Here is a 57,241-nt window from a genome sequence, read left to right on the forward strand (position 1 = left end):
GGGGTGATTTCCCGTGGGGCGGGGGTGTGGGTCGGCGGGGCGCCCTGTATGGGCGCGGGGGGCCCGCGTCGGGGGGGTGGGCCGGGGGACGCCCGCATGGTGGGACGACGGGGGCGCGAATCCCGGTTCAGCGGCCGGTGAACGCCTTGCCGCGCGGGTCGCGGGCCCTGAGCACCAGGTAGGAGACGCCGAGGAGCAGGGCCCAGAGCGGGGCGCAGTAGAGCGAGATCCTGGCCTCCTCGTCGAGGCCCATCATGACGATCACGACGCCGATGAAGGCGAGGGCGAGGACGCTGGTGTACGGGGCGCCGGGGGTCCGGAACGGGGAGGCCGGCAGGAGGCCGCGGTCGGCGAGGCGGCGGTAGCGGAGCTGGCTGACCAGGATCATGATCCAGGCCCACATGCCGGAGATGGTGGCGAAGGAGACGACGTAGGTGAAGGCCTGGCCGGGCCACTGGTAGTTGATCCAGACGCCGACGAGCATCAGGGCGGCGGAGAAGGTGGTGCCGACGAGGGGGGTGCCGCCGGGGGTCAGCCGGGTGAAGAGGGCGGGGCCCTGTCCGTTGAGCGCGAGACCGCGCAGCATGCGGCCGGTGGAGTACATCCCGGAGTTGCAGGAGGAGAGCGCGGCGGTCAGCACGACGAAGTTGACGATGCCGGCGCCGAGGCCGAGGCCCATCCGCTCGAACGCCTCGACGAACGGGGAGACGTCCGGGGAGAACGCGGTCCAGGGCACCACGGACAGGATCATGACCAGCGCGCCGACGTAGAAGACGGCGATGCGCCACGGCACGGTGTTCACGGCCCGGGGCAGGACGGTCGCCGGATTCTCGGCCTCCCCCGCGGTGACGCCCACGAGTTCGACGGCGAGGAAGGCGAACATGACGATCTGGAGGGTCGTCAGGGTGCCCTTGACGCCGTGCGGGAAGAACCCGCCGTCGGCCCAGAGATGGGTGAGGGAGGCGGTGTCGCCGGCGTCGGAGAATCCGAGGGTCAGGATGCCGACGCAGATGAGGATCATGCCGACGATGGCGGTCACCTTGACCATGGAGAACCAGAATTCGAGTTCTCCGAAGACCTTGACGGAGATCAGGTTCGCGCCGTAGAGCAGAACGGTGAAGGCGAGCGCGGAAACCCATTGCGGGAGCGCGAACCAGAACGTCATGTACTGGGCGGCGGCGGTGACTTCGGTGATTCCGGTGACGACCCAGAAGAGCCAGTAGGTCCAGCCGGTGACGAAGCCGGCGAAGGGGCCGACGAATTCGCGGGCGTACTCGGAGAAGGAGCCCGCGACCGGGCGGTACATGAGGAGTTCGCCCAGGGCCCGCATGATGAGGAAGATCACCACACCGGCCACGGCGTAGGCCAGGACGAGACTGGGTCCGGCCTTGGCGATGGCCTTGCCGGCGCCGAGGAAGAGCCCGGTGCCGATGGCCCCGCCGATGGCGATCATCTGGATCTGGCGGGCGCCGAGGGCTCTGCGGTAGCCCTCGGCGGGCGCGGCGGTGTCCGTGGCGGACGGGGGGTGCGGACCGTCCCGGCCCTGGTCGTCGATCTGCGCCGATGTCATGGGCGTACGCCTTTCTCCACGATGCGGCGAGCAGTATGGAGCGCGCGGCGCGGAAAAAGGCGGATAAAAGGCCCGGTCACGAGAAGAGTGACTTATCAGGTGAGAGGACCGCGTTCCGGCTTGCGGATTCCCGGAAGGCGTGCAGGGCGGGGCGGACTCGCCCGGACCCGGGCTACGGGACGGCCCTTACGGCATCAGCGTCTCGATGAGGGTCTCCTGGAGGCCGCCGAGCCAGAGGTAGGCCATCACCATGGGCTTGCGCGGATCGCTGTCCGGCAGCCGGTAGAGGGAGCCCTCACCGCCGTCGTCCTCGTCGGAGACCTCCAGCCGGGTGCCGATGGTGAGCCGGAGGTCGTTGAGCGAGCCCAGCCAGTGCCGGCAGCCCTCGGCGTCGAGCGTGAGGACGGCGCCGCCCTCCCCGTCCGGGCTCAGCGCGTCCAGCGAACGGACCACGGCGAGGGCGTCCTCGCGCTTGCGGGTGCGCAGGTCGTTCTCGGTAAAGCGGCGGAACTCGGCGGACGCGGCGCGCAGTTCGCTGTCCTCGTCGCCGTACGCCTCGGGGAAGAGGCGGGCGAGGGCCGGATCGGAGGGCGGCTCGCTGGGGCCCTCGGCGAAGAGCGCGGCGAGCGGGTCCTCGCCGTCGGCGGGCGCGTCGCCGGGGCCGATGAGCTCCAGAAGCTGGACGGCGAGGGAGCGCAGGATCGCGATCTCCACCTCGTCGAGCGCGACGGCCGCGCCGCCGCCGGGGGTGGCCTCGAAGTGGCCGGCCATGGGTTGACTCCGATGGTGGTCGGGCGGGTCGGACGGGGCGGTGCGGAGGGTCAGTTGCGGTCCTGGGTGAGCGTGGCCCACAGCCCGTAGCCGTGCATGGCCTGGACGTCGCGCTCCATCTCCTCGCGGCTGCCGCTGGAGACGACGGCGCGGCCCTTCTGGTGGACGTCCAGCATCAGCTTGTGCGCCTTGTCCTTGGAGTAGCCGAAATAGGCCTGGAAGACATAGGTCACGTAGCTCATGAGGTTGACCGGATCGTTGTGGACCAGCGTCACCCAGGGGACGTCGGGCTCGGGGACGACGAGGTTCTCCTCGGCCGACTCGGGACGTTCGATCTCTGCGGGGGCGACGCTCACTCCACCCATGCTGCCACTTCGGGGGGCCCGGCGCACAAACGGCCCCGCGCCGCGCCGGGCCCCCGACCCCCATCTCGTCACTTTGACGAAATAGGGGTAGCATCCCCGGCATGAACTCAGCGGACCTCGGGCGACGGGTCGGTGTGCCGTCGACCGCGCTCTTCACCGACCAGTACGAACTCACGATGGTGCAGGCCGCGCTCAAGGCCGGCACCGCCGACCGGCGCTCGGTCTTCGAGGCGTTCACCCGGCGGCTGCCCGAGGGGCGGCGCTACGGCGTCGTCGCGGGCATCGGCCGGGTGCTGGACGCCGTGGAGAACTTCCACTTCGACGACGAGATGCTCGGCTTCCTGCGCGACCAGGGCATCGTCGACGGGCCGACGCTCGCCTATCTCGCCGACTACCGCTTCGGCGGGGACATCTGGGGCTACCCGGAGGGAGAGGTCTACTTCCCCGGCTCGCCGGTCCTGCGCGTGGAGGGCTCCTTCGCCGAGTGCGTCCTGCTGGAGACGGTGATCCTCTCGATCCTCAACCACGACTCGGCGATCGCCGCGGCGGCCTCGCGCATGTCGGCGGCGGCCGGCGGGCGCGGTCTGATCGAGATGGGGGCCCGGCGCACCCATGAGCTGTCCGCCGTCGCCTCGGCCCGCGCCGCCTACATCGGGGGCTTCGACACCACCTCCGACCTGGCCGCGGGCTTCCGCTACAACATCCCGACGGTCGGGACGAGCGCCCACGCCTTCACCCTGCTCCACGACTGCGAGCGCGACGCGTTCCGGGCCCAGGTGGACTCGCTGGGCCGGGGCACCACGCTGCTGGTCGACACCTACGACGTGGCCACCGCGGTCCGTACGGCGGTCGAGGTGGCGGGCCCGGAGCTGGGCGCGGTCCGCATCGACTCCGGGGACCTGCTGCTGGTCGCCCACCGGGTGCGCCAGCAACTGGACGAGCTGGGGGCGACGGACACCAAGATCGTGGTGACCTCGGACCTGGACGAGTACGCCATCGCCTCGCTGGCCGCCGCGCCGGTGGACGCGTACGGGGTGGGCACCCAACTGGTCACCGGCAGCGGGCACCCCACCTGCTCCATGGTCTACAAGCTGGTGGCCCGCGCGGCCTCGGCCGATCCGGCCGACGAGCTGCGCCCCGTGGCCAAGAAGTCGCTGGGCGCGAAGTCCTCCAAGGGCGGCCGCAAGTGGGCCGCGCGCCGGCTGGACGCGGACGGGGTGGCCGAGGCCGAGGTGATCGGCACCGGCCCGGTGCCCGCCGGACTGGCCGGACGGCAGCTGCTGACCGAGCTGGTCCGGGGCGGCGAGGTGGTCGCCCGCGAGCCGCTGGACGCGGCGCGCGAGCGGCACATCGCCGCGCGGGCGGGGCTGCCGATGTCCGCGATGCAGCTGTCGCGCGGCGAGCCCGTGATCCCCACGGAGTACGTGTAGGAGGCTCCCGGCCCTCCCGCCGGGCCCTCCGAACGGGCGGAGCGGGGCGTTCCCCTCCCGAAGCCGTACCGGAGTCCCTAGGCTCGATGCCACCCCCTGTCACCGCCGTCCCCCTTCCCTCCCCCACCGAAGGACACCCGTCATGCACCGCGCCTTGATCGTCGTGGACGTCCAGAACGACTTCTGCGAGGGCGGGAGCCTCGCGGTGGCGGGGGGCGCCGATGTCGCCGCCGCCATCACCGATCTGATCGGAGAGGCCCAGCCCGGGTACCGGCACGTGGTGGCCACCCGTGACCACCACATCGATCCCGGTGACCACTTCTCGGCCTCACCGGACTTCGAGCACTCCTGGCCGGCACACTGCGTCGCCGGTACGGAAGGGGTGGGCTTCCACCCCAATTTCGCCCCCGCGGTCGCCTCCGGGGCGATCGACGCCGTCTTCGACAAGGGCGCCCACGCCGCCGCGTACAGCGGTTTCGAGGGTCTCGACGAGAACGGCGTGGGGCTGGCGCAGTGGCTGCGCGCGCACGAGGTCACCGAGGTCGACGTCGTCGGCATCGCGACCGACCACTGTGTGCGGGCGACCGCGCTGGACGCCGTCCGCGAGGGCTTCGGCACGCATGTGCTGCTGGAGCTGACGGCCGGGGTCGCGGAGGCGACGACGGAGCGGGCGCTGGCCGAGCTGCGGGAGGCGGGCGTGGTGCTCACCGGCAAGCCGGTGGTCTGAGCCCGCCTCCGGGCGCCGCGCGGGACGGCCGGGCCTTCAGGCCCGCGAAGCCGGCAGGGCGGGCCGCAGCAGCGCCCGTATCGGGTGCCAGAGCTCCTGGGCCCGCTCGGGTCTCGCGCGCCACAGGAGCCCGTCGGGGTGGTGCAGGACGGCCGTGATCTCGTCCGGGGTGGGCGGCTCGGCGTTGCCGCGGAGATAGACGGCGCGCAGCCCCAGATTGCGCAGCCGGGTCAGGGCGCGGGCCCGGTTGGCCGCGTGCACCAGGACGCGCACCGGGGTGTCCGGTCCGGCGCCGCCCGCCGGACGGGGCAGGGTGATCGCGACGACCACGCTCCCGTTCGGCAACTTGCTGAATCCTCCGCCTGCCATGCTCCGCGCTCCCCCGTGAGACATCGTGTCAATAAGAAGATGGACAAGAGGCACCTAAACACGATCGGCCGCCGCCCGCTAGAGGGCGACGGCCGATCATGGTGTGACCTGCGGTTTTACCGGATTACTTGTGCGAGGGTCCCACCTGGACGATCATCTGCGAGCCGTCGAGCGGCTCACTGAGGATCGCGATCCGGGTGTTGGTGTCAGCGACCTGCACGCTTCCGGTCTTGTTCTCCTTGTACCAGTAGGTGCCCTTGTGGTCGTCGAAGACCGGGACGCCGAGCTGCGGCCGGATCTTCGTGGCCACGTCACCGTTGTGCAGCGTGAAGCCGTCGGTGGGGTACCAGCTGAACGGAGCGTCGAAGGGCTGGATCTTGTTGCGGATGACCGAGCCGTCCGCCCACTTCAGCGGCTTGGCGTGCGCGTCGATCGGCAGGATCAGGCCCTGGCCCGGGTGGACCGAGACGTTGTTGTCCTTCTGCGAGCCGTCCCACAGCCAGATCATCAGGCCGTTCTGGTACGGGTAGTGCTCGACCCAGTCCGGACGGGTGTTGGAGAAGCCGAAGTTGTACGGGCCGACCTTGAGGGTCTGGTCGTACGAGACGTACTGGCGGTTCTCCGCGATGTAGCGCTGCGGGTAGTCCTTGGTGAAGGAGGCACCGACGCGCGAGAAGCCCTTGGCGGTCCAGCCGTTGTCGTCGCCCTCGGCGTTGTCCGAGAACAGCGTCGCGCCGTCCGCGGTGACCGAGATGGTGTCGGCCGCGAAGCCCACACCGCCCGCGCCGCCGTCGGTGGTGTAGCGGAAGCGGATGTCGATCTTCTTGCCCGCGTAGGCGTCGAGCGGGAACGACAGCTTCTGGTACGCGCCGGAGACGTCGGTCAGGGCCGGCTTGTCACTGGCGTCGCGCGGGAGGGCCTTGCCGTCGGCGGTGCCGTCGATCACGGTCCAGCTCGTGCCGCCGTTGTCCGACACCTCGGTGTAGAGGTAGTCGTAGTCCTTCTCGATGTCCCACCAGCCGGCGAGGTCGAGCGTGGCCTTGGCCTTGCCGGTCAGGTCGACCGGACGCGACAGGGTGTTGTTCAGGTTGTCACCCATGTCGCTCCACCACTGCTTCGCACCCTCGGCGGGCTTCGTGACAGCGGTGGTGACGGCCTTGTCGGGCAGCGTGACGACGAGCGCCTGCTTGTCCTTGGTGTTGTACTCGGACACGCCCAGCTTGTGGGTCGACCTCGTCGCGGCCTTGGCCTCGGCGTAGTTCAGCCAGCCCAGCTGGAGCTTGTCCCAGGCGGTCATGTCGCCCGGCATGTCGCCGATGCTGCCCTTGCCGGTGCCGAGCCAGGAGCCCGCCGACATCAGCGACCAGAAACCGACCGAGTTCTCGGCGGTGTTGGTCGTGTCGTACAGGTCCGGCAGACCGAGGTCGTGGGCGTACTCGTGGGCGAAGACACCCAGCCCGCCGTTCTCGGGCTGCGCGGTGTAGTCACCGACCCAGATGCCGGTGTCACCGATCTGGGTGCCGCCGGCCTTGTTCTCCTCCGGGCCGGTCGCGCCCACGTTGGTGCCGTAGGCGTACCAGCGGTGCGCCCAGATGGCGTTGGTGCCCTCGGCACCGCCGCCCGCCGACTCGTCCTCGCCCGCGTGCACGATCTGGAAGTGATCGATGTAGCCGTCGGGCTCGTTGAAGTCGCCGTCGTTGTCGTAGTCGTAGCGGTCCCACTGGTCGTACTGGGCCAGATCGGTCTTGATCTGCTCCGGCGTACGTCCCTTGGCCTTCTGGTCCTCGGCCCACGCGTTCACGCCGTCGCGGATCATGTCCCAGGCGTTGGCGCAGTTGGTCGAACCGCAGTAGTTCGAGCCGTAGCGGGCCTCGTTGTACGGGACCTTGACCCAGTCGGAGACCTCGCCGTCGACCGAGTAGCGCCCGGAGGACGTCTTCTCGTAGTACGTCTTGAGCGAGTTGGTGCCGGAGCCCGTGCCGAAGTACAGCTCCTGGAAGTGGGCCTGGTTGTAATCGGCCTGCCAGGCGGTGCTGTTGTCCTTCTTGGGGTCCGGCTTGGCTATCGTGTTGTGGGCCGGGCCGGGCGTGCCGCCGTACTTCTTGACCGGGGGCTTGGGGCCGTCGCCGTCCGGGTCGTACATGGTCGTGTTGTCGACCTTGTCGCCGAACTCCACCAGGATGGTGAAGATCTTGTCGGTCTTCTCACGACCGAGCTCGACGTACTTCTTGTCGTCGAGCTTGACGACCTGGGAGGCGCCCCGCTTGGTCGCCTTCTTGTCGCCGTCCAGGACCTGCTCCAGGGCGGCCTGACGCTGCGCGTCCTGCTGCTTGCTGAACGGGCCTGCCAGGTCGTGTGCGTTGCCCTTGGCCGACCCCGGGTCGCGGCGGTCGATGGCGGTGGGGGCACTTGACGCCTGGTCATCCGCCTGCGCGGTGGCGAAGGCCGACGCGGTGGCGGCGGTCGCGGCCATGGCCACGACAACCGCTCCGGTGCGAAGCGCCCGTCTCTTAATGATCACGTGATGCAGTCCTCCCCGGCGCCCGCGGCTGCGGCCTGGAGGTGTGTAGGGGCCGCGCGCGGATACGCGTCACAAGTGACGCTATTCGACCGGAGTTACAGAAGAAAAGACAGACCTTGACTTGGACAGACCAATTGCACTATGCAGGAGATCATTTCCGGTATCCGGACGGACTCGCCGTCCAACCGGCGCGCCTGGCCCGCCAATCAGCGCATGATATGACTCCATGCGCCCCCCGTGCACCGGTACCGTGGGTTAGGTCACGCTTACTACGTGTTCCCCTCGGGCATGCACCGTCGTAGAGTCCTTGACAGCGAGACCGTGTCGAGCGACCGCCCATCCGACGTCCCGAGGACGGATACCGTCATGCCGCGACCGACTGCCGCACAGCTCTTATCCGGTTCGGTGACCGTGGTCTTCTCCACCCTCGCCATGCTGCTGCTGTCCGGGGCCACTTCGGGCACCGGCATCGCCCTCATCGGTACGGCCGCGCTCGTGCTCGGTCTGCTGGTGGCCGTCGCCGTACCCCTCCGGACCCGCCGGCGCACGGCGAACGCGGCGGACACCCGCCTCGCGGTGCCCCTGCCCTCCGCCGCCGGGGGCCACTCCCCCGACCGCGTGCAGAGCACCGTCCCGGCCGCCCGCGCCGCCGCCCGCCGCGTGGGCGAGCACTCGCTGCGGCACTGACCGGCCCGGACGGACCCGGCCGGTCGCGCGGCCGGGCACCCCGTCAGGTGGTGACCACCACCACGGTCTTGGCCGCCTTGTCCTGGAGCGCCTGCTTGTACGGCTTGTCCGTGAACATCAGCACGATGTTGATGAGCCACCACAGGCACGGGCAGCACAACAGCGCCGGCAGCCACAGCACCACGGCCCGCAGGAACGCGCTCCCGGTGTCCGGCACCCGGCCGTCGTTGAGCATCGCCACCCGCAGCTTCAGCAGCCGCTTGCCGAGGGTGCGGCCGTCCTTGTGGGTGAAGTACGTGTCGTACGCGACGTAGACCACCAGCCCGATCAGCGACCAGAGCAACTGGTGGCCGCTGTAGGTCTGGGTGAAGACCTCGCTCACGTCGTCGTTCCCGTTGCTGTCCGAGACCTCCACCGCACCGCCCCAGGGCAGCGAGATCAGATACAGCGGGATCGAGATGATCAGGAAGTCGATCAGCCGGGCCAGGATCCGCTTGCCGGGTTCGGCCAGCGGCGGCATGCCCGCCAGCGGATCCGCCCCGCCATACGGACCGCCGCCCTGGCCGGGGCCGTACGGCGGCGGGGGCGGCACGTTGTCGTAGGGCGAGCCCGACGACGGCGGGGGGTCATGGGGCTTCTTGAGGAACGGGTCCTCCTCGGGCGGCTGACCGGACGTCGGCTGATCGTTGCTCATGGGGGCAGTGCACCCCGCCGCACCCTCCCCCGCAACGCCTCAGGTGCGTTCGGGGGACCCGCCGGCACCGGGGGGCCCACCCCGGACCGGGCCGACTCGCCCCCGCTCAGCCCGCCACGAAGGTGCGGGCTGCCTTGTCGTGCCAGCACTGGCGCCACGGCCGGTCGAACACGCACCAGACGACGTTCACCACGCCGATCGCCAGCAGGCCCAGCACCCCGTAGACCAGCCAGCGGCGCGTGGCCGCGCCGAAGCCCGGGGTGTCCTGGGACTCGATGTCCCGGACGTCGAGTCCGCAGAGCCGCTTGCCGAGCGTGCGGCCCCACCTGGCGGTCGGCAGGACCTCCAGCAGGAAGCCCGCCACCAGGAAGACGGCGAGGAGCACACCGCCCAGGGCCCCGGTGGTGGAGTCCAGCAGCCAGACCGTGACGGTCTCCCCGCTCAGCTTGGCCGCGTCGATCTTGGTCTCGATGTGGTCGGCGGCCCGGGTCGCGAGCGGTACGGCGGCGGCGCCGACGACCGCGCCGAGCACCACCGCGTCGATGAGCCGGGCCGCGAACCGCTTGCCCAGCGCCGCCGGCCGGCCCGCCGCGCGGGCCGCCGCCATCTGCTGGAACGGGTCGTCGACCGGCGGCTTCCACGGCACCACCGGCTGCTCGGACCCCGGCTGCGGCGGCGTCCCGGGCCCGACCGGGCCCGACTGCTGCGGGAACGCGGGCTGGTGATGCCGCACCGGGGGCTGCGGCTGCTGCGGGGCGACCGGTTCGGGCCGGGCCCGCCCGTCGACCTGATGCGCCCAGGAACCGGCCGCCGCGGGATCCGGCCCGGCCGGGGCGGGCGCCGCCTGCGGAGTCGGCGCGCCCTGCGGGATCTGCGGAGCCGGCGTGGCGTGCGGGGCGGGCGTGGCCTGCGGGGCGGCGGGTTCGGCCGGAGGGGCGGCGCGGTTGAGGGCCCGGATCGCCATCGTGCCCTCGGTGGACGGGGTCTGCGGGCCGAGCGCGCGGATCGTGACCGTGCCCTCGGCGGGCGGCTTCGGGACGTCGGACGCGGGGCCGGGGCGGCCCGGACGCACCGCCCTGATGGCGACCGTGTGCTCGGGCGCGTCGCCGGAGGCACCGTCACCCGCCGCGCGCGGCCCGCCGGCCGGGGGCGCGGCCTGGGCGGGCACCCGCGGATCGGCGGGGGCGCGGTCCGCAGGGGCGGCGTCCGGGGGCGCGGCGGGCGACGAGCCGGCGGGGAGGGCGCGGGCGGCACGGGCCGGGCCGAGCGCCGGGCGGGCGTCGGCGGGGGCCGGGGCGGCGCCGGCGGGGCCCGCTTCGGGGCGGCCGCCCCAGGAGACCCGGCGGTCGTGGTCGCCGCCGAAGCCGGACTGCCGGGAGGCGTCGGCCTGCCAGGCGGTGGCGGGTTCGGGGCGGTTGCCCTCCGGCTCCTCGTCGAAGAAGACCGGCCCGGTCTCCTCGACCGCCGCGGGCGCGGGGGCGGGAGCGGGGGCCGGGGCGGGCGGCTCACCGGCGGGGGCGGCGGGCATGGGCTCGCCCTGGCGCGGGGCGGGGCGGCTGGTGCCGGGCACCCAGGAGGCGCCGTTCCAGTACCGGACGTATCCGGGAATGGACGGGTCGGGGTAGTACCCCTCGCGGGGGGTGTCGTCACCGGGTGCCGGGGTTGGGGCGCTCATCACCGTGGTCCCGTATCTCTTCGAGGTGTTGGACCGGCCGCCCGGTCCTCATACATAGGGTCCACATCTACCAGACACCCGCCTCCCACCGGGCGGGTCCCGGGGTTTGGGCCCCTTTCCGGGCACCCCGAAATATTTTTCCCGAAGTCGCGTAATGGATGACGGGGAGGGCGCTCTCTCCCTGTGCGGGCGGTCGTGGGACCGGCCCACAGGCACCGAAAGGACGCACCTGATGAACACCGTCGTGGAACGTGAGCTGGAGCTCAAGCTGGTTCTGTCGCCGGAGCGCAGCATCCCCGTACCGGCCCGGCTCTCGTACCGGACCGAGGACCCGTACGCCGTGCACATCACCTTCCACATCGGCTCGGACGCCCCCGTGCACTGGACGTTCGCCCGCGATCTGCTGGTCGAGGGGGTGTTCCGGCCGTGCGGGCACGGGGACGTGCGGATCTGGCCCACCAAGATCGACCGGCGCAGCGTCATCTGTGTGGCGCTGACCTCGCCCGACGGCAACGCCCTGCTGGAGGTGCCGTCGGCGGCCGTGGCCGCGTGGGTGGAGCGGACGCTGCGGATCGTGCCGCCGGGGACGGAGGCCGGCCGGCTCGGGATCGACGACGCGCTGGCCGAGCTCCTCGCCCCGCTGCCCGCCGACGACCTGTGGATGAGCGACCCCTGGCCGTCGGACGAGTCGCAGGACGGGGAAGGGTGAGCGGGACGGATGCCGGATGGCGGGGCGCGGCCGGGGCCGGTGGCCCCGGGGCCCGCTCTCGGGGCCTGTCCGGCCCATTCCGTCGTCGCCCGTGGGGCGGCCCCGCGGCGTCAGAAGACCTTGCCCGGGTTGAGGAGGCCGAGCGGGTCGAAGGCGTGCTTGATGCCCCGGTGCAGTTCGACGGCGGTGTCGCCGAGTTCTCGGGCCAGCCACTCCTTCTTGAGGACGCCCACGCCGTGTTCGCCGGTGATGGTGCCGCCCAGCTCCAGGCCGAGCGCCATGATCGCGTCGAAGGACTCGCGGGCCCGCCGGGACTCGTCGGGATCGGTGTGGTCGAAGCAGACGACGGGGTGGGTGTTGCCGTCGCCCGCGTGCGCGCAGACACCGATGGTGAGGCCGTACTTCTCGGCGATGGCGGCGGTGCCCTCCAGCATGGCGCCGAGCTTCGAGCGCGGGACGCACACGTCGTCGATCATCGTGGCCGAGCTGACGGTCTCCAGGGCGGGGAGCGACATCCGGCGGGCCTGGAGCAGCAGTTCGGACTCGGCGGTGTCCTCGGCGGGGACGACCTCGGTGGCCCCGGCGGCCGTGCACAGCGCGGCGACGGCGGCCAGGTCGGCGGAGGGGTCGGGGGTGTCGAAGGCGGCGAGCAGCAGCGCCTCCGTGGTCTCGGGGAGTCCCATCCGCGCCAGCCGGTTGACGGCCTGGACCGTTGTACGGTCCATCAGTTCGAGGAGTGACGGGGTGTGGCCGTCCTCCATGATCCGGCAGACGGCGTCGCAGGCGCTCGCCGCACTGGGGAACTCGGCGGCCAGGACGAGCTGCCGGGGCGGTCGCGGCTTGAGCGCGAGCACGGCTTTCACGACGATGCCCAGACTGCCCTCGGAGCCGACGAAGAGCCGGGTCAGGTCGAATCCGGCGACGCCCTTGGCGGTGCGGCGGCCGGTGCTGAGGAGGCGTCCGTCGGCGAGGACGACATCGAGTCCGAGGACGTATTCGGCGGTGACCCCGTACTTCACGCAGCACAGACCGCCGGACGCGGTGCCGATGTTGCCGCCGATGGTGCACGTCTCCCAGCTGGAGGGGTCCGGCGGGTAGGACAGGCCCCGGTCCTCGACGGCCCGGGAGAGCACGGCGTTGACGACCCCCGGTTCGACGACGGCGACGCGGTCGACGGTGTCGATCTCCAGGATCCGGTCCATCTTGACCAGGGAGAGCACGATGCAGCCGTCGGTGGCGTTGGCGGCGCCGGACAGGCCGGTGCGGGCACCCTGGGGGACGACGGGGACGCGCAGGGCCGTGGCGGTGCGCATGATGTGCTGGACCTGCTCGACGGTGCGCGGCAGCGCGACGACGGCCGGGGTGCCGGCCTCGCAGAAGCTCGCCATGTCGTGGGCGTAGGACGCGGTGACGTCCGGGTCGGTGATCAGGGCTTCGGCCGGCAGGCCCGCGCGCAGCAGTTCGAGAAGATCGTCCATGATCCAAGACTGGCATCCGGGCCCATTGGTGTGAACCCGTCGGCGGTGCCCATCGCAAGGCGCGGTGTGCTCTTCGTACTGACGCAGAGTGATCGGCATGGACGTCACGCCACAGCAGCCGCCCGCGGCCCCCGGACCGGACCACTCCGCGCGCGCCACCAGCGATCCGCCGTACGACCCCGTGGGGCACCTCCCGCACGACCCCGGCGACCTCGCCGATCCGCCGCCGGTCTCGCTGCGCACCACGCTGCGCAGGGCCGCGTTCGGTGTGGTGGCGGGGGCGGTGCTGGTGACGGGGGCGGTGGTCGCGGTGCCCGACGAGGACGGGGACGCGCCCGCGGTGCCGGGCCCGGTCGCGCGGGCGATGGGCGCGACGGCGGCGGGCTCCCCCGCCTCGCTCGCGGATCTGAAGGCCCTGATCGCGGACCGGCGGTCGTGGGTGGGGACGCATCCCTCGGACGCGGCGTCCTGGGCGGTGCTCGGCACGGCGTACGTGGGGTGGGGGCGGCGGGCCGCCGATCCGGGGTCCTTCGCCCGCGCCGAGGAGGCGCTGAAGCGGTCCCTGTCCGTGCGGCCGGGCGAGGACGGCAACGAGGCGGCCTGGGTGGGCCTGGCCGCGCTGGCCAACGCCCGCCGGGACTTCGTGACGGCGAAGAAGTGGGGCGAGGCGGTCCGGGCCCGGCGGCCCAAGGAGTGGACCGTCTATCCGGAACTGATCGACGCCTACAACGGCCTGGGCGAGTACACCTCCGCGACCAAGGCGGCCGAGAGGTACGCGGAGCTGCGCTCGGGCGTGCCCGCGCTGGGGCGGACGGCCGACATGTACCGGGTGCGGGGCTGGCGCGAGGACGCCCTGGCCACCGCGCAGGACGCGGCGGGCCGGGCGAAGACCCCGGCGGAGAAGGCGGCGTGCCTGTCCCGGCTGGGCGATCTGGCGTGGGAGCGCGGCGAGCCCGAGGAGGCGGTGGCGCAGTACGGCGCGGCCCTGCGCACCGATGCCGCGCACCGTCCCGCGCTGGCCGGACGGGCCCGCGCGCTGGCGGCGCTGGGCCGCACCGACGAGGCCCAGCGCGACTACCAGGCCGCGCTGCGCGGGGCGCCGAGCCCGGAGTACCTGCTGGAGCTGGGCGAGTTGTACGAGTCGCTGGGGCTGGACGGCGATTCGGTCAACCAGTACACCCGGCTCCGTACGGCGCTGGCGAAGGCGGAGAAGCAGGGCGTCGACGTGTCCCTGCAGCTCGGCCGTTTCGAGGCGGCGCACGGCGACGCCTCGGCGGCGGTGGACCTGCTGCGGGCGGAATGGGACCGGGGCCACCACAGCGCGGAGGTGGCCGACGCGCTGGGCTGGGCGCTCCAGCGTGCGGGCGACCCGGAAGGGGCGCTGGAATACGCGCGGCGGGCGGTGGACTCGGGCGGGCGGAACGCCTCGTTCTCGTACCACCTGGGCATGGTCCAGCGGGCGTTGAACGATGTCGGTCCGGCGCGCCGCCATCTGGAGGAGGCGCTGCGCACCAATCCGCACTTCTCGCCGCTGGACGCGCCCCGGGCGCGGGAGGCGCTGGACACGCTGGGGCAGCCTCCGGCGGGCGGTCCGGGCGAGGCCCCGGCGGCGCCGGCGGCCCCGGTGGCGCCCGATCCGCAGCCGGCGGTGCCTCCCTCGTCGGCGCCACGGGAGGACGCGCCCGACCCGGCGGCGCCGGCCGTGGAGGCCCCGCAGGCACCGGGCGAGGCTCCGGCCCCGGCGGCGGGCGCGCCGGGGCAGCGGGCCGGAACGGGTGCGCCGACGCCCACCGCCCCACCGGCGGCCACCGCTTCACCGGCGGGCCGCTGACCCGATCCCCACCCCCACGCCCGACGGGCGGGCCGGAGATCCGGCCCGCCCGTCGTCGCTCCCCCGCTGATCCGGGGATCAGAGGTTGCCGCGCTTCTCCTGCTCGCGCTCGATCGCCTCGAACAGGGCCTTGAAGTTGCCCTTGCCGAAGCCCATCGAGCCGTGGCGCTCGATCATCTCGAAGAAGACGGTCGGCCGGTCCTGGACCGGCTTGGTGAAGATCTGGAGCAGATAGCCGTCCTCGTCGCGGTCGACGAGGATCTTCAGCTCGCGCAGGGTCTCCACGGGCACCCGGGTCTCGCCGGCCCACTCGCCGAGGGTGTCGTAGTAGGAGTCCGGGGTGTCGAGGAACTGCACACCGGCGGCGCGCATGGCCTTGACCGAGGCGACGATGTCGTTGGTGGCGAGTGCCATGTGCTGGACGCCGGCGGTGCCGTAGAACTCCAGGTACTCGTCGATCTGGGACTTCTTCTTGGCGATCGCCGGCTCGTTGATCGGGAACTTGACCTTGAGCGTGCCGTCCGCGACGACCTTCGACATCAGGGCGCTGTACTCGGTCGCGATGTCGTCGCCCACGAACTCCTTCATGTTCGTGAAGCCCATGACCTTGTTGTAGAAGGCCACCCACTCGTTCATCTTCCCGAGTTCCACGTTGCCGACGCAGTGGTCGATGGCCTGGAAGAAGCGCTTGGCCGGGGGCTCGACGATCGGGTCGGCGGCGACGTAGCCGGGGAGGTAGGGGCCGTCGTAACCGGTGCGCTCGACGAGGGTGTGGCGGGTCTTGCCGTACGTGGCGATGGCGGCGCGCACGACGGTGCCGTGCTCGTCCTTCGTCTCGTAGGGCTCCTCGATGCCGGTGGCGCCGTGCTCGACGGCGTAGGCGTACGCGGCGCGCGCGTCGGGGACCTCGATGGCCAGGTCGACGACGCCGTCGCCGTGCGCCGCGACGTGGTCCTCCAGGAAGTGGCCCCAGTCGGTGGACGCCTTGACGACCGAGGTGAGGACGAAGCGGGCGGAGCCGCTGGTGAGCACGTAGCTCGCGGTCTCGCGGCTGCCGGTCTCCGGTCCGGAGTAGGCGACCAGCTTCATGCCGAAGGCCGTCGAGTAGTAGTGCGCGGCCTGCTTGGCGTTGCCGACGGCGAAGACGACGGCGTCCATTCCCTTGACCGGGAAGGGGTCGGCCTGCCGGACGGTGTCGGGGGTGCTGTGCATCGTCTCAGTCATGTCTGAAGGTTCCCGCCGCTCCGCAAGGTGCGCAACACTTTGTGAAATCGCTGGTCATGTTGACTAGCACATGCCCAGGATGGGCGGGCTATCTGTACATGATGACCATCACAGTGCACCTCGGAGGGACCCATGGCGATCGATCATCTGGACGGCCGGCTCATCGTGCTGCTGGCCCGTGAACCCAGGATCGGTGTCCTGGAGGCGTCGCGCAGGCTGGGCGTGGCGCGCGGGACCGTGCAGGCGCGACTGGACCGCCTTCAGTCGAATGGCGTCATCCGGGGTTTCGGCCCGGACGTGGACCCGGCGGCGCTCGGCTATCCGGTCACCGCGTTCGCGACGCTGGAGATCAAGCAGGGCCAAGGCGCCGACGTACGGGCGCACTTGAGGGGTGTACCGGAGGTGCTGGAGCTGCACACCACCACCGGCCACGGCGACATGCTCTGTCGGCTGGTGGCCCGTTCCAACGCCGATCTCCAGCGGGTGATCGACCGGGTTGTCGGATTTGATGGCATCGTCCGGGCCTCCACGGCCATCGTCATGGAGAACCCGGTCCCCCTGCGCGTCATCCCGCTCGTGGAACAGGCGGCGCAGGACACCGACTGAGCCGAGGAGTGGCGTGTGAGCTTCTGGGAGTACCTGGGGAATCGGCACCAGCAGTTGCTCACCGACGCGTTCCAGCACGCGAGCGCCGTCTTCCAGTGCATGGTCATCGCCACGGTGCTGGGGGTGGTGATCGGGGTGGTGAGCTACCGCAGCGGCTGGGGCTCCTCGGTGGCGATCACCTCGACGGCCACCGTCCTGACCATCCCGTCGCTCGCCGCGATCGGTCTGCTGATCCCGCTGGTCGGGCTGGGGGTGGCGCCGACGGTGATCACCCTGACCCTGTACGGGCTGCTGCCGATCGTCCGCAACTCCATCGTGGGGCTGCGCGGGGTCGATCCCGCGCTGGTGGACGCGGCCAAGGGCATCGGGATGTCGCGGACCGCGCGGCTGTGCCGGGTCGAACTGCCGCTGGCCTGGCCGCCGATCCTCACCGGCATCCGGGTCTCCACCCAGATGCTGATGGGGATCGCCGCCATCGCCGCGTACGCCTCCGGTCCCGGTCTGGGCAACGAGATCTTCCGCGGGATCGCCTCCCTGGGCAGCGCCAACGCCATCAACCAGGTCCTCGCGGGCACCATCGGCATCGTCATCCTCGCCCTGCTCTTCGACGCCGCCTACGTCCTGCTGGGACGGCTCACCATCCCGAGGGGGATCCGTGTCTGAGACCGCGGCACCGGCCGTCGAGGAACCGTCCGACCACACCGCCTCCGGTGCCCCCATCCAGCTGGAGGACCTGACCAAGCAGTACCCGGGCAACCCGAGCCCGGCCGTCGACAACGTCTCCATGGACATCAAGGCCGGGGAGACCGTCATCTTCGTGGGCCCGTCCGGCTGCGGGAAGTCGACCACCCTGAAGATGATCAACCGGCTGATCGAGCCGACCTCCGGCAGGATCAGGATCGGCGACGAGGACGTCACCGGCATCGACCCGGTGAAGCTGCGCCGCAAGATCGGGTACGCGATCCAGTCGTCCGGGCTCTTCCCGCACATGACGGTCGCGGAGAACATCGCGCTCGTCCCGAAGATGGTCGGCTGGTCCAAGGCGAAGGTGAAGGACCGGGTCGAGGAGATGCTCGACCTGGTGGGCCTGGACCCGCGCGAGTTCCACGGCCGCTATCCGCGCGCGCTCTCCGGCGGCCAGCAGCAACGCGTCGGCGTGGCACGGGCGCTGGCCGCCGATCCGCCGGTGCTGCTGATGGACGAGCCCTTCGGCGCGGTCGACCCGATCACCCGCGACCACCTCCAGGACGAGCTGATCCGGCTCCAGCACGAACTGCACAAGACGATCGTCTTCGTCACCCACGACTTCGACGAGGCGATCAAGCTGGGCGACCGGATCGCCGTTCTGCGCGAGCACTCGCACATCGCGCAGTTCGACACCCCGGAGGCCATCCTCACCAATCCGACCGACGACTTCGTCTCCGGATTCGTCGGGGCCGGCGCGGCGCTCAAGCGGCTCAACCTCACCCGCGTACGGGATGTGGAGGTCGCGGACTTCCCGACCGTGACGGTGGAGGACCCGCTCCAGTCGATCTTCAACAAGCTGCGCAGCGGCCCGCACAACGAACTGCTCATGCTGGACCGCAGGAACCGCCCCTACAAGTGGCTGCGGCGCGGCGACCTGATGCGGGCCCGGGGGTCCCTGGCGCGGGCCGGGCAGTTGGTGCACGACACCGTGACGCGGGACGCGACGCTGCACGACGCGCTGGAGGCGGTGCTGACCGACAGCGGCGGGCGGGTCGCGGTGACCGGCCGGCGCGGCGAGTTCATCGGCGTCGTCGACATGCACACCCTGATGAACTCGGTCCACGAACTACTGGAGGCCGACCGGCTCACCGCCATCGAGCACCAGCACGAGCTGGAGGAGCTGCGCACCCATCAGACCGCCCAGGAGCTGGAGGGCGGTGCGGGCGCATGAACGATTCCTCCGGCCGCCGTACGGGCGGCGCGCCCCCGTCGTCCGACCGCGACCGCCCGCCGGGCGAGCACGACGTCAAGGGCCACGCCTTCCGCGACGAGGAGGAGGAGACCCCCGCGCCGCCGGCCCGCCCGGCCCGGCGGATCACCTGGCAGAAGCTGGTGACCGTCCCGGTGGCGCTGGCCGTGGTGCTGGTGGTCACGTACCTCTGGATCAGCAACGCCGATCTGGACTCCATCGCGGAGAACTCGCTGGCCGGGGACGTGGTGGAGGTGCGGTGGTGGCAGCACGTCCGGCTCACCGCGATCTCCACGTTCTGGGTGCTGATCATCGCCATTCCGCTGGGCATCGCGCTGACCCGGCGCGGTCTGAGCAGGGCGGCCCCGGTCGTCACGGCCGTCGCCAACGTCGGCCAGGCGACCCCGGCCATCGGTCTGCTGGCCCTGCTGGTGATCTGGCTGGGCATCGGCCCGTCCACGGCGATCACCGGCATGGTGATCTACGCGGTGCTGCCGGTGCTCTCCAATACGGTGGCCGGTCTGCGGGCGATCGAACCGACCCTGGTGGAGGCGTCGCGCGGGATCGGGATGTCCGCCATGGGGACCCTGCGCAAGGTCGAACTCCCCCTCGCCGTACCGCTGATCCTGGCCGGTGTGCGGACCGCCCTGGTGCTGAACGTGGGCACCGCGACGCTGGCCACCTTCGGCGGGGGCGGCGGGCTGGGCGACCTGATCACCACGGGCATCCAGACCCAGCGCATGCAGGTCCTGGTCCTCGGCTCGATCCTCACCGTGGTGCTGGCCCTGCTGGTGGACTGGCTGGCCTCCCTGGCCGAGGTGGCGCTGACACCGCGCGGTCTGGAGGTGGAGCGATGAGGCGGCGGTGGCGCACGAACCTGGCGGCCGGGGCCGCGCTGGCGCTGACGCTGGCGGGGTGCGGGCTGAAGAGCGGCTCCCCGATGGTGGACGACGTCCGGCCCGGCTCGGTCGGGCAGGGCGAGCCCCTGAAGGGCGCCTCGCTGACGGTCACCTCGAAGAACTTCAGCGAGAACATCATCCTGGGCCAGATGATCGGCCTGATCTTCAAGGCCGCCGGTGCGGAGGTCCTGGACCGGACGAACCTGCCCGGTTCCATCAGCGCCCGCGAGGCCATCGCCAAGGGCGACGCCGACGCGATGTACGAGTACACGGGCACCGGCTGGATCACCTACCTGGGCCACACCGAGCCGATCACCGACCCGCGGGCGCAGTGGCGGGCCGTCCGGGACGAGGACCGGAAGAACGGGGTGACCTGGCTCCCCCAGTCGACGCTCAACAACACCTACGCCCTCGCCATCAGCCGCAGCAACAACGCGAAGTACCACCTGAAGACGCTCTCCGACGTGGCCGCCCTCGCCAAGGAGAAGCCGTCCGCGGTGACCGTCTGCGTCGAGAACGAGTTCGCCTCGCGCGACGACGGACTGCCCGGGATGGAGAAGGCGTACGGAATGTCCCTCCCGGCGGCCAACATCAAGAAGATGGACGCCGGGATCATCTACACCCAGGTGTCCAAGTCGAACTCCTGCCTGCTGGGCGAGGTGTACACCACCGACGGGCGCATCAAGGCGATGAACCTGGAGGTGCTGGAGGACGACAAGCACTTCTTCCCCAACTACAACGCGGCGCCCGTCATCCACACCGCGACCTTCGACAAGTACCCCGAGATCGCCGGGCTCCTCGACCCGCTGAGCAAGAAGCTGACCACCGAGGTCGGCCAGTCGCTGAACGCCAAGGTGGACGTCGACGGGGAGGACCCGCACGAGGTGGCCAAGGACTGGCTGATCGAGCAGGGCTTCATCAAGAGCGGCTGAACCGGGCCTCCACCGGGCCCCGGACGCGAGTTGCAAAGAGTTTTTGCAAAAGACCGTTGCAAAGAGACCTTTGCAACTCTATGGTTGAGCCATGCCCACGACGGACCCCCAGGACGGCGACCCGGCCGCCAAGCCCCCGAAACTGCTCGACATCGACGCCCGCGGACTGCGCGCCCTCGCTCACCCGCTGCGCCTGAACCTCCTCAACAGCCTCCGCGAGTCCGGCCCCGCCACCGCGTCCGGCCTCGCCGAACGGCTCGGCGAGTCCAGCGGCGCCACCAGCTACCACCTGCGCCAGCTCGCCGCGTACGGATTCGTCGAGGACGACCCCACCCTCGGCAAGGGCCGCGAACGGTGGTGGCGCGCGGCGCACACGGGCGCCTCCTTCGGCCCGGAGTTCCTCTACGACCCCGACCCCGAGGTGCGCGGCGCCATGGGCAACGTCCTCCAGTGGGTCGCCTCGGTCCACGCCCAGGAGGTGGGCCACTGGATCGGCACCACGCAGGACTGGTCCCGCGCCTGGTTCGAGGCCTCGGACCTGAGCGACTTCAAGGTCCGCCTCACCCCCGAGCTCTCCCGCCAACTCGCCGACGAGATCCACGCGTTGATCGACAGCTACCGGGGCCGCGTGGCCGAGGGCACCGAGGGGTCCGCCGTCGTCCGCACCCATCTCCACATGTTCCCGCGCTCCGCCACCTGACCGTCCGCGCTCCGCCACCGAGAGGAACACCCGACATGAACGCCGAGAACCACCTCCAGCTGCACCGCATCCGCGCCGCCGAACTGCACTCCCACGCCGACCAGTTCCGCCTCGGCCTGCTGGCCGCCCCCCGTCAGGACCTGCGCACCCGGCTGGGCTGGGGCCTGGTCGAACTGGGCCTGCGCGTGATCCCCCGCAACCCGGTCGTACGGCCCCGCGCCCCCCGCCTGGTCTGACCCCGGCACGAGCACGGAGCGCGCATCAGCAGCCGGGAACCTTCCCCCCGCGCTCCAGGGCCCGCAGCGAGGACACCGCGTCCTTCAGCGTCGTCACCGGGATCAGCCGCAGCCCCTCGGGCCGCTCGGCCTTCGCCTCCGCGCACTCGGCCTTCGGCACGAGGAACACGGTCGCCCCGTCCCGCCGGGCCGCCTGCGTCTTCAGCGAGACGCCGCCGACCGCGCCGACGTCGCCGTCCGCCTGAATGGTGCCCGTGCCGGCGATGGTCCGGCCCCCGGTGAGATCCCCGCCGGAACCGTCGCCGTCGAGCTTGTCGATGATGCCCAGCGCGAAGAACAGCCCCGCGCTCGGGCCGCCCACATCCGCCAGATGCAACGTGACGTCCACCGAACCGGGCTTGCGCCCCAGATAGTTCAGCGCCGCGTCGACGGCCGCGTCCTGCGACTTCGCCATGTCGTCCAGGTTGTGCCGCTCGATCTCCTTCTCGGACCCGCCGCTCGGGTACACGGAGTCGTGCGGCATCACCGCCCGGTCCGTCCGGAACCAGCTGTCCAGCACGTCCCCGAACCCGACCTTCGCGTCCGGCCCCGTCGCCACGATCGTCGTCATCCGCAGCTGGCCCGTCGTCGTCCGGGTCGGGGTGCCCTCGATGCTGATCACCGGCGTCCCGTGATCGTCCCCCAGCACGTCCGCCGTCGTCCCCGGCTGCGCCAGCGTGAACGGCAACGGCGCGAACGCGGCCACCCCGAACAGGGCGAGAACCGGCAGGGCGCACAGGGCGAGGGTGCGGGGGCGCGAACGAGGTGTGGACACCCGCCCAATCTAACCGCCCCGCACGCGGGGGCCCTCCGGGCGGGGTGCGGGTGCGCCTGTGTCCGGTGGGTGGTGGGTGGTGCCCCTCCGGGGAGACTCCTCAGAAATGGCGTGTGCACCCGGGTACGCAAGGGACCCGGGTCGTACGCCATTTCCTGCGGGGACTCCCCTGCGCGCCCCCACCCGGCCGGTCGGGCGTCTTACCCCCGGTGGAACCCGAGCCACGAACGCCGGTTACCCTCCCCCGCCGGCGAATCCCGGGGCCGCAGACGCAGAACCGGCCGGTCCGGGGGCGTGCAGGGGAGTCCCCGCAGAACGACGAACACAGACCGGGGTACGTATCCGTCGTGCCCGCACGTTCGTCGTTCGAGGAGACGCCCCGGAGGGACCCCGGACCCCACACGACGACCCTGGGCGCACCCCACGGGAAACCCGCACAAACCAGCCCGTCCGGCGATTGAGGACGGAACCCCGAGCACAAGGCCCCCGCACACACGGGACCCCGCCCCACGGGACCCCGTCAGCGCAACGCGTCAGCGACCTCGCGGGCCGCGTCGATGACGCGGGGCCCCACCCGCTCCGGCACCGCGTCGGCGAGCATCACCACGCCGACGCTGCCCTCGACCCCGGTCACCCCCATCAGCGCGGCGGCCGCGCCACTGGCCCCGGCCTCCAACTCCCCGTGGGTGAGGGTGAAGGCCGTCTCGCCGACGGGCTTCTGCCGGGCGGCCAGGATCGCGCGACCCGCCGCGCCCCGGTCGAGCGGATGGCGGAAGCCGGCCCGGTAGGCGACGTGGTAGTCCGTCCAGGTCGGTTCGACGACCGCGACGGCCAGCGCGTCGGCGCCGTCGACCAGGGTGAGATGGGCCGTGGCCCCGATGTCCTCGGCCAGCGAGCGCAGCGCGGGCAGCGCGGCCTCCCGGACGAGCGGGTGGACCTGACGGCCGAGGCGCAGCACGCCGAGCCCCACGCGGGCCCGCCCGCCGAGGTCGCGGCGGATCAGGGTGTGCTGCTCCAGGGTGGCGAGCAGACGGTAGACCACCGTGCGGTTGACGCCGAGTTTGTTGGACAACTCGGTGACCGTCAGGCCGTGGTCGGTATCGGCGAGCAGTTTGAGGACACGCAGTCCCCGGTCGAGCGTCTGGGAGGTCTCCGCGGTCACGACGCCCTCTCCTCTTCGGTGAGCGGCGGCGGCTGGTTCCCTTGGTTTGGTGCGTCACCGGTCCCAGCGGCAACGCATCGAGAGGCCGCCGGCCTGGCCAAGGCACCGGCTGCGCTCCGCGGCGGCACTGCCACGGCGCGTTCACTTTTTTGGGACAGTAGCGAGCCAGTCCGCTCAGCGGAAGACCTCGTCCAGAATCCGGGCGTCCGTGGAATCCGGCCGCTGCGGGGCGAGCATAAGTGCCGGTCAGCGGGGCGCCGGCCGAACCGGACGCATCTACGCGCGTCCATGTCGGCCGACGCCCTCGCGACGCTCTGTGCATCAGACGTGAACCGGCGTTAACTCACCGTGAACATTTTTTGGACCGTTTTTCCGTTGACGAGGACCTCGCAGGCCCTGATCGCCTTCGTCGCCGGGTCGCGGACGGTGAAGTTGAGGGCGAAGGTGCCGTCGAGTCCGATGACCCGGGTGACGTAGGAGTCGGAGGTCTGCTTGCCGTCGGAGGTGCGTCCGGTGACGGAGACCGTGGCGACGGGGGCGAAGCCCCGGCCGGTCACCTGGACGACGGTGCCGGGCGGTCCTTCCGGCGGGGAGAGGGCGAAGGAGGCGCCGGCCGGGACCGAGCCGTCCTGGACGGTGAACGCGGCCGTCTCGGTGCGGGGGTTGACGAGGACCTCGCGGACCCGCAGGGCGACGGTGTCGGCCGCGTTGACGGTGAAGGTCTGCGAGAACGCCCCGTCGAGGCCGACCACCTTGGTGCGTACGGAGTCGGAGGTCTGCGAGCCGTCGGCGCGCAGCCCGACGATGGAGACGGTCGCCACCTTGGCGAAGCCCTGGCCGAGGACGGTGACCGAGGTGCCCCGGGGTCCGGAGTCCGGGGTGAGGACGACGAAGGTGGGGGCGACGGTGAGCTGGGTCAGGGCCTGGGAGACGCCGGCGGTGACCCGCAGGGCGTAGACGCCCCGGGCGGTGGACCCGGCGGGCGTGACGGTGCCGGAGAGGGTGCCGTCGGCGCTGATCCGCAGGGTGGAGCCGCTGATCCCGGCGGCGTTGCAGCCGGTGCCGTCGGCGGCGCAGAGCGCGGCGGCGGGGGCGGTGCCGGAGGGCCAGCCGGTGCCGGAGACGCCGATGGTGCCGCCGGGTTTCACCTTGGCGGCGCCGGCGGAGAGCGTGGCCTCGGCCTCGGTCACGGTGAAGGGCGTGGTCAGTACGGTCGCGGGGTCGTTGGCCTCGTCGACCTGGATCGCGGCGATCGCCGGGTCGGAGACGGTGAACTCGGCGGAGAAGGTGCCGTCGGGACGGCTCTTCACATAGACGGCGGTGTCGTCCAGGGTGGCGCCGCCCGCGTCGAGGGCGACGATGTTGACCCAGCGGTCCTGGTAGTAGTTGCCGCCGCTGACGGTGATCACGCTGCCGACCGGTCCGCTGCCCCGGGACAGGGCGATGGAGCGCGGTCCGTCGGGGACGAAGGCCTGGACGGTCAGGGGCGCGGTGGCCTCCTTCGTACCGTCGCCGACCTTCACCAGGTACGAGCCGTTCGGCACCGCGCCCGCCCCGGCGAGGGTGGCGCTGCCGGTGAGCTGGCCGGACGCGCTGACGGCGAGGGTGGAGGCGCCGAACTTCGCGGCGTCGCAACCGCCGCCGTCGGCCGCGCAGAGCTGGGCCACGGGCGTGCCGCCGGGTGTCCAGCGGCTGCCGGACAGGGTGACGGCGCTGGACGGGCGGACCGGGGACGTCGGGGCGATCAGCGTCGGCGGCTGTCCGGCGCTGCCCTCGGCGGTCACGGTGCCGATCGGGCCGCCGCCCGCGGTGACGACGCAGGCCGTCTCGTAGGTGGAGCCGAGCACCTTGGTGCGGGTGAGGTTGCGCAGCGGGGTGAAGGTGATGGGGCCGCTGGCGTTGGCGGGGATGAGGAAGTCGCCCTCGTACGGCGGGATCTCGATCGGCTTGCCGGACGGGATGTCGAGCGAGACCTCGGGCCCGGTGACGGTGACCGTGCCGGTGGCGCCGCCGGACATGGCGAGGTCGAGGCTGGGCGTGGTGGGCACGTTGCTGAGGCTGAGCCCGCTGGTGGCGGGCGAGGGGCCGAGGGTGACCTTGGCGTGGACCTTGCCGCCGGGGTCGACGACGTCGGGGGTCAGCTCCACGCCGAACTGCTGCGGCCCGTCCGCCTGGCCCTGGCCGGCGGGCAGGGTGCAGTGGACGGTCGGGGTGATGGTGCCCGCGTGGGCGAGCGGGGCGAGGGCGACGGCGCCCCCGCTCCAGACGAGGACGGCTCCGGCGCCCAGGGCGACGGCCCGCCGCCAGGCCGGGCGGGCCCGGCCTCCGGCGGATCTGCGGTGCGCGAACATATGGCTCCTCCCAAGGAAACGGAATGCGGGTGCTCCGCCTGCGAAATGGAAGGCGCCCGCCTGCTCCATTGCCGTACGGAACAGGCGGGCGCCTTCGGGATATCCCCGGCTCCCTTTACAGCAGGGTCAGGGTGAGGGTGGCGCTGTAATCTCCGGGCCGGGTGAATTCGGGAACGGTGAGCGCGAGATCGGCATCGGCGTCGAACGTCCCGCCGGTGAACGGACGCGATCCGTCCGGGTTCATCCGGCAGAGGCTCGCCGCCTCGCTCCCGAGGGCGGTGGGCGCTCCGGCGACCGGGGTGCCCACGCTGCCGGCCTGCGCGGTGCAGGACGGGGTCCAGCGCACCGCTCCGGCCGGGATGGTGCTCCCGTCGGGGCCGGTGAACGGGGTGAGGGTGGCGGTCAGGGACCAGCCGCTGTTGACGCCGCGGGCGTCCTCGACCTCGATCCGGTTGAGCCGGGCGCGCTGGTCGCCGGTGCCGTCGCCCAGGATCGTGGTGCCGAAGTCGACGGTGTCGCCCGCCTGGCTCATGCTCAGCGTCCCGGCCCTGACCTGGGTGGTCAGGTGCTGTTCGGCGGTGGCCCCGTCCCCGCCGCCGCCGTCGGTGGTGACGGTGAAGGGGGCGGTGCGTACGGTCGCGGGGTCGTTGCCCTCGTCGGACTGGACGGCGGCGATCGCGTCGGAGATCACGGTGAACTCCGTGGACCAGGTGCCGTCCGAGCCGCTCTTGACGTAGACCGCGCTGTCGTCGAGCCCGGTGCCCGAGGCGTCGAGCCCGATGATGTTGATCCAGCGGTCCGGGTTGTAGTTGCGACCGCTGACGGTGAGGACGGTGCCGACCGGTCCGCGGTCCGGGGACAGGGTCATCTCCCGCTCGCCGGCCGCGACGGCCTCGACGGTGAGGGGGGCGGTGGCCTCCTTGGTGCCGTCGTTGACCTTCACCTCGTAGGCGCCGTTCGGCACGGCCCCGGACGGGCCGAGCGTCGCGGTGCCGGTGAGGGTGCCGTAGGAGTCGATCCGCAGGCTGTTCGCGGTGAACTTCAGCGGATCGCAGCCACCGCCGCCGACCGCGCAGAGCGAGGGCACGGCGGTGGCGTCCGGGGTCCACCCGGAGCCGCCCAGCTTCACCGCGGTGCTGGGGCGCACCGGGCCGGCCGGGGCGGTCAGGGTGGCGGGTTCGCCCGCCGTGCCCTCCACCGTGACGCTGCCGAACGAGTCGCCGCCGGACACCACGTCGCAGGGGGTCTCGAAGACCGAACCGAGCACCTTGGTCTGCGTGAGCGTACGGATGGGCGCGAACGAGACGTCGCCCGAGGCGTCGGCGGGCACCAGGAAGTCGCCCTCGTACGGCGGGATCTCGATGGGCACCCCGGACGGGATGTCCATGGAGATCTCCGGGCCCCGCACGGTGACGGTTCCGGTGGCCCCGCCGGACATCGCCAGGTCCAGGCTGGGGATGGTCGGCACGTCCTCCAGGGGCAGTCCGCTGGTGGCGGGGGACGGCCCGAGCGTCACCTTGGCGTGCACCTTGCCGCCCGGTTCGACGACGGCCGGCGACAGCTCCACGGTCATGTCCTGCGGTCCGGTCGCCTCGCCCTGGCCGGCGGGCAGGGTGCAGTGGACGGTCGGCGTCACCGTTCCGGCGGCGGCCGAGCCGCTGCCGGGCGAGACCGGTGAGGCCGCGGCGCCCGCGCAGCCCAGGGACAGTACGAAGCAGGCAGCGAGCAGGCCGGTCGCACCGGGTCTTCGTCGTCGGATCACCTGACACCCCTTCATGGACCATTGATTGCGCACATTGAGGAGGGCACGTGCAGAGAAGTCAAGAGAAGGCCGATTGATCCTTTCTGAAATGCCCGAAAAGCATTTCTCCAGGCGTTTTCCGCATGTCTGTTGACTTCTTCGAAGATCACCGTTTCACTGCACCCGACATGCCGGGCCCGGCAGGCAGATCCGCATCTCCGCCGAATGCACCGACGTCGGCGGAGCGCGATAACGCGGAATTCACACCGGAAGGAGTTCCACCCGTCATGTCGATCTCTTCGATCCGTGGCACCACCCGTAGACCCGTCCGAAGACACCTGCCGCTGGCACTGGGCGCGGTCTGTTCGGCCGGCGCGCTGCTCGCGCTGTCCTCACCGACGGCGTTCGCGGTGACCCCGACCACGGCGACCGCCTCCTTCGACTGCGGTTCCTGGGGCAGTGGCCTGGCCACCCTCACCGCGGCCGACAGCGGCACGTCCAAGTCCATCAAGCTGACGTCCTCGGCGATCACGATGCCGTCCGGGTCGAGTGCGGACCCGAACAGCATCACGACGACGCTGAGGGTCGCCAAGGGCGCGGGCGTCGTCGAGTTCTCCGCCAAGGCGAACCCGGGCATGAGCTACCCCAACCCGATCACCCTCGGGCCGCTGAAGCTCAGCTCCGGCACCCTGGCGGCCGGCGACAGCACCAACCTCACGGTGCTGTCGGCCCCGGCCACGTCCACGAACTACACGCTCAAGATCGTGACGTCGTCCCCGACGGTCGCCACCGTGTACTGCGTGGCGACATCGGTCCAGTCGGCGCCGTTCGTCTGGTAGCACCCCCCGGCATGGAACCGGCCCGGTGCGGGGCTCCTGTCCCCGCACCGGGCCGGTGCGCGCGTACGCGGCCCCGCCCGCTCACCGCATGCGGGTGGCCCACTCCTGGACCTTCTTGATCCGCTGCTCGATCTGGCCGGCGGTGGCCTCCGCGCTGGGCGGTCCGCCGCAGACCCGGCGCAGTTCGGTGTGGATGACGCCGTGCGGCTTGCCGCTCTGGTGGGTGTAGGCGGACACCATGGTGTTGAGCTGTTTGCGCAGCTCAAGCAGTTGTTTGTGGGTGACGACGGGCCGCTCGTGGGCGGGCTTCTCCAGGAGGTCGGCCTCGGCGGCGGGCTTCTGCCGGCTGTGCGCGATCTGCCGGGTCTGCCGCTTCTGGAGCAGCAGCTGCACCTGGTCGGGTTCGAGGAGGCCGGGGATGCCGAGGTAGTCCTGCTCCTCCTCGCTGCCCGGGTGGGCCTGCATGCCGAACTCGGCGCCGTCGTACAGCACCCGGTCGAAGACCGCGTCGGACTCCAGCGCCTCGAAGGGCAGCTGCTCCTCGGTCTCCTCGTCCTCCAGCCGCTCCGCGTCGGCGAGGAGCTTGTCCTCCTCGGAGAACGGGTTCTCCTCGTCGCCGCCCTTCTTGGGCTTGTCGAGGACGTGGTCGCGCTCGACCTCCATCTCGTTGGCGAAGTCGAGCAGCATCGGGATGGTGGGGACGAAGACGGACGCGGTCTCGCCGCGCCGGCGGGAGCGCACGAAGCGGCCGACGGCCTGGGCGAAGAAGAGGGGCGTCGAGATGGTGGTGGCGTACACGCCGACGGCCAGCCGGGGCACGTCGACGCCCTCCGACACCATGCGGACCGCGACCATCCAGCGGGAGTCGTCCGCGCTGAACCGGTCGATCTTCTTGGAGGCGGCCTTCTCGTCGGAGAGGACGACGGTGGCCTTCTCGCCGGTGACCCGCTTCAGGATCTTGGCGTACTCGCGCGCCGACTCCTGGTCCGTCGCGATGACCAGGCCGCCCGCGTCGGGGATGCCCTTGCGGACCTCGGTGAGCCGCTTGTCGGCGGCGCTGAGCACATTGGGGATCCACTCGCCGGTGGGGGCCAGCGCGGTGCGCCAGGCCTGCCCGATGGCGTCCTTGGTCATCGGTTCGCCGAGGCGGGCGGCGATCTCGTCACCGGCCTTGGTGCGCCAGCGCATGTTGCCGCTGTAGCTGAGGAAGATGACCGGGCGGACGACGCCGTCGGCGAGCGCGTTCCCGTAGCCGTAGGTGTAGTCGGCCGAGGAGCGGCGGATGCCGTCGTTGCCCTCCTCGTACACGACGAACGGGATCGGGTTGGTGTCCGAGCGGAACGGCGTGCCGGTGAGCGCGAGCCGCCGGGTCGCCGGGTCGAACGCCTCCTGGCATGCCTCGCCCCAGGACTTGGAGTCGCCGGCGTGGTGGATCTCGTCCAGGATCACCAGCGTCTTGCGCTGCTCGCAGCGGTTGCGGTGCAGCATGGGGCGGACCCCGACGCCCGCGTACGTCACGGCGACGCCGTGGTACTCCTTGCTCAGCGGGCCCGCGCTGTACTCGGGGTCCAGCTTGATCCCTATCCGGGCCGCCGCCTCCGCCCACTGCTTCTTCAGGTGCTCGGTCGGGGCGACGACGGTGACCTGCTGCACGACGTGGTGGTGCAGCAGCCACGAGGCGAGGGTCAGCGCGAAGGTGGTCTTCCCCGCGCCGGGGGTGGCGACCGCGAGGAAGTCGCGCGGCTGCTCCTGGATGTACTTCTCCATGGCGCCCTGCTGCCAGGCTCGCAGCTTGCCGGCCGTGCCCCAGGGGGCGCGGCCGGGAAAGGCGGGTGAGAGGTGGTGGGAGGCGGTAGTAGTCACGGTCTCCGGTTCGGGTCTCTCGGGTACGTGGGGCGCTGTCCGCGCGGACCGGGGGCCCGTACGCGATACGACAACCGGGCCACCCTACCGGGGGGCGAGCGGGAACCCCGTACGGAGCAGCCGTGGTTCGGCACCTCTGAGACCCGCTTCACAAGGTCGCTCCCCCACGCGGGACTACGCTCTCGCCCGCACCCGCCCCGCCACCCACGCCCCCGCCAGGGCCACCGCTGCCATGGGCAGGAAGACCACGGCGAAGGCCCCCGGGTGGGAGCCCGAGGCGGTCGCCTCGGCCGCGTCGTGGACGGCGCCCACCGCTCCCCCGCCCAGGGCCGCGAAGGCGGCGCCGCCCGCCGCGAGGAGGAGGACGTTGGAGAGGCCGTCGGAGATCTGGAGGGCGGCGGAGTTGGCGCCGGCCTCCTCGGGGGCGGAGAGCTTGAGGAGCAGGACGCTGGTGGAGGCGATCACCATGCCCATGCCGAAGCAGCCGAAGGCCCAGGCGACGGCGACGGTCCAGACGGGGACCGCATGGAGGAGCACCGCCGGGGCGGTGGCTATCGCCGCGGCGACGAGGACCATGCCGCCCACCATCAGCCGCTCGCGGTGCGGTTCGAGGCGGGGGCGGGACTGGACGTACGAACCCAGCGCCCAGGTGCCGCCGCCCGCGGCGAGGGAGAGGCCGGCCAGGGTCGGGGAGAGGCCGCGCTCGGTGACGAGCATCAGCGGGACGAACGATTCGGCGGCGATGAAGGACCCCGCCGCCACCCCGCGCAGCAGCACCACGGCGGGCAGTCCGCGGGCCGCGCGCCCGGTGCCCGGGGGCAGCAGGCCGCGGATCGCGGGGACGAGCAGCGCGATGCCGGCGGCGGCCGGCAGCAGGGAGAGCCAGTTCCGCTCCTGGCCGGCGTACTGGAGCAGCCCGGCGCCCAGCGAGATGCCCAGCGCGAGCGCGATGCGCCGGCGGTCGTACGGTTCCACCGGCGCCTCCGGGTCCGCCGGCCCCGAGGCCCTGCGCCGGATCGCGGGCAGCGCGAGCGCCAGCGGGAAGACGACCAGGACGGGGATGCCGACGAAGACCCAGCGCCAGCCCAGGTGCTCGGTCACGCTTCCGGAGGCCAGCGGCCCCACGACCGACGGGATCACCCAGCTCGCGGCGAACGCGGCCATGATCGACGGGCGCAGCCGCTCCGGGTAGGCCCGGCTGATCACCACGTACAGCGCGACGATCACCAGCCCGCCGCCCAGCCCCTGCACGGCCCGTCCGGCGATGAAGAGCCACATGCTCCCCGCGGTCCCCGACAGCAGCAGCCCGGCGCCGAAGGCGCTGATGCCGGCGGCCAGCGGGGCGAGCGGCCCGCGCCGGTCGGCCCACTGGCCGGAGAGGACCATCGCGAAGAGGCTGGTGGTGAAGTACGCGGAGAAGGCGAAGGCGTAGAGCGGGATGCCGTCGAGCTCCCGGGCGGCGACCGGCATCGCGGTCCCCACGGCGGTCGCCTCGAAGGCGATCAGGAAGACCACCGAGACGATGCCGACGCTGAGCGCCCGGTAGGTGCGCCCGAGAACCCCTTCGGCCGTCCCGGAGGGTGCTGCGGGGTCTTCGAGCTGCGGCGCGACCTCGGCGTCGCGGGGTTCCAGGACGGTCATGCGCTCAAGAGTAAGGGCCGAAATCCGGTGTGGACCCTGTCGCGGGACGGCTCCGTCCTCCGCCCTTGGTCGTAGGACCGCCGGGGCCGAACATGAACGGAGTGTGGCAGTCGTATGGCGCGGCGGCCCGCACCCTTGAGCCCCCGCCCGCCCCGGGCCTAACGTCGAGGCATCGCACCACCGCAGGACCGTGTGCCCGAGAGGCTCAGGGGCTCGACTGCAACTCGAGTTACACCGGTTCGAATCCGGTCACGGTCTCCACGGACGAACCGCCCGCCCCCGCGTCCGGGGGCGGGCGGTTCGTCGTTCTCGCAGGTCAGGAGCTGGACACCGGGTCCGCCTCGCGGCTCTCCGCGACCGGCTCCGGCCGGCTGCCGCGCGCCCTGCGCACCGCGTACGCGACGAGGACGACGGCCAGGCTGCCGAGGCTGGTGAAGAGCTGCGTGCGCTGGTCGGCGATCACGGCCATGGCCACCAGCACGGCCGCGAATCCGGCCATGACGACCCAGGTCAGATACGGGAAGAGCCACATGCGCAGGGTCAGCCGCTCGGGCGCCTCGCGCTCCAGCCTCCGCCGCATGCGCAGTTGGGACACCCCGATCATCAGGTACATGAAGATGGCGATCGCGCCGGAGGAGTTCACCAGGTAGGTGAAGACGGTGTCCGGGGAGAGGTAGGCCAGCAGCACCGAGATCCAGCCGACCACGGTCCCGGCGAGGATCGCGCGGGCCGGGACCTGGCGCTTGTTGGTCGCCACGAGCCAGGTGGGGGCGTCGCCGTGGGTGGCGAGCGCGCGCAGCATCCGCGAGGAGACGTAGACCGAGGAGTTGAGCACGCTCAGGACGGCCGTGAGGATCACGACGTCCATCACGACGCCGGCGCCCGGCAGCCCGATGATCTTCCAGGCGGCGACGTACGGGCTGGCCAGGACCTTGGCGCTGTCCCAGGGCACGATCGTGACGACCAGGACGATGGAGCCGACGTAGAAGAGGATGATCCGCCAGATGATCCCGGTGGTGGCACGTGCCACCGAGCGTTCGGGCTCCTTGCTCTCGGCGGCGGCGATGGTGACGATCTCGGCCCCGCCGAAGGCGAAGATGACCACGACGATCGCGGAGAAGATCGCGGTGAACCCGTTGGGCGCGAAGCCGCCGTGGGCGGTGAGGTTGGAGAAGTCGAAGGAGGCGCCCGGCCAGGCGCCGAAGACGTAGAGTCCGCCGACGATCAGGAAGGCCACGATCGCGGCGACCTTCACCGAGGAGAACCAGAACTCGAACTCGCCGAAGGACTTCACGGAGAGCAGGTTGGTCGCGGTCATCACGACCATCAGGCCCATGGCGAGGACCCAGAGCGGCAGATCGAGCCAGGCGTGCAGGATGGCCGCGCCCGCGACGGCCTCCACGGCCACGATGATCACGTAGTAGTACCAGTACAGCCAGCCGATGGTGAAGCCCGCCCACGGCCCGATCGCCGTGCGCGCGTAGTCGGCGAAGGAGCCGGCGGACGGTTTGGCCACGACCATCTCGCCGAGCATCCGCATGGTGCACAGCACGAGCGCGCCGGCCAGGCAGTAGGAGACGATCGCCGCCGGGCCCGCGGTCTTGATGACCGAGCCGCTGCCCACGAACAGTCCGGCGCCGATCGCGCCGCCGATCGCGATCATCGACATGTGGCGGTTGCGCAGCGAGCGGCTGAGCGGCGGTTGCGGGCTCCGCGGTTCCTTCTGCGGTACGGGAGAAGACATGGCACAGCTCCAGTCGGGGGCAATGTCGTGCAAGGGGGGTGGGATCCGCTCGGGCGGGTGCGGGCACGCCGTCGGGAGGGCGGCGGCCCGGAGGGGGTGCGGGCCGCCGGGAGGGGTCCGGCTCAGGTCCAGTCGCCCTCGCGACCGCCGCCGATCACCCAGCTGAGGGCGCGGAAGCGGCGCAGGGCCGTGAGGGCGTCGGGGGTGGTGACGCGGACGGTGCGGGGGCCGGACCGTTCGACTCCGGACAGGGCGCACGCGCGGTCCGCGAGGTGGGGACTGTCCACGTCGGTCTCGACCACGTGCGGCGCGGGGCGCCGGGTGGGGCGGGGCGGGGGCGCCGCGAGCGCGGCGGCGGCCTCGCGGCGGATGTCGGCCGCCGTGACGGCCGGGGTGCGGCAGACGGCGGCGTGCCGCGAGATCGCCCGTTTGACGGCGACGGTCCGGCAGCCGGGTGCGTAGGCGGCGGCCTCGCGGCAGGTGAGGTCGTCGCCGGTGACGAGGACGACCGGGACGCCGGCCTCGGCGGCGACCAGGGCGTTGAACGCGCCCTCGCTGACGGGTTCGCCGTCGATGCGGACGCCGGTGATGCTGTGCGAGAGGTAGGTGTGGGCGAGGACGCCCTCGTCGCCGGCGCCGGTGTGGTAGCCGACGAACGCCAGCGCGTCGATGCCCTCCTCCAGGCCCTCCAGCATGCCGAGCGGCTTCTGCCGGCCGACGATCAGCACCGCGCGCGGGTCGAGTTCCTCGATGAGGACGTTGTCCATGCCGCAGTGGGCGTCGTTGACGACGATCTCGTCGGCGCCCGCCTCGGCGAACCCGGCGACAGCGGCGTTCACGTCCTGGGTGAGCAGCCGGCGGAACCGCTCGTAGCGCGGGGTTCCCGCGGCGACGTCGGCCGGCGAGACCGTTCCCGTCGCCCCTTCCATGTCGGCGGATATGAGGACACGCGTCACTCCGCCACCTCCTTCGTCGTTCCGTGCTCCGGGCCGTCCGCGCACAGGGCCACCAGGGCGTCGGCGTGGGCCAGGCCGCTCTCCTCGACGACCTCGCGCACGCTCTGGGCCTCGCGGATCAGGGCGAGCCGCACCTGTCCGTCCGCATTCGTGCGATAGCCGTACACAGCGGGCCTGGGCAGGGAATTGTAGGAGAAGTGCGATGAGAAGTAGTACGCCCCGGTGTCGTACAGCGCCACCACGTCCCCGGGCTCGATCACCGGGAGCTCGCGGGCGGTGGCGGTGAGGTCCCCGGCGAAGCAGCAGGGGCCCGCGATGTCGACGACCTCGGTGGGGCCCTCCTTGGGTCGGCCGGCTCCGTCGAAGACGCCGACGCGCAGGGGCCAGGACTCGGGCATGAACACGGTACGGGTGGCCACCTGGGCCCCCGCGTGGGTGACGGCGATCCGCCGGCCGCCGGCGGACTTGGTGTATTCGACGACCGAGCCGATGGTGCCGCTCTTCGCGAGCAGTGAGCGGCCGAACTCGGTGACGAGGGTGTAGCGGCCGTCGAAGAGCCCGGGGACGGCGGCGCGCAGCGCGGCGACGTAGTCGGCGTAGGTGGGGCGGTCGTCGTCGTCGGAGAAGTTGACCGGCAGGCCGCCGCCGATGTCCAGGCCGGTGATCCGGGCGTGCCCCAGCCGTCCGTTGACGCGCTCGGCGAGGTCGTACGCGGCACCGATGCCCTGGGCGATCAGCGGGAGCGGGCAGCCCTGCGAGCCGACGTGGGCGTGCAGCCGGTTGAGCCACCGGTGGCGTACGAAGGCGTCGATCACGGCGTCCTCGGCCCCGGGGTCGCGCAGCGCGACGCCGAACTTGCTCGTCGCCGTGGCCGTGCTCATCGCCCCGATGGCGCCCGCGCCGACCTGGGGGTTGACGCGCAGTCCGATGGGGCCGGACGGTTCGCGGCCGGCGAGCAGGCGGTCGACGCGCTCCAGCTCCTGGAAGTTGTCCAGGTTGATCGCGATGCCGTGCTCCAGGGCGAACTCCAGCTCCTCGACGGTCTTCGCGGGGCTGTCGAAGACCAGCCGGTCCGGGGTGAAGCCGGCCGCCAGCGCCTGCTCCAGCTCGCCGGGCGAGGCCACCTCGCAGCCCATGCCGGCCTCGGCGAGCAGCCGCAGGACCGGCACCAGTCCGCAGGCCTTGGCGGCGAAGGTGTGCTGGACGGCGGCCGGCCCCTCGAACGCCTCGTTCAGCGCGTCGACGGCCGCCAGGACGCCGTCGACGTCGAGCAGGCCGACGAGGGGCGCGCCGGGGCCGAGCAGTCCCTCCCCGACCGCGCGGGAGAGGGCCGCGTCACGGGCGCGCTCGCGCGGGGAGACCGAAGGGGAAGACACCTGAACCACACTCCTGAGTACCGGGGCCGCTCCTGCACCGCCGCACGTCGGCGGCGGGGGAATGTGCTCAGCTTCGGCGCGGAAGACCCGGTCTGTCTTCGTCGGGCACGACCAGTCCCGGCGGGTTCCTCCGTGCAGCCGGACAACTACGTGATCATGATTCGGCCGGGCGGCGGGACAGGCGCAGGCCCAGGTCGGCCAGGAGCCGTACGGCCGGGTCGGACAGGTCCACGCCGAACAGCTCGCGCGCCCGGCGCAGCCGGTACCGCAGCGTGTTGGGGTGCACGGTGAGCCGCCGGGCGGCCCCGGCCGCGTCGCCGAAGGCGTCGAGATAGGCCGCGACGGACTCGCCGAACGAGGAGCCGTGCGCCGCGTCGTGCGCCAGCATCGCGTGCACCGGCCCCTCCCCCCGTGCCCACAGCGGCTCCACCCGGTCGAGCAGCCGCAGCACCGTCGCCTCGGCCGCCACCTCCTCGTACGAGGCCACCGCCGATCCGGCCTCCGGACGGCGCCCGGCCCGCTCCCGCAGGACCCGCACCACCAGCTCCGCCGCCTCGCGGGAGTCCGGCAGCTCCGCCACGTCCGCCACCACCGGTCCGGCCCCGGCGAGGACCGCTCCGCGCGGCACCGAGCGGGCGGTCGCCAGCAGCGTGCGCGCGGGGTCCGCCTCGCCGTCCGCGGCCGGCACCAGCACGTACAGCCGCCGTCCCGAGCGGGCGGTCACACAGCCGGGGCGGTAGGCGGCGGCCTGGAGCGCGAGCACGTCGAGGACCCGGTCCTCCGGGGCCTCGGGGACCGTCTCCTCCCCCGGCGGCCCGGGGTGGGCCTCCGCGACCATCACCGCGTGGCGCCGGCCCCGGACGATTCCGACGTCGTGGGCCGCACGGACGCTGCCGGCCAGCAGCGCGAGCACGGTCTCCTCACGGGCGCGGGCCGCGGCCCGGCCCCAGGTGCGGTGGTGCGACAGATGGGGGACGGCGGCACGTGCGGCCGTGCGCAGGGCCGCCGCCGCGTCCCCGGCCAGCGGCCGTCCGTCGGCGGCGGCCCAGATCGAGCCGAGGACCTCGGAGCCGTGCCGCACCGCGACCGCCAGCCGTTCGGCGTAGCGCCCGTCGGCGGGCAGGCGCACCACGTCGTCGGTGTTCCACAGGGTCCGGAAGAAGCCGCTCTCGCGGAGTTCGACGACCCGCCAGCGGGGCACCTCCTGGCCGAGGATCGTCAGCCGGCGCATCGGGTCGGGTTCGTGGTCCATGCGCGAGTACGCGAGGACGCGGGACTGCGGGTCCTCGATCGTGATCGCTCCCCCGACGAGGTCCGCCACGGTGTTGGCCAGGCCGGACAGATCGCCCAGCCGCAGTCCGGCCACCCCGGCCGCGTCGCCGGAGCGGTCCGGGACGCTGTGCACCAGGGCCGTCCGCAACTGGCCGAGCAGTTCGGTCCAGCCCTGTCCGGGCCGCAGGGTCAGCAGGGCGGTGCGCCCCCGCTCCGCCGCCTCCACGAGCGAGGCCCGGGGACCCCGGCCGCCGCGCCGCACGACCACGGCCGCCGCCCCCGCCCGGTCCGCGGCGCGCAGCACGTCGGCGGCTTCCGGCGACCCGGCCTCGACGCCCACGGCCAGCAGGACCAGTCCGGTGGCCGCCCAGGAGTCCTCGTCCCGGTCCTCCCCGGCGTCGTGCAGCACCACGTCCAGGGCGGGCACGGCGGTGGTGAGCGGGGCCGCGACGACGTCGAGCGTGCCCGGGGCGATCAGGGCGAGGAGCTGGGCCAGGGTCGCCCCCTGGCCCGGACCGTCCGTTGCGCGGATGTGCATGCTCCCATCATCGCCGCACGGGCGACGGTGCGGCGATGACGGGGAAGGTCAGCCCTTGGGGGGCGTCACGACCGCCGCCTGCGGACGGATCGGGAGGCGGTTGACCGGGCGGCCGGTGGCGGCCCGGACCGCCGCCGCGACGGCCGCGGGCGAGGTGACGACGGGGACGGCGGAGGCGGGTTTGGCGCCGAAGGGGGCGACCACGTCGCGTTCCTCGACCAGCTTGACGATGCGGATCTCGGGGACGTCCAGCGCCGTCGGCAGCGCGTACCCGGTCAGGTCCGGGTGGCGGACCAGACCGCGGGCGGTGCGCAGGTTCTCCGTCAGCGCCGCGCCGATGCCCTGGGTGACGCCCGCCTCGATCCGGGCGGCCAGCTGGGCGGGGTTGAGGACCCGCCCGACGTCCTGGGCGAGGGCCATCTCGACGACCCGGACGGAGCCGATCTCGATGTCGACGTCCACCACCGCGCGGACGGCGCAGAACGCCATGCCGACGAAGGCGTCGCCCTGGCCGGACTCGTCCAGCGGTTCGGTGGGGTGCGGGCGGCACTGGGCGGTGGCCCACAGTTCCTTGCCGTCCATCGCCTCGGTGACGGTGGTGGAGAGCACCCCGTCGTACGAGGTGATCTTGCCGTCGGCGATCTGGAGCAGTTCGGTGGACATGCCGAACTTGTGGGCCAGCGGCTGGAGCAGCTGGGTGCGGACCATCTTCGCGGCGCGTTCGACCGCTCCGGCGGAGACCCAGGTGTGGCGGCCGTGCGTCGCCGCGCCCGCCGGGGGCTGGTCGGTGTCGACGGCGGCGACGTGCACCTCCTCGATGCCCAGGGTCTCCTGAACCACCTGGCGGGCCAGCGTGGAGAAGCCCTGGCCGGTCTCGACGGCGGCGCAGATGACGGTGGCGACGCCGTCGTGGACCCGGACCGTGGCGGTGGAGACCTCGTCGGCGCCCTCGGCCCCGAGCATGTGGACCATGCCCAGCGCGTAGCCCACGCCGCGCCGCACGGCGCCGGGTTCGCCCGCGCCCTCGGGACCGCCGGGCAGCAGCCAGTCGTCCTCCGGGGAGTCCTTGGGCAGCGAGGGCAGCGGGGCCTCGCGCACGGCGCGCAGCAGTTCGGCGACCGGGGCCGGGCAGGTGACCGTCTGGCCGGTGGGCAGGAGGTCGCCGGTGGCCAGGACGTTGCGCAGCCGCAGCTCGGCCGGGTCGATGCCCAGCTTGGCGGCCAGCTTGTCCATCTGCCCCTCGTAGGCGGCGCAGACCTGCATCGCGCCCTCGCCCCGGACGTGGCCGGAGGGCGGGTTGTTCGTGCGGACCGCCCAGCCCTCGATGAAGGCGTGCGGGACGACGTAGGGCCCGCAGGCGAAGGCGACGGCGGCGGCCAGGGACTCCGAGGAGGCGTCCGCGTAGGCGCCCGCGTCCAGCAGGATCTGGGCCTCGACCTTGACCAGCCGGCCCTCGGCGTCCGCGTGGTGGCGGTAGCGCAGCAGGGTGGGGTGGCGGTGGGCGTGGCCGAGGAAGGACTCCTCGCGGGTGGCGGCCAGCTTGACGGGGCATCCGGTGCGCAGCGCCAGCAGGCCGAGCGGGAGCTGGAAGCCGGGGTCCTCGCGGTCGCCGGTCGCGCCGGGCACCCCGGTGACGACGATCTTCACCCGGTCGGGTTCGAGGCCGAAGCAGGCGGCGGCCAGGTCCCGGTCGGTGTGCGGGTCGGTGGAGGCGGTGTAGATCTCCACGCCGCCGTCGGGGCGGGGCACGGCGAGCCCGGCCTCGGCGCCGATGGGCGCGGGGTCCTGGCGGCCGATCCGGTACAGCCCCTCGACGACGACCTCGCCGGTGGCCTCCGGATCGCCGTAGCGCAGCGGGATGTGGCGGATGAGGTTGCCGTCGGGGTGCAGCGGCTCGGCGGCGAACGCCTTCTCCGGGTCGGTGACCGGTTCCAGGACCTCGTACTGGACGGCGATGGCGGCGGCGGCCAGCCGGGCGGTGTCGGGGTGGTCGGCGGCGACCGCGGCGATCGGCTCGCCGTGGTGGCGGACCAGGTCGGAGGCGAAGACCGGGCGGTCGACGACGCGGCGCCCGTAGGAGCCGTCGCCGGGGACGTCCTCGTGGGTGACCACGGCGCGGACCCCGGGCATGCTCAGGGCGCCGGAGGTGTCGACGGACAGGATGCGGGCGTGCGGGTGCGGGGAGCGCAGCACGGCCGCCCAGAGCAGCCCCTCGGCCCACAGGTCGGCGGCGTAGGGGAAGGTGCCCTCGGTCTTGGCGCGGGCGTCGGCGTGCGGCAGCGAGGAGCCGATGCCGAGCGTGGGGCGCTCGGCGGCCGGGCCGCCGGCCCCGGCCGGGGCCGGGATGCTGATCGCGGTGGGGGTCGCGCCCGCCGCGGTGGCCGCGTCGTTGCTCACGCCATGCCTCCGTCCTGGAGAGGGGCCTGCACACTACCCGCGCCGGGCGGCGCCTGGTGCGGGATGCGGGCCTCGTCCCGGTCGGCGGCCTCCTGCGCGGCGGCCGCCCCGGCCGCGGCCTCGCGGCCGGCGATGACCTCGTTGACGGCGTCGAGGACGCCCCGGTAGCCGGAGCAGCGGCAGAGGTTGCCGCAGAGCGCCCGGCGGGTCTCCAGCTCGCTGGGGGCGTGGTTGCCCTCCAGCAGGTCGTGGACGGTCATGGCCATGCCGGGGATGCAGAAGCCGCACTGGACGGCCCCGCACGCGGCCAGCGCCCGCTGGACGTCGGAGGGTTCGCCGTCGACGGCCAGGCCCTCGACGGTGCGGACCTCGCTGCCCTCCGCGGTGGCCGCCGGGACCAGGCAGGAGGCGACGAGGCGTCCGTCGACCTGGACGTTGCAGGCGCCGCACTCGCCCTGGGAGCAGCCGTCCTTCGCCCCGGCGAGGCCGAGGCGCTCGCGCAGCACGTAGAGCAGCGACTCGCCGATCCAGGCGTCCGTGACCGGCCGGTCGGCGCCGTTGACGTGCAGGACGTAGGAGACGGCCGGGTGCTCGCTGGGCAGATCGGCGGCCGCGGTGAGCGGGGCGTCCGGTCCGGGGGCCGTCGCGTCCGGTGCCGGGGTCCCGTCCGCCTCCGGGAGCGCGGCCGAGCCGTCGGCGGTGTCCGCCTCCGGTGCGGTGCCGGTCTCCGGTGCGGGCGCGGGCTCGCCGGCGGTCCGCCGGTCGGCGTCCTCGGCCAATGGCTGTTCCGGTGCCGGGGGTTCCGCCTCGGCAAAGGCGGCGGACCCGGCCGGGGCGGGCTCGGCGGAGACGGGCTCCACGGAAGGAGAGGGCTCGGCAGAGACGGAGGGGGCGGCGGGGTCGGAGGCGGCGGGCGGCTCGGCGGGGGCGGGCGCCTGCTCCGGGGCCGGGCTCTCGGCCGGGGCGCCGTCCGTCTCGGCGGGGGCGGATTCCGCGACCGGTTCGGGCGCGGCCTCCGGCTCCGGCTCCGGCTGCTGCGTCGCCCACGGGGCGGGGGCACCGCCCGGCAGGGTGGCCGGCGGGGTGCGCTCCGCGTACCAGCCGGCGGCCAGCGCGGAGGCCGAGAACTCCCCGGACTCCTCCGGGAGGTCGCCGCCCGCGACGGGGATCGTCCACTGGCCGGTGTGGCCGGCGGGCTCGGCGGGACCGCCGGCCTCGGTGAAGTTCCAGTGGGCGGTGGCGCCCGGGTCCTCCGCGTACCGCTCGGGCTCCCGCACGGGGTGCGGATAGCCGTACGCCGGCTGCTGGTCCCGCTGGTCCTGCTGGTTCGGGTCGGGCCAGTGCACCGGGGCGGGCGCGGGCTCCGCGCCGGGCTCCGGCTGCGGGGCGGCCCAGCCGCCGGGGGCCGTCGGGTCGACGCCGGGCGCGGGGGTCAGCGGCAGGATCATCGGCGGCACATAGCCCTGGCCGGGCGCGGCGAGCGGAATGTTCGCCAGGTCCTCGGGCGGCAGGTGGACGAAGGCCGTCGCGTCGGCGTCGTACTCGCCGTGCGCGGTCGGCTCCCAGCCCCCGTGCCCCTGTGCGGCGCGGTCCTCGTTGCTCACGACAGTGCCCTCCCCAGCGCGCGTCGGGCCAGTGCGGCGACGGTCCGCCGCAGGTGCAGTACGGCCGGGGGCAGCGGTGGTGCCTCTCCCCCGTCGGCGGGCGGTGCCTGGTCGGGGATGCAGGCCGCGGCGACGTACTCGCCGAAGGCGGCCAGCGCGTCGGCGGCCAGGCCCCGTTCGCCGTCCCAGTCGATCAGCGAGGCGATCCAGCGTTCCGCCTCCAGCGGGCGCAGCGGCATCGGCGCGATGGCGCCGACCGCGCAGCGCACCCCGCGCCGGGCCGGGTCGAGGACGATCGCGACGGAGGCGGTGGCGCGGCCGGGGCCGGTGCGGCCGGTGGCCTTGAGGAAGACCTGCGGGGCGTGCAGGAGCGGCACCCGGACGAAGCCGATCAGCTCGGCGGGCTGGAGCATTTCGCGGCCGGCCAGCAGATGGGAGACCGGGATCTCGCGGCGGGCGCCGCCGGGGCCGGCGATCACCAGCTCGGCCTCCAGGGCGGCCAGGACCGGCAGGGCGTCGCCGGTCGGGGCCGCGGTGGCGATGTTGCCGCCGAGCGTGCCGGCGTTGCGGATCTGCGGGGGGCCCGCGGCGCGCGCGGAGGCGGCGAGCGCGGGGATGAGGGCGGCGAAGTCGGGCCGCCCCATGCGTGCGTGGGTGAGGCCGGCGCCCAGCAGGGCGTGGCCGTCCTGGTAGTGCCAGCCGCGCAGCTCGCTGATCCGGCCGAGGCCGACGAGCCCGGAGGGGCGCAGGAGCCCCTTGTTGACGGCCGCCATCAGGTCCGTTCCGCCTGCCACGGGGACGGCCGCGGGCATGGCGCCGAGGGCCGCCACGGCCTCGTCCAGCGAGGCAGGCAGCATGACGGACTGCGTTGCCTGTGGTGCGTGCATGGTCAACCCAGCTGCCCCTTCCCGGTGTCCCGGCTGTCCCGCCTGTTTCGCCGTACGGTACGTGCTCGAAGCCCGGACGTGGCAACTCTGGCACATCTTCGGACCGGGCCGACGCGAGGGTCCACGAAGGGAGCATCCGTCCCTGACCTGGGGGATGGTCCGCTTTCACCCAGATTCGGAGCGGATGGCGAATTGCCACCCCTGGGCGGTCTTGTACGACTTATACGGGGACATGTGCCGACCGGTACGCGGACCCCGCGCACCCGGCGATCCGGCCTGGAACGGCACCGCCGCCCCCGTCGCGGGGACGGGGGCGGCGGCAACCGGAGTGCGGGCGGACTCACACGTTCGGGGGTGCTCCCTCGATCGGGCGGCCGAGGATCCCGGGGCGCTTCTGCCACGGCAGCGGTCCGGCCGGCGGCCGGTACTCGACCCCCAGTGCGTCCAGGCGCGCATAATGCCCGGCCATCCGGCGCTCGAACTCCGCGAAGTCCCGTTCGTCCGGGGCGGGCAGGGCGGACCAGGCCACCTCGGCGAAGGCCGCCAGGCGCGGGAAGACCTGGTAGTCGACGCGGGAGCGGTTCTGCATGACCTCGGTCCACACATTGGCCTGGGTGCCCAGGACGTGCCGGGCCGCCTCCGGCGACAGCGCCGGCGGAACCGGCTCGAAGCGGTAGACGTCCTCCAGCGTCCGGACGTACCCGATGGGCATCGGCTCGTCGGGGCCGCCGTGCTGACGGTGGTCCAGATACACCTGCTGCTCCGGGCACATCACCACGTCGTGCCCGGCCTCGGCGGCGGCGATCCCGCCCCGGTAGCCGCGCCAGGAGGAGACGGCCGCGCCCTCCGCGAGACCGCCCTCCAGGATCTCGTCCCAGCCGATGAGGCGCCGGCCGCGCGCGGTCAGCCAGGCGTCGAAGTGCCGGATGATCCAGGACTGGAGCTCGTTCTCGTCGGCGAGGCCGAGCTCCTCGATGCGCGCCTGCGCCGTCGGCGACCGCTTCCACTGGTCCTTGGGGCACTCGTCGCCGCCGACGTGGACGAACGGCGAGACGTCCGCCGGGAACAGCTCCAGCAGTTCCTCGAAGACGCCCTCGTAGAACCGCAGGACGGTGTCGGTGGGGGCGAGCACGTTGGGCGTGACGCCCCAGTCGTCCCAGACGGTCAGCGCCGAGGTGTCGATCACATCGGTGTTGCCCAGCTCCGGGTAGGCGGTGATGGCGGCCTGCGAGTGGCCCGGGATGTCGATCTCGGGGACCACCCGGATGTGCCGGGCGGCGGCGTAGGCGACGATCTCGCGGATGTCGTCCTGGGTGTAGTAGCCGCCGTACGGGGTCTCGTCCCACAGCTCGGAGGCGCGGTGGCCGTACTTGGTCCGGGCCCGCCAGGCGCCGACCTCGGTCAGCCGGGGGTGGCGCTTGATCTCGACGCGCCAGCCCTGGTCGTCGCTGAGGTGGAAGTGGAACACGTTGAGCTTGTGGGCGGCCATCAGGTCGAGATAGCGCAGGACGTCGGTCTTGGGCATGAAGTGCCGGGCCACGTCGAGCATCAGCCCGCGCCAGCCGAAGCGGGGGCGGTCCTCGATCACGCAGGCGGGGACGGTCCAGACCCGGTCCGGGTCCACCGGGGCGCGACGGAAGGCGTCCGGGCCGAGCAGTTGGCGGAGCGTCTGGACGCCCCAGTGCAGCCCGGCCGGGGCGGCGGCGGTCAGCGTGACGCCATCCGGGTCCGCCGCGAGCCGGTAGCCCTCCTCGCCCAGGGCGCCCGCGGTGTCCGCGTCGAGGCGGAGCCGGACGGCGGGACCGGCGGTGCCGGGGGCGAGCGGCAGTCCGGTGGCGGCGCCGATCGTGGAGCGCAGCAGCGAGGCGACGCCCCCGGTGCCCTCCGGAGCGTCGAGCACGGTGTCCCGGTCCAGGACGAAGCCGGCCGTGTCGGCGGGGTAGGCGGCGCTCAGCGGCGCCGGGATCGGATGCACCATGTCAGTCCTTAACCGCTCCGCCCAGTCCGGAGACCAGGCGTCGCTGTACGAGTACGAAGAAGACCAGCACGGGGACGGTCATCACCGTCGAGGCTGCCATGATCCCGCCCCAGTCGTTCTCATCGGGTTTGAAGAAGACCAGCAACGCCATCGGCAGGGTCGACCGTGAGGTGTCGCTGATGATGAACGACTTCGCGAAGAGGAAGTCGTTCCAGGTGGAGATGAACGAGAAGACGCTCGTCGCCACCAGTCCGGGCAGAACCAGGGGGAAGAGGATCTGCCACAGGAAGCGGGTGCGGCTCGCCCCGTCGATGTACGCCGCCTCCTCCAGCGCCTCCGGGACGCCGGCGACGAAGCCGCGCAGCATCCAGATCGCGAAGGGCAGCGAGAGGGCCAGATGCGGCAGGATCAGGGAGCCGAGGGTGTTCAGCTGGCCGAGGTCCCGCATCAGGAAGAACAGCGGGATGGTCAGCGCCTCGACCGGCACCATCTGCGCGATCAGGAACATGATGAGCAGCGTGGTCCGGAAGCGGAACCGGAACCGGGTGACCGCCGTCGCCGCCAGGAACGCGATCACCGCGGAGGCGACGACGACCGTGCAGGCGACGGTCAGGCTGTTGACGAAGTAGCGCCCGAACTCCTCCTGCTGGAAGACCCGGCGGAAGGAGTCCAGGGACGGGGAGAGCGTCCACGGCCTGGGGTGGGCGGACTGGACCTCGCCGGCCGGTTTGAGGGCCGAGAGCACCATCCAGTAGAGCGGGAAGGCGACGAGGGCGGCGATCAGGAGCGCGGCGGCCTCGGCGGCCAGCCGGCCGGGCCTGCGCACCCGCAGGGCTTCGGGCAGCTTCACAGCGCCTCCCCCTGACGTCGCATCAGGCGCAGGTAGACCAGCGTGACGGCCAGCAGGATCACCAGCATCACGACGCCGATCGCCGAGCCGAGGGAGTACTGCGAGGACGCGAACGCCTTCTGGTACGCGTACACGTTGAGCACCAGGTTCTGGCCGGCGATGCCGCCGCCGTTCGTCATCACGTAGATCTGGGTGAAGACCTTGAAGTCCCAGATCACCGACTGGATGGTGACGACGACCAGGATCGGCCGCAGCATCGGGGCCGTGACCGAGCGCCAGATCCGCCACTGCGAGGCGCCGTCCAGCGCGGCGGCCTCCAGCACCTCGGCGGGGATCGCCCGGATGCCCGCGTACACGGTCACCATCACGAACGGGAACGAGCACCACAGCACTTCGAGGAGCACCAGCGCGAAGGCGCTGTAGCGCCCGTACGTCCAGGAGTGGTCCCCGAGTCCGAGGACGCGGTTGACGGGCCCGAAGTCGGCGTCGAAGAGGAACACCCAGACGGTGGAGCCGGTGATCGCGGGGGTCGCCCAGGCGCCGAGCGCGGCCAGGGTGAGGGCGAGCCGGGGCACCGCCCGCACCCGGGTCAGCAGGACCGCCAGGGCGCAGCCGGTGAGCAGCGTGGCCAGCACGCAGGCGGCGGCGAAGACCACGGTGGCGAGCAGCACCTGCCAGAACTGGCTGTCGCCGAAGAGTTCCGCGTAGTTGCCCAGGCCCTGGAAGGTGGCCGGTTCGCCGCCGCTGACCTGGGCCTGGGTGTACTCCAGGACGGAGATCAGGCCGAGTTGGTAGATGGGGTAGACCAGCAGCGCGCCCAGCAGGGCGAGCGCGGGCAGCAGATAGAGCCAGGGGGTCCACCCCGGCCGCCCGGCCGGGGAGGCCGGGCGGCGCCGGCGCGGGCGCGGAGGGGGGCCGCCCGTGCCGGTCGCGGGGGGCGCCTGGTACGCCGTGCTGTTCGCCGTCATCGTCAGCCCGCGTCGGCGAACGCCGCGTCCATCTTCTTCGCGGCGGCGTCGGAGGCGGCGGTGACGTCCTTGCGGCCGCTGACGATCTCCTGGAACATCGTCGGCAGGATCAGCGAGGAGTCGATCTGCCCCCAGGCCGGTGAGGCGGGGACGAATCTGGCGCCCGCGCCGAGGGTCTCGACGAACGGTGCGACGAACGGCTCGCGCTCGGCGGCGTCGGCCCGGACATCCTTGTACGTGGGCAGGAAGCCCATCGCGTCGAACATCTTCGCCTGGGTGGCCTTGCCGGTCAGCTCCTTCATCAGGTCCACGGCGAGCGTGCGGTGGGCGGAGCTCTTCAGCACGCCGATGTTGTTGCCGCCCGCGAAGGCCGGGGCGATGGAGCCCTCGGCCACGCCGGGCAGCGGGACGACGGCGTACTTCCCCTTGACGCTTCCGGCCTCGACGGCGGCGTGGCTGAAGTCGCCGCCGATGGCCATGGCGGCCTTTCCGGAGGCGAAGGCGGTGACGGTCGCGTTGCCGCCCATGGCCGCGCACTTGGCGGCGGGGCAGTTGGTGTCGCCGAAGAGCGAGGTGTAGGTCTCGATGCCCTTGCGGGCCTTGTCGCCGTTGATGGCGGCCTTGTACGTGCCGCCGCTCTCGTCGGCGAGTTCGCCGCCGTGGGCCCAGATGAAGGGCATCGCGCCGTAGGTGTAGGCGCCGCCGACCGCGAGGCCGTAGAGGCCGGGCTTCTTCTTGTGGATCTTCTTGGCGGTGGAGACGAGTTCGGCCTGGGACTTCGGCGGCCGTATGCCCAGGTCGGCGAAGACGTCGGTGCGGTAGTAGAGGGCGCGTACGCCGACGAAGAGGGGGGCGCCGTAGACCTTGCCGCCGACGGTGACGGACTGCTTGGCGGCCGGGTCGGTGTCCTTGGCCTCGTCCCAGGCGGCGAATTCGGCGCTGATGTCGGCCAGTCCGCCGTCCTTGACGTAGCCGGCGGTGTCGGTGTTGCCGTACTCGATGAGGTCGGGGGCGCTCTTGGGGTCGTTGAACGCGGCCTTGACGCGCTGGGCGCGGGTCTCGACCGGGATGTACTCGATCTCGGCCTTCGCGCCGTCGTGCTTCTTCTCGAAGGCGGCGACGGCGGCGTCGACGACCTTCTCCTTGGGCTTGTTGCCGACCTCCTGGAAGAGCCAGACGCGGAGCGTGCCGGACTTCTCGTCCTTGTCCGTGCCGGTGCCGGAGGTCTGCGGAGCGCAGGCGGTGGCGGTGAGCCCCGCCAGGAGGAGGGCCGCGACCGGGGCGGCCGTTCGGGCAGAAATCTTCATCCGGAACCCCTACCGGTAGGCGTTGCAGCATGCGCAACGCATGTTTCGTTCTGCACAACAGGCAGGAGACTAGGTCCGGACCACCGCGGCGACAAGTGGTCTCGACCACTCTGTGACGGGACGCCCCGTGACACGGAGAGGCCCCCGGGGCACGTCTTCACGTGCCCCGGGGGCCTCCCGGGTGGTTCGGTGGTGCGGCGGGGGCTACTTGTCCTTGCCGCCCTTGCCCTTGTCCTTGTCGCCGCCGGCGCCCATGGACTCGTAGATCTCCTTGCACATGGGACACACCGGGTACTTCTTGGGGTCGCGCCCCGGTACCCAGACCTTGCCGCACAGTGCCACCACGGGGGTGCCCTCCAGGGCACTCGCCATGATCTTGTCCTTCTGGACGTAATGGGCGTAGCGCTCGTGGTCGCCGTCGCCGTTCGACACCTGCGGTGTCGGCTCCACGAGGGTTCCGGTACCTGCCCCGCGCTCGGGCTCAAGAGTGCTCATAAACGCCAAGCGTACTGAAAGCCCGGCCGTCAGTTCAGCGAAGGGTCGTCCGGATACGTGGCGATCATGGCCAGTTCGCTGCGCTGACGGCGCAGGACCGCCCGCCAGAGGGTCTCCGGCCGGGGCGAGGAGACGTCGCCCGGTTCGGACTCCACGACGTACCACGCGCCCCCGGACAGTTCCGACTCCAACTGGCCGGGTCCCCAGCCCGCGTAGCCCGCGAAGATCCGCAGCGAGCCGAGCGCCGCCGCCAGCAGCTCCGGCGGCGCCTCCAGATCGACCAGGCCGATCGCCCCGTGCACCCGCCGCCAGCCCAGCGGGCCCTCGTCGCCGGGGATCACCGCGACGCCCAGCGCGGAGTCCAGCGAGACCGGACCGCCCTGGAAGACGACCTCGGGCTCCCCGGTGAGCCCGGCCCAGGAGGCGAGGATGTCGACGACGCCGACCGGGGTCGGCCGGTTCAGCACCACGCCGAGCGAGCCCTCCTCGTCGTGGTCGAGGAGCAGCACCACCGCACGGTCGAAATTCGGGTCGGCGAGGGCGGGTGTGGCCACGAGCAGTCGCCCTGTGAGCGAGGACACCTCCGTCATGGCAGAAATGATCCCGCATCTTCGGCCTCCGCGGGGGCCAAGTAGCCCCCCGGTCGCACTCCGTGCCCGAGCGCAGCTCAGGGCGCACGGGTGCACGAGGAGCGCATGGCCGGGCCACCGATCCGGACGGTGACCCTCCGCAAGATCGGGGGAGCACAGCGTGTTGTGGCGGATTCATGACGTTCGTACACCCCCCGTTCCCTTACGGAAGGGGGGTGGGGGGCCATTACCCTTTCGGTTGGCCCCCTGCCCGACCACTCCGGAACGCGAGATTCATGACCGGCACAGACGATGTCCTGCTTGTCCACGGCGGAACCCCGCTGGAGGGCGAGATCCGCGTCCGAGGCGCCAAGAACCTGGTGCCGAAGGCCATGGTCGCCGCGCTGCTGGGCAGCGGGCCCAGCCGGCTGCGCAACGTGCCCGACATCCGCGACGTGCGGGTGGTCCGGGGGCTGCTGCAACTGCACGGCGTGACGGTCCGTCCGGGCGACGAACCCGGTGAGCTGGTCCTCGACCCCACCCACGTCGAGAGCGCCAACGTCGCCGACATCGACGCCCACGCGGGCTCCTCCCGCATCCCGATCCTCTTCTGCGGCCCGCTGCTGCACCGGCTGGGCCACGCGTTCATCCCCGGCCTCGGCGGCTGCGACATCGGCGGCCGGCCGATCGACTTCCACTTCGACGTGCTGCGCCGCTTCGGCGCGACGATCGAGAAGCGCGCGGACGGCCAGTACCTGGAGGCCCCGCAGCGGCTGCGCGGCACCAAGATCCGGCTGCCGTACCCCTCGGTCGGCTCCACCGAGCAGGTGCTGCTGACCGCGGTGCTCGCCGAGGGCGTCACCGAGCTGTCCAACGCGGCCGTGGAGCCGGAGATCGAGGACCTGATCTGCGTCCTGCAGAAAATGGGCGCGATCATCTCCATGGACACCGACCGGACCATCCGGATCACCGGTGTGGACCGGCTCGACGGCTATACGCACCGGGCGATCCCGGACCGCCTGGAGGCCGCCTCCTGGGCCTCGGCCGCGCTGGCGACCGAGGGCAACATCTACGTCCGCGGCGCCCAGCAGCGCTCGATGATGACGTTCCTGAACACCTACCGCAAGGTCGGCGGGGCCTTCGAGATCGACGACGAGGGCATCCGCTTCTGGCACCCGGGCGGCGCCCTCAACGCCATCGCGCTGGAGACGGACGTGCACCCCGGCTTCCAGACCGACTGGCAGCAGCCGCTGGTGGTGGCGCTGACGCAGGCCGCGGGGCTCTCCATCGTCCACGAGACGGTGTACGAGTCGCGGCTGGGCTTCACCTCGGCGCTCAACCAGATGGGCGCGCACATCCAGCTCTACCGCGAGTGCCTGGGCGGCTCGGACTGCCGCTTCGGCCAGCGCAACTTCCTGCACTCCGCGGTCGTCTCCGGCCCCACGAAGCTCCAGGGCGCGGACCTGGTCATCCCGGACCTGCGCGGCGGCTTCTCGTACCTGATCGCCGCGCTGGCGGCGCAGGGGACGTCCCGGGTGCACGGCATCGACCTGATCAACCGCGGCTACGAGAACTTCATGGAGAAGCTGGAGAAGCTCGGGGCGAAGGTCGAGCTGCCGGGCGGCTCGCTGGTCTGAGCGCCCGCCGCACGAGGGCCTGGAACGGCCTGTGCGGACCGAACGCCGAAGGGCGGTCACCCTGGTCGGGGTGACCGCCCTTCGTCCTGCTCAGGGGGTGTTACTTCCCCTTGGCGGCTTCCTTGAGCTTGGAGCCCGCGGAGACCTTCACGCTGTAGCCGGCCGGGATGTTGATCGGGTCGCCGGTCTGCGGGTTACGAGCGGTGCGAGCGGCACGGTGGGTGCGCTCGAAGGTCAGGAAACCGGGGATGGTGACCTTCTCGTCGCCCTTGGCGACGACCTCACCGACGGTCTCGGCGAGCGCGGCCAGCACGGCGTCGGCGTCCTTGCGAGTCACCTCGGCGCGGTCGGCCAGTGCGGCCACCAGCTCACTGCGGTTCATGTTGTTACTCCCGTGTTCTTCTTGCCTGTGAGGCGTGAGATCCAAGCCGATGCTGCCAGGGCCCTCGGACAGTCCCCGGACCCGGGTCCGTTTTTTCAGACCTTCGCGCCCCGTGGGGTCTCCCCCGGACGAAGCCTTGGGAAAGCATCCTGCCCCCACCTGCGGCGGGAAAGCCAATCCGGCACCCTCAGGAGCCGCCCGAAAACCACCACCGCCTCGTCATGGTGACGTTCCGTCGACTCCCCGAAAGCGGTCCGCACCTGTCATGCGGGGCTCTGCGGGACGCGTCGCCCGCCCACCCTAAAGGGGCGTTTGGGGCGCCGCGACACGCGACGCGCCGTACGTCAGGCGGACGTGGGGCCCGTCACAGCGGCGCCGGCCGCCTTCGCCGCGTCCCGCACCGCGCCCGCGACCGCTCCGGCGACCTTGTCGTTGAAGACCGAGGGGATGATGTAGTTGGCGTTGACCTCGTCCTCGGCGACCACTCCGGCGAGTGCACGCGCGGCGGCGAGCATCATCTCCGTGTTGACGGTCCGGGACTGGGCGTCCAGCAGACCGCGGAAGACACCCGGGAAGACCAGCACGTTGTTGATCTGGTTGGGGAAGTCCGAACGGCCGGTGGCGACCACCGCGGCGGTCCGGCGGGCGATCGCCGGGTCGACCTCGGGGTCCGGGTTCGCGAGCGCGAACACGATCGCGCCCTCGGCCATGGCCGCGACGTCCTCCGCCCCGAGCACGTTGGGCGCCGACACGCCGATGAAGACGTCGGCGCCCACCACGGCCTGCTTGAGGGTGCCGGTGACCGACTCGGGGTTGGTGTTGTCGGCGATCCAGCGCAGCGGCGAGTCGGCGTCGGCGGAGACCAGGTCCTCGCGGCCGGCGTGCACCACTCCGTGGATGTCGGCGACGACCGCGTGCTTGACGCCCGCGGCGATGAGCAGCTTGAGGATGGCCGTACCGGCGGCGCCGGCGCCCGACATGACGACCCGCACGTCCCCGATCGCCTTGTCCACCACGCGCAGCGCGTTGGTGAGCGCGGCGAGGACGACGATGGCGGTGCCGTGCTGGTCGTCGTGGAAGACGGGGATGTCCAGGGCCTCGCGCAGCCGGGCCTCGATCTCGAAGCAGCGCGGCGCGGAGATGTCCTCCAGGTTGATGCCGGCGAAGCCGGGGGCGATCGCCTTGACGATCTCGACGATGGCGTCGGTGTCCTGGGTGTCCAGGCAGAGCGGCCAGGCGTCGATGCCGGCGAAGCGCTTGAAGAGGGCGGCCTTGCCCTCCATGACCGGCAGGGCGGCCTTGGGGCCGATGTTGCCGAGGCCGAGCACGGCGGAGCCGTCCGTCACGACTGCGACGGAGTTGCGCTTGATGGTGAGGCGGCGGGCGTCCTCGGGGTTCTCGGCGATCGCCATGCAGACCCGGGCCACTCCGGGGGTGTAGATCATCGAGAGGTCGTCGCGGTTGCGGATGGGGTGCTTGGACGCCATCTCGATCTTGCCGCCGAGGTGCATCAGGAACGTACGGTCGGAGACCTTGCCGAGGACGACGCCCTCGATTCCGCGCAGTCCCTCGACGATCTCGTCGGCGTGGGCGGTGGAGGTGGCGGCGATCGTGACGTCGATGCGCAGCTTCTCGTGGCCGGAGGCGGTCACGTCGAGGCCGGTGACCGAACCGCCGGAGGACTCCACGGCCGTGGTGAGCTGGGAGACCGACGTGCCGCTCGCGGGCACCTCCAGCCTGACCGTCATCGAGTACGAGACGCTGGGCGCCGTTGCCATGGCCGAGTCCTTCGCTTTCCTTAGCTTCGTTGCTATACGGCCGGAACTGTCGCCCCGGACACGCCTTCCGATAGTCGCACCTACCGACGAGTAGCCGTTAATGACTGCCGCTCTTCGGAAACAGTTTTCCACCATACGAGATAGAGGGCTTCCGTGGAACCCCTCGCGGGCCCCGGCGCTTCCCCTGCCGGGCCCGTAAACCGAAACAGACCCACGCCACCGGAGGGTGACGCGGGTCTGTCTTTTCAGTTTGAGCGGCACCGACCCGCCATGCTCGCCTCGCGGCAAGTGGTCGCTCGTAGCGACGAAGGTTGGGCCCGGGGGCTTGGATCGAGCCGGTGCCGACTCCAGGCTAACAAACACCCCGGAGAAGTGATTCCCGAAGCGCGTGTTGACCGCGGGAAGCCTTCCCCGCCGCGCGCCCGGGTATGCAGGGACCCGCCGGGCGCCGGTGCGCCGGGCGGGTCCTCGGGCGGCCCCTCAGTCCCTCAGGAGGTCCGGAACGCCGTCCGCGTCGGGCAGGTCCCGCTCCCCCGACACCACCGTGAGCTGCTGCGTCGCCCGGGTCAGGGCCACGTACAGGACCCGCAGTCCGGCCGGCGACTCGTCCGCGATCTCGGCCGGCGAGACGACCACCGTGGCGTCGTACTCCAGACCCTTGGCCTCCAGACTGCCCAGCGCGACCACCCGGTCGCCCAGCTCCGCCAGCCACCCGCGCGCCTGCGCCCGCCGGTTCATCGCCACGACGACCCCGACCGTGCCGTCCACCTCGGCGAGCAGCCGCCGCGCCTGGTCGCGCACCACCGCTCCCAGGTCCTCGCCCACCGCCGTCGCGAAGCGCGGCACCACCCCGGTGGAGCGCACCGCGGCCGGGGACTCCATGCCGGGCATCGCCAGCGCCAGCACCTTGGCGGCCAGCTCAGCGATCTCGGCCGGGTTGCGGTAGTTCACGGTCAGGGTGAAGGCGCGGCGCGGACGGCTGCCCAGCGCCTCGTCACGGGCCGCCGCCGCCTCGTCCGGGTCCGACCAGGAGGACTGGGCCGGGTCGCCCACGATCGTCCACGTGGCGTGCCGGCCCCGGCGCCCGACCATGCGCCACTGCATGGGCGTGAGGTCCTGGGCCTCGTCGACGATCACGTGCGCGTACTCCGTGCGCTCGGCCGCGAGCCGTTCGGCCCGCTCCCACTGGGTCTCCTCGCGCCGCGGCATCAGCTCCTCCAGACCGGTGAGCTGGTCCAGCGGATCGGCCTCGCGCTTGCGCTTGGGCCGGTGCGGGGTGCCGAGCAGCGTCTGGAGCTCGTCCAGCAGCGCCACGTCGTGCACCGACAGCGGTCCGCGCCCCTCGGCGTCCAGCCGCTTCAGGGAGCGCGCGAGCCGGCGCACCTCCCCCTGGTTGAGCGTGCGCCGCGCCCACCGGGCGAGCCGCTTCTCGTCCGCCATCGCGGCCAGCACCCGGCGCGGCACCAGCTCGGGCCACCAGGCGTTCAGGAACTCGATGAACGGCGTCTCCGTGGACACGTCCTCGTCGAACGAGGAGCGCAGCTCGGCCGCCAGCTCGGGATCGGTGTAGCGGCCCCGGCCCGAGGAGCGGTTCCACAGCGCGTCGAGCAGCAGTTTGCGGGCGCGCGGGCGCAGCAGGTTGACGGGGGCGGTGCCGGACAGGACGTTGTTGCGGATGCGCCGCAGCTCGTCCTCCTGGAGTTCGACGCGGGCGCCGAAGGCGACCACCCGCAGCCGGGTGGGCGTGGCCGCCGGGCGCGGCGCCTCGTCCTCTCCGAAGGAGAGCTGCTCCTGCTCCCGGCCGGAGGGCCGGGGGGCCGGCTGCTCCAGGGCTCCCCGGGCCGCCTTGCGCAGCACGGCGAGCATCCGGGAGGAGCCCTTGATCCGGGCCACGGCCGGTTCGTCGTAGACCGTGGCGCCCTCGGGTCCGGCCGCCTCGTCGGAGAGCGAGCCGACCGCGCGGATGGCGACCTGGCCCTCCTCGCCGAGCGAGGGCAGCACGCCCTCGGTGTACGCGACGAGCAGCGGCGTGGGCGAGACGACGAGGATGCCGCCCGCGTACCGCCGCCGGTCCTGGTAGAGCAGGTAGGCGGCGCGGTGCAGGGCGACGGCGGTCTTGCCGGTGCCGGGGCCGCCGGAGACCTCGGTGACGGACGCGGCGGGCGCCCGGATCACCAGGTCCTGCTCGGCCTGGATGGAGGCGACGATGTCCCGCATGGTGTGGCTGCGGGCCTGTCCCAGCGCGGCCATCAGCGCGCCGTCGCCGACCACGGGCAGCGGCTCGCCGCCGAGGTACGCGGTCAGCTCGGGCCGCATCAGGTCGTCCTCGACGCCGAGGACCCGGCGGCCCTTGGAGCGGACGACGCGGCGGCGCACCACCCGGCCGGGGTCCTTGGGCGTCGAGCGGTAGAACGGTGCGGCGGCCGGGGCCCGCCAGTCGATGACCAGCGGCGTGTAGTCGGCGTCCAGGACCCCGATCCGGCCGATGTGCAGCGTCTCGGCGATATCGGCGGTGCCGTCCTCGCGGACGGCGTCGTCGGCCGGTTCGACGGAGGTGTAGGCACCGTCCGGACCGCGCTCCCCGTCCTTGCCGAGCAGCAGGTCGATCCTCCCGAAGAGGAAGTCCTCGAACTCGCTGTTCAGCCGGTTGAGGTGGATCCCGGCCCGGAACACCTGGGCGTCGCGCTCGGCGAGCGCCCCCGGCGTGCCGACCTGGCCGCGTTTGACGGCGTCGTCCATGAGAAATTCCGCCTCGTGGATCTTCTCCTCGAGGCGGTGGTACACCCGGTCGAGATGTTCCTGCTCGACACCGATCTCCCGGTCCCGCAACGAATCGACAGCGGCATCCTGCGCGGCCACCGAGGCCCCCTTCTGACGTGCATTGGGCAGCCGTCAACCCTATGCGACGGGGACCGTCCGCGCATCCGCCGCGGGCCGTGATCCGGCGTGGCGCGATATCGATTGCGTTGCGGGGGACGCGCGGGAACGTCACGGCTCCGGTTCGGCGGCGTGGCGCCTGCGGTGCCGGGCGACGCGCTCGCGGTTGCCGCAGACCTCGCTGGAGCACCATCGGCGCCGCCTGCCGCGCGAGGTGTCCAGGTAGACGCGGCGGCAGTCGTCGCCCTCGCAGCGGCGCAGGGCGGCCAGGGCGGCCGGGTCGGTGAGCAGTTCCACCGCGTCCCGCGCCACGGCCGCCAGCAGCGCCGCGCAGTCGGGTTCCGTGCTCAGCCCCCGCACCAGCGCCCCGTTGCGGGCACGCACGGCGCAGAGCCCGGGCGGGGCGCCCGCGGCGAGCGCGTTGACGCGCTCCAGCGCTCCGTCCGCGCCCCGGCCGCCGAGCTGGGCGGTCAGCAGCCGGTCCACGGCGGTCCGCAGCTCCCGGAAGCGGGTCAGCCAGTGGCCGTCCACTCCGGCGAGCCGGGTTCCGCGCGGGACCGCCCCGGCGGCGGCGAGCCAGTCCGCGAGCAGGTCGGCCCGGTCCAGCGGATCGCCCGCTCCGCGTGCGTCGGCCCCGGTGGCGACCAGGTCGAGGCAGAGCCGCCCGGAGTCGAACCGCCAGTCGCGCGAGCCCTTGCGCGTTCCCATGCGCATGCCACCGCCTCGGTCCGGTCGCCGTTTCCCCCAGAGTGCCCCCTGGGGCCTTCGGCCGGAACCCCCGCCGACCGGGCCCTGTCCGTCAACTCCCCTCGTATGATGAGCCGATGAGCGATCCCGTGCACGAGTCCCGGATCCTGGCCGGTTCCCTGACGCTCCGCCCCTGGACCCCGGCCGATCTCGGGATGGTGATCGAGGCGTACCGCGATCCGGCGATCCGGGCCGCGGCCCGCTCCCCGGTGGACGACGCGGCGGCGGCGGAACGCTGGCTGCGCCGGCAGGTGGAGGACCGGGCGGCGGGGCGGCGCTTCGCCTTCGCGGTGCTGGACGAGGAGTTCGGGGACGAGCCGGCCGGCAATGTCGTGATGATGCGCGCCGCGCCGGGTGCCCCCTCGGGCGAGGTGGGGTACTGGACGGCGGCGCCGGCCCGGGGCCGCTCCCTGGCGCCCCGGGCGCTGGAGGCGCTCGGGGACTGGGCGTTCACGGCGTTCGCCGACGACGGGCTCGTCCGGCTGGAGCTGCTGCACCAGGTGGCGAACGAGGCGTCCTGCCGGGTGGCGCACAAGGCCGGCTACGCGCTGGTGGAGGTGGTGCCCCCGTACCCGCCGTGGCCGGGCGACGGCCACCGCCACGAGCGGTCGCGCGAGGGTGCGTGGACGCCCGCGTAGGCCCTTGCGCGTCTGAACGATGGGACGGTGAGCGCCCGTTGGCTTGACTGGAGGCATGACAGAGAACCGGGCCGGACGGCCGGCCAGCACGCTCCACCACCTCGTTCTCGGCGGCGCCGCCGTCTCCACCGGGCTGATGGCCGGGACCTTCTACGTCTTCTCGTGCGCGGTGATGCCCGCGCTCGGCCGCAGCGGCGACCGGACGTTCGTCGAGGTGATGCGGAACATCAACGACGTGATCGAGAACCCGGTGTTCTTCGCCGGCTTCCTCGGCGCGCTCTTCCTCACCGCGGCGGCGGCCTGGCAGTGGCGCCGCTCCCCCGGCCCGCGCGGCTGGCTCGTCGCCGCGCTGGCGGTCTACGCGCTGGCCTTCCTGTTCACCTGCGGGATCAACGTCCCGCTGAACAACGCCCTCGCGGACGCCGGAGACCCCGCCACGCTCGCGGACCCGGCGGCCGTCCGGGAGCGGT

At 72.5% G+C, this 57,241-nt stretch carries 48 protein-coding genes and 1 tRNA gene (1 of these 49 cut by a window edge); 17 read left to right on the top strand and 32 right to left on the bottom strand.

The features are described from left to right. Window positions 1–127 precede the first annotated feature (127 nt). The 3 genes from ACWCXC_RS32575 to clpS form a co-directional block, all read right to left on the bottom strand. A complete protein-coding gene (locus ACWCXC_RS32575; protein ID WP_450682896.1) occupies window positions 128–1,570 on the bottom strand; it encodes an amino acid permease in 1,443 nt (480 codons plus the stop codon). Window positions 1,571–1,756: 186 nt separating this feature from the next. After that, entirely contained in the window at window positions 1,757–2,341 is a 585-nt protein-coding gene (locus ACWCXC_RS32580; protein ID WP_450682897.1) for a DUF2017 domain-containing protein, read from the bottom strand. A 50-nt stretch (window positions 2,342–2,391) separates the two neighbouring features. Further along, window positions 2,392–2,706 carry an ATP-dependent Clp protease adapter ClpS gene (gene clpS / locus ACWCXC_RS32585; RefSeq protein WP_383640798.1) on the bottom strand — a complete coding sequence of 105 codons (315 nt, stop codon included), beginning with the start codon at window positions 2,704–2,706 and terminating at the stop codon, window positions 2,392–2,394. A gap of 101 nt (window positions 2,707–2,807) precedes the next feature. Here clpS and ACWCXC_RS32590 point away from each other — a divergent pair, with 101 nt between their 5' ends. Then, window positions 2,808–4,136, top strand: a complete 1,329-nt coding sequence (locus ACWCXC_RS32590) for a nicotinate phosphoribosyltransferase (protein WP_450682898.1) — start codon at window positions 2,808–2,810, stop codon at window positions 4,134–4,136. Window positions 4,137–4,278: 142 nt separating this feature from the next. Next, window positions 4,279–4,863 carry an isochorismatase family protein gene (locus tag ACWCXC_RS32595; RefSeq protein ID WP_450682899.1) on the top strand — a complete coding sequence of 195 codons (585 nt, stop codon included), beginning with the start codon at window positions 4,279–4,281 and terminating at the stop codon, window positions 4,861–4,863. A gap of 36 nt (window positions 4,864–4,899) precedes the next feature. Here the strand turns inward: ACWCXC_RS32595 and ACWCXC_RS32600 are convergent, their stop codons facing one another. Together ACWCXC_RS32600 and ACWCXC_RS32605 are read right to left on the bottom strand one after the other, a co-directional pair. Continuing rightward, window positions 4,900–5,232 (bottom strand): hypothetical protein, encoded by a 333-nt coding sequence (locus ACWCXC_RS32600; protein WP_450682900.1) that lies wholly within the window; start codon window positions 5,230–5,232, stop codon window positions 4,900–4,902. 124 nt (window positions 5,233–5,356) lie between these two features. Further along, window positions 5,357–7,753 carry an immune inhibitor A domain-containing protein gene (locus tag ACWCXC_RS32605; protein ID WP_450891380.1) on the bottom strand — a complete coding sequence of 799 codons (2,397 nt, stop codon included), beginning with the start codon at window positions 7,751–7,753 and terminating at the stop codon, window positions 5,357–5,359. Window positions 7,754–8,119: 366 nt separating this feature from the next. Between ACWCXC_RS32605 and ACWCXC_RS32610 the strand changes: the two genes are divergently transcribed. After that, window positions 8,120–8,440, top strand: a complete 321-nt coding sequence (locus ACWCXC_RS32610) for a hypothetical protein (RefSeq protein WP_450891381.1) — start codon at window positions 8,120–8,122, stop codon at window positions 8,438–8,440. Between the two features lie 43 nt (window positions 8,441–8,483). Here the strand turns inward: ACWCXC_RS32610 and ACWCXC_RS32615 are convergent, their stop codons facing one another. Both ACWCXC_RS32615 and ACWCXC_RS32620 read right to left on the bottom strand, forming a co-directional pair. Next, window positions 8,484–9,134: an RDD family protein gene (locus tag ACWCXC_RS32615; protein ID WP_450891382.1), complete on the bottom strand. Its 651-nt coding sequence runs from the start codon at window positions 9,132–9,134 to the stop codon at window positions 8,484–8,486. Window positions 9,135–9,240: 106 nt separating this feature from the next. Next, the gene (locus ACWCXC_RS32620) at window positions 9,241–10,809 is read right to left on the bottom strand and encodes an RDD family protein (protein WP_450891383.1); all 1,569 of its coding nucleotides are present in this window, start codon (window positions 10,807–10,809) and stop codon (window positions 9,241–9,243) included. Between the two features lie 232 nt (window positions 10,810–11,041). Here ACWCXC_RS32620 and ACWCXC_RS32625 point away from each other — a divergent pair, with 232 nt between their 5' ends. Beyond that, window positions 11,042–11,518: an SsgA family sporulation/cell division regulator gene (locus ACWCXC_RS32625; RefSeq protein ID WP_383640819.1), complete on the top strand. Its 477-nt coding sequence runs from the start codon at window positions 11,042–11,044 to the stop codon at window positions 11,516–11,518. A 110-nt stretch (window positions 11,519–11,628) separates the two neighbouring features. On the opposite strand, the gene ACWCXC_RS32630 is transcribed toward ACWCXC_RS32625, so the two are convergent. Further along, entirely contained in the window at window positions 11,629–12,996 is a 1,368-nt protein-coding gene (locus ACWCXC_RS32630) for an FAD-binding oxidoreductase (protein WP_450682905.1), read from the bottom strand. Between the two features lie 97 nt (window positions 12,997–13,093). Here ACWCXC_RS32630 and ACWCXC_RS32635 point away from each other — a divergent pair, with 97 nt between their 5' ends. Further along, a complete protein-coding gene (locus ACWCXC_RS32635; protein ID WP_450891384.1) occupies window positions 13,094–14,827 on the top strand; it encodes a tetratricopeptide repeat protein in 1,734 nt (577 codons plus the stop codon). A gap of 78 nt (window positions 14,828–14,905) precedes the next feature. On the opposite strand, the gene hppD is transcribed toward ACWCXC_RS32635, so the two are convergent. Beyond that, window positions 14,906–16,051 carry a 4-hydroxyphenylpyruvate dioxygenase gene (hppD, locus tag ACWCXC_RS32640; protein WP_450682907.1) on the bottom strand — a complete coding sequence of 382 codons (1,146 nt, stop codon included), beginning with the start codon at window positions 16,049–16,051 and terminating at the stop codon, window positions 14,906–14,908. 132 nt (window positions 16,052–16,183) lie between these two features. On the opposite strand from hppD, the gene ACWCXC_RS32645 reads away from it, so the two are divergent. The 7 genes from ACWCXC_RS32645 to ACWCXC_RS32675 all read left to right on the top strand — a co-directional run bounded on the left by ACWCXC_RS32645 (window position 16,184) and on the right by ACWCXC_RS32675 (window position 21,360). Further along, on the top strand, window positions 16,184–16,657 hold the full coding sequence (locus tag ACWCXC_RS32645) for an Lrp/AsnC family transcriptional regulator (protein WP_383640836.1): 474 nt from the start codon (window positions 16,184–16,186) through the stop codon (window positions 16,655–16,657). Window positions 16,658–16,672: 15 nt separating this feature from the next. Continuing rightward, a complete protein-coding gene (locus tag ACWCXC_RS32650) occupies window positions 16,673–17,320 on the top strand; it encodes an ABC transporter permease (RefSeq protein WP_450682908.1) in 648 nt (215 codons plus the stop codon). Further along, window positions 17,313–18,575, top strand: coding sequence for an ABC transporter ATP-binding protein (locus ACWCXC_RS32655; protein ID WP_450682909.1), 1,263 nt, complete (start codon window positions 17,313–17,315; stop codon window positions 18,573–18,575). The genes ACWCXC_RS32650 and ACWCXC_RS32655 overlap by 8 nt, the downstream gene beginning before the upstream one ends. Continuing rightward, entirely contained in the window at window positions 18,572–19,450 is an 879-nt protein-coding gene (locus tag ACWCXC_RS32660) for an ABC transporter permease (RefSeq protein WP_450682910.1), read from the top strand. The genes ACWCXC_RS32655 and ACWCXC_RS32660 overlap by 4 nt, the downstream gene beginning before the upstream one ends. Then, a complete protein-coding gene (locus ACWCXC_RS32665) occupies window positions 19,447–20,424 on the top strand; it encodes a glycine betaine ABC transporter substrate-binding protein (protein ID WP_450891385.1) in 978 nt (325 codons plus the stop codon). Before ACWCXC_RS32660 ends, ACWCXC_RS32665 begins: the two co-directional genes overlap by 4 nt. A 91-nt stretch (window positions 20,425–20,515) precedes the next feature. Then, complete coding sequence (locus tag ACWCXC_RS32670; RefSeq protein WP_450891386.1) at window positions 20,516–21,124, top strand: helix-turn-helix domain-containing protein; 609 nt, start codon at window positions 20,516–20,518, stop codon at window positions 21,122–21,124. 35 nt (window positions 21,125–21,159) lie between these two features. Then, entirely contained in the window at window positions 21,160–21,360 is a 201-nt protein-coding gene (locus ACWCXC_RS32675; protein WP_450682913.1) for a hypothetical protein, read from the top strand. Window positions 21,361–21,385: 25 nt separating this feature from the next. On the opposite strand, the gene ACWCXC_RS32680 is transcribed toward ACWCXC_RS32675, so the two are convergent. The 4 genes from ACWCXC_RS32680 to ACWCXC_RS32695 form a co-directional block, all read right to left on the bottom strand. After that, entirely contained in the window at window positions 21,386–22,174 is a 789-nt protein-coding gene (locus ACWCXC_RS32680; RefSeq protein WP_450682914.1) for a S16 family serine protease, read from the bottom strand. Between the two features lie 520 nt (window positions 22,175–22,694). Then, window positions 22,695–23,336 carry an IclR family transcriptional regulator gene (locus tag ACWCXC_RS32685; RefSeq protein WP_383640860.1) on the bottom strand — a complete coding sequence of 214 codons (642 nt, stop codon included), beginning with the start codon at window positions 23,334–23,336 and terminating at the stop codon, window positions 22,695–22,697. A 338-nt stretch (window positions 23,337–23,674) separates the two neighbouring features. Beyond that, window positions 23,675–25,687, bottom strand: a complete 2,013-nt coding sequence (locus ACWCXC_RS32690; protein ID WP_450682915.1) for a hypothetical protein — start codon at window positions 25,685–25,687, stop codon at window positions 23,675–23,677. 115 nt (window positions 25,688–25,802) lie between these two features. After that, window positions 25,803–27,449, bottom strand: coding sequence for a hypothetical protein (locus tag ACWCXC_RS32695; RefSeq protein WP_450891387.1), 1,647 nt, complete (start codon window positions 27,447–27,449; stop codon window positions 25,803–25,805). Between the two features lie 266 nt (window positions 27,450–27,715). On the opposite strand from ACWCXC_RS32695, the gene ACWCXC_RS32700 reads away from it, so the two are divergent. Next, window positions 27,716–28,267: a hypothetical protein gene (locus tag ACWCXC_RS32700; protein WP_450682917.1), complete on the top strand. Its 552-nt coding sequence runs from the start codon at window positions 27,716–27,718 to the stop codon at window positions 28,265–28,267. Window positions 28,268–28,348: 81 nt separating this feature from the next. Here the strand turns inward: ACWCXC_RS32700 and ACWCXC_RS32705 are convergent, their stop codons facing one another. Further along, window positions 28,349–30,130, bottom strand: a complete 1,782-nt coding sequence (locus tag ACWCXC_RS32705) for a DEAD/DEAH box helicase (RefSeq protein WP_450682918.1) — start codon at window positions 30,128–30,130, stop codon at window positions 28,349–28,351. A 174-nt stretch (window positions 30,131–30,304) separates the two neighbouring features. After that, window positions 30,305–31,771 carry an MFS transporter gene (locus ACWCXC_RS32710; RefSeq protein ID WP_450891388.1) on the bottom strand — a complete coding sequence of 489 codons (1,467 nt, stop codon included), beginning with the start codon at window positions 31,769–31,771 and terminating at the stop codon, window positions 30,305–30,307. A gap of 186 nt (window positions 31,772–31,957) precedes the next feature. Here ACWCXC_RS32710 and ACWCXC_RS32715 point away from each other — a divergent pair. Continuing rightward, window positions 31,958–32,032: transfer RNA gene (locus tag ACWCXC_RS32715), tRNA-Cys, on the top strand. Between the two features lie 55 nt (window positions 32,033–32,087). Here the strand turns inward: ACWCXC_RS32715 and ACWCXC_RS32720 are convergent. The 13 genes from ACWCXC_RS32720 to ACWCXC_RS32780 all read right to left on the bottom strand — a co-directional run bounded on the left by ACWCXC_RS32720 (window position 32,088) and on the right by ACWCXC_RS32780 (window position 48,733). Then, window positions 32,088–33,515, bottom strand: a complete 1,428-nt coding sequence (locus ACWCXC_RS32720) for an amino acid permease (protein WP_450682920.1) — start codon at window positions 33,513–33,515, stop codon at window positions 32,088–32,090. Window positions 33,516–33,637: 122 nt separating this feature from the next. After that, window positions 33,638–34,471 (bottom strand): M55 family metallopeptidase, encoded by an 834-nt coding sequence (locus ACWCXC_RS32725; protein ID WP_450682921.1) that lies wholly within the window; start codon window positions 34,469–34,471, stop codon window positions 33,638–33,640. Next, window positions 34,468–35,847 carry a diaminopimelate decarboxylase gene (locus ACWCXC_RS32730; protein ID WP_450891389.1) on the bottom strand — a complete coding sequence of 460 codons (1,380 nt, stop codon included), beginning with the start codon at window positions 35,845–35,847 and terminating at the stop codon, window positions 34,468–34,470. Before ACWCXC_RS32730 ends, ACWCXC_RS32725 begins: the two co-directional genes overlap by 4 nt. Window positions 35,848–36,001: 154 nt before the next feature. Further along, window positions 36,002–37,657 carry a PucR family transcriptional regulator gene (locus ACWCXC_RS32735; RefSeq protein WP_450891390.1) on the bottom strand — a complete coding sequence of 552 codons (1,656 nt, stop codon included), beginning with the start codon at window positions 37,655–37,657 and terminating at the stop codon, window positions 36,002–36,004. A gap of 48 nt (window positions 37,658–37,705) precedes the next feature. Beyond that, window positions 37,706–40,054: a xanthine dehydrogenase family protein molybdopterin-binding subunit gene (locus ACWCXC_RS32740; protein ID WP_450682924.1), complete on the bottom strand. Its 2,349-nt coding sequence runs from the start codon at window positions 40,052–40,054 to the stop codon at window positions 37,706–37,708. Beyond that, a complete protein-coding gene (locus tag ACWCXC_RS32745) occupies window positions 40,051–41,658 on the bottom strand; it encodes a 2Fe-2S iron-sulfur cluster-binding protein (protein ID WP_450891391.1) in 1,608 nt (535 codons plus the stop codon). The genes ACWCXC_RS32740 and ACWCXC_RS32745 overlap by 4 nt, the downstream gene beginning before the upstream one ends. Next, window positions 41,655–42,551: an FAD binding domain-containing protein gene (locus ACWCXC_RS32750; protein ID WP_450682926.1), complete on the bottom strand. Its 897-nt coding sequence runs from the start codon at window positions 42,549–42,551 to the stop codon at window positions 41,655–41,657. The genes ACWCXC_RS32745 and ACWCXC_RS32750 overlap by 4 nt, the downstream gene beginning before the upstream one ends. 334 nt (window positions 42,552–42,885) lie before the next feature. Next, the gene (locus ACWCXC_RS32755; RefSeq protein ID WP_450682927.1) at window positions 42,886–44,523 is read right to left on the bottom strand and encodes a beta-N-acetylhexosaminidase; all 1,638 of its coding nucleotides are present in this window, start codon (window positions 44,521–44,523) and stop codon (window positions 42,886–42,888) included. A gap of 1 nt (window position 44,524) precedes the next feature. Next, window positions 44,525–45,373 carry a carbohydrate ABC transporter permease gene (locus ACWCXC_RS32760; RefSeq protein WP_450682928.1) on the bottom strand — a complete coding sequence of 283 codons (849 nt, stop codon included), beginning with the start codon at window positions 45,371–45,373 and terminating at the stop codon, window positions 44,525–44,527. Beyond that, window positions 45,370–46,341, bottom strand: a complete 972-nt coding sequence (locus tag ACWCXC_RS32765; RefSeq protein WP_450891392.1) for a carbohydrate ABC transporter permease — start codon at window positions 46,339–46,341, stop codon at window positions 45,370–45,372. The genes ACWCXC_RS32760 and ACWCXC_RS32765 overlap by 4 nt, the downstream gene beginning before the upstream one ends. A gap of 2 nt (window positions 46,342–46,343) precedes the next feature. After that, complete coding sequence (locus ACWCXC_RS32770) at window positions 46,344–47,648, bottom strand: extracellular solute-binding protein (RefSeq protein WP_450891393.1); 1,305 nt, start codon at window positions 47,646–47,648, stop codon at window positions 46,344–46,346. 204 nt (window positions 47,649–47,852) lie between these two features. Next, window positions 47,853–48,143 (bottom strand): DUF3039 domain-containing protein, encoded by a 291-nt coding sequence (locus ACWCXC_RS32775; protein ID WP_352126806.1) that lies wholly within the window; start codon window positions 48,141–48,143, stop codon window positions 47,853–47,855. A 29-nt stretch (window positions 48,144–48,172) separates the two neighbouring features. Beyond that, the gene (locus ACWCXC_RS32780; RefSeq protein WP_450891394.1) at window positions 48,173–48,733 is read right to left on the bottom strand and encodes a YqgE/AlgH family protein; all 561 of its coding nucleotides are present in this window, start codon (window positions 48,731–48,733) and stop codon (window positions 48,173–48,175) included. A 275-nt stretch (window positions 48,734–49,008) separates the two neighbouring features. Here ACWCXC_RS32780 and murA point away from each other — a divergent pair, with 275 nt between their 5' ends. Beyond that, window positions 49,009–50,349: a UDP-N-acetylglucosamine 1-carboxyvinyltransferase gene (gene murA, locus ACWCXC_RS32785; protein ID WP_450891395.1), complete on the top strand. Its 1,341-nt coding sequence runs from the start codon at window positions 49,009–49,011 to the stop codon at window positions 50,347–50,349. A 100-nt stretch (window positions 50,350–50,449) separates the two neighbouring features. On the opposite strand, the gene ACWCXC_RS32790 is transcribed toward murA, so the two are convergent. From ACWCXC_RS32790 to ACWCXC_RS32805, 4 genes are all read right to left on the bottom strand, one after another. Beyond that, window positions 50,450–50,731, bottom strand: a complete 282-nt coding sequence (locus ACWCXC_RS32790; RefSeq protein WP_017237029.1) for an HU family DNA-binding protein — start codon at window positions 50,729–50,731, stop codon at window positions 50,450–50,452. Between the two features lie 344 nt (window positions 50,732–51,075). After that, window positions 51,076–52,509, bottom strand: coding sequence for a malic enzyme-like NAD(P)-binding protein (locus tag ACWCXC_RS32795; RefSeq protein ID WP_450682933.1), 1,434 nt, complete (start codon window positions 52,507–52,509; stop codon window positions 51,076–51,078). A gap of 480 nt (window positions 52,510–52,989) precedes the next feature. Then, a complete protein-coding gene (locus tag ACWCXC_RS32800) occupies window positions 52,990–55,368 on the bottom strand; it encodes a HelD family protein (protein WP_450682934.1) in 2,379 nt (792 codons plus the stop codon). A gap of 129 nt (window positions 55,369–55,497) precedes the next feature. Next, window positions 55,498–56,094: a CGNR zinc finger domain-containing protein gene (locus ACWCXC_RS32805; protein ID WP_450682945.1), complete on the bottom strand. Its 597-nt coding sequence runs from the start codon at window positions 56,092–56,094 to the stop codon at window positions 55,498–55,500. 116 nt (window positions 56,095–56,210) lie between these two features. On the opposite strand from ACWCXC_RS32805, the gene ACWCXC_RS32810 reads away from it, so the two are divergent. Together ACWCXC_RS32810 and ACWCXC_RS32815 are read left to right on the top strand one after the other, a co-directional pair. Then, on the top strand, window positions 56,211–56,771 hold the full coding sequence (locus ACWCXC_RS32810; RefSeq protein WP_450682935.1) for a GNAT family N-acetyltransferase: 561 nt from the start codon (window positions 56,211–56,213) through the stop codon (window positions 56,769–56,771). A gap of 55 nt (window positions 56,772–56,826) precedes the next feature. After that, on the top strand, window positions 56,827–57,241 hold the 5' portion of the coding sequence (locus ACWCXC_RS32815; RefSeq protein WP_450682936.1) for an anthrone oxygenase family protein. The gene runs 176 nt beyond the window's last position; only the first 415 of its 591 coding nucleotides appear in the window; it begins with the start codon at window positions 56,827–56,829; the stop codon falls past the right edge of the window.

Source organism: Streptomyces sp. NPDC001515 (assembly GCF_053597115.1).

Bases quoted from the DNA above. Each gene is read 5' to 3' on its own strand.
- ACWCXC_RS32615 (WP_450891382.1), bottom strand. From the start codon at position 9,134: ATGAGCAACGATCAGCCGACGTCCGGTCAGCCGCCCGAGGAGGACCCG.
- ACWCXC_RS32575 (WP_450682896.1), bottom strand. From the start codon at position 1,570: ATGACATCGGCGCAGATCGACGACCAGGGCCGGGACGGTCCGCACCCC.
- ACWCXC_RS32635 (WP_450891384.1), top strand. From the start codon at position 13,094: ATGGACGTCACGCCACAGCAGCCGCCCGCGGCCCCCGGACCGGACCAC.
- ACWCXC_RS32675 (WP_450682913.1), top strand. From the start codon at position 21,160: ATGAACGCCGAGAACCACCTCCAGCTGCACCGCATCCGCGCCGCCGAA.
- ACWCXC_RS32670 (WP_450891386.1), top strand. From the start codon at position 20,516: ATGCCCACGACGGACCCCCAGGACGGCGACCCGGCCGCCAAGCCCCCG.
- ACWCXC_RS32580 (WP_450682897.1), bottom strand. From the start codon at position 2,341: ATGGCCGGCCACTTCGAGGCCACCCCCGGCGGCGGCGCGGCCGTCGCG.
- clpS (WP_383640798.1), bottom strand. From the start codon at position 2,706: ATGGGTGGAGTGAGCGTCGCCCCCGCAGAGATCGAACGTCCCGAGTCG.
- ACWCXC_RS32600 (WP_450682900.1), bottom strand. From the start codon at position 5,232: ATGGCAGGCGGAGGATTCAGCAAGTTGCCGAACGGGAGCGTGGTCGTC.
- ACWCXC_RS32690 (WP_450682915.1), bottom strand. From the start codon at position 25,687: ATGTTCGCGCACCGCAGATCCGCCGGAGGCCGGGCCCGCCCGGCCTGG.
- ACWCXC_RS32630 (WP_450682905.1), bottom strand. From the start codon at position 12,996: ATGGACGATCTTCTCGAACTGCTGCGCGCGGGCCTGCCGGCCGAAGCC.
- ACWCXC_RS32665 (WP_450891385.1), top strand. From the start codon at position 19,447: ATGAGGCGGCGGTGGCGCACGAACCTGGCGGCCGGGGCCGCGCTGGCG.
- ACWCXC_RS32770 (WP_450891393.1), bottom strand. From the start codon at position 47,648: ATGAAGATTTCTGCCCGAACGGCCGCCCCGGTCGCGGCCCTCCTCCTG.
- ACWCXC_RS32610 (WP_450891381.1), top strand. From the start codon at position 8,120: ATGCCGCGACCGACTGCCGCACAGCTCTTATCCGGTTCGGTGACCGTG.
- ACWCXC_RS32710 (WP_450891388.1), bottom strand. From the start codon at position 31,771: ATGACCGTCCTGGAACCCCGCGACGCCGAGGTCGCGCCGCAGCTCGAA.
- ACWCXC_RS32780 (WP_450891394.1), bottom strand. From the start codon at position 48,733: ATGACGGAGGTGTCCTCGCTCACAGGGCGACTGCTCGTGGCCACACCC.
- ACWCXC_RS32810 (WP_450682935.1), top strand. From the start codon at position 56,211: ATGAGCGATCCCGTGCACGAGTCCCGGATCCTGGCCGGTTCCCTGACG.
- ACWCXC_RS32765 (WP_450891392.1), bottom strand. From the start codon at position 46,341: ATGACGGCGAACAGCACGGCGTACCAGGCGCCCCCCGCGACCGGCACG.
- ACWCXC_RS32755 (WP_450682927.1), bottom strand. From the start codon at position 44,523: ATGGTGCATCCGATCCCGGCGCCGCTGAGCGCCGCCTACCCCGCCGAC.
- murA (WP_450891395.1), top strand. From the start codon at position 49,009: ATGACCGGCACAGACGATGTCCTGCTTGTCCACGGCGGAACCCCGCTG.
- ACWCXC_RS32660 (WP_450682910.1), top strand. From the start codon at position 18,572: ATGAACGATTCCTCCGGCCGCCGTACGGGCGGCGCGCCCCCGTCGTCC.
- ACWCXC_RS32720 (WP_450682920.1), bottom strand. From the start codon at position 33,515: ATGTCTTCTCCCGTACCGCAGAAGGAACCGCGGAGCCCGCAACCGCCG.
- ACWCXC_RS32805 (WP_450682945.1), bottom strand. From the start codon at position 56,094: ATGGGAACGCGCAAGGGCTCGCGCGACTGGCGGTTCGACTCCGGGCGG.
- ACWCXC_RS32645 (WP_383640836.1), top strand. From the start codon at position 16,184: ATGGCGATCGATCATCTGGACGGCCGGCTCATCGTGCTGCTGGCCCGT.
- ACWCXC_RS32700 (WP_450682917.1), top strand. From the start codon at position 27,716: ATGTCGATCTCTTCGATCCGTGGCACCACCCGTAGACCCGTCCGAAGA.
- ACWCXC_RS32790 (WP_017237029.1), bottom strand. From the start codon at position 50,731: ATGAACCGCAGTGAGCTGGTGGCCGCACTGGCCGACCGCGCCGAGGTG.
- ACWCXC_RS32590 (WP_450682898.1), top strand. From the start codon at position 2,808: ATGAACTCAGCGGACCTCGGGCGACGGGTCGGTGTGCCGTCGACCGCG.
- ACWCXC_RS32735 (WP_450891390.1), bottom strand. From the start codon at position 37,657: ATGCACATCCGCGCAACGGACGGTCCGGGCCAGGGGGCGACCCTGGCC.
- ACWCXC_RS32625 (WP_383640819.1), top strand. From the start codon at position 11,042: ATGAACACCGTCGTGGAACGTGAGCTGGAGCTCAAGCTGGTTCTGTCG.
- ACWCXC_RS32620 (WP_450891383.1), bottom strand. From the start codon at position 10,809: ATGAGCGCCCCAACCCCGGCACCCGGTGACGACACCCCCCGCGAGGGG.
- ACWCXC_RS32795 (WP_450682933.1), bottom strand. From the start codon at position 52,509: ATGGCAACGGCGCCCAGCGTCTCGTACTCGATGACGGTCAGGCTGGAG.
- hppD (WP_450682907.1), bottom strand. From the start codon at position 16,051: ATGACTGAGACGATGCACAGCACCCCCGACACCGTCCGGCAGGCCGAC.
- ACWCXC_RS32595 (WP_450682899.1), top strand. From the start codon at position 4,279: ATGCACCGCGCCTTGATCGTCGTGGACGTCCAGAACGACTTCTGCGAG.
- ACWCXC_RS32775 (WP_352126806.1), bottom strand. From the start codon at position 48,143: ATGAGCACTCTTGAGCCCGAGCGCGGGGCAGGTACCGGAACCCTCGTG.